43 protein-coding genes and 1 tRNA gene are annotated in these 43,695 nt (G+C 65.7%); 31 read left to right on the top strand and 13 right to left on the bottom strand.

Going from position 1 to position 43,695, the window contains the following annotated elements; all coding sequences use genetic code 11:
• Nucleotides 1-154: 154 nt before the first annotated feature.
• Both ACN0RJ_RS03130 and ACN0RJ_RS03135 read left to right on the top strand, forming a co-directional pair.
• On the top strand, nucleotides 155-823 hold the full coding sequence (locus tag ACN0RJ_RS03130; RefSeq protein ID WP_417718396.1) for a MarC family protein: 669 nt from the start codon (nucleotides 155-157) through the stop codon (nucleotides 821-823).
• Between the two features lie 105 nt (nucleotides 824-928).
• Entirely contained in the window at nucleotides 929-1,279 is a 351-nt protein-coding gene (locus ACN0RJ_RS03135; RefSeq protein WP_417718395.1) for an H-type lectin domain-containing protein, read from the top strand.
• 25 nt (nucleotides 1,280-1,304) lie between these two features.
• Here the strand turns inward: ACN0RJ_RS03135 and ACN0RJ_RS03140 are convergent, their stop codons facing one another.
• A complete protein-coding gene (locus ACN0RJ_RS03140) occupies nucleotides 1,305-2,315 on the bottom strand; it encodes a ribose-phosphate pyrophosphokinase (protein WP_417718394.1) in 1,011 nt (336 codons plus the stop codon).
• A gap of 100 nt (nucleotides 2,316-2,415) precedes the next feature.
• Between ACN0RJ_RS03140 and ACN0RJ_RS03145 the strand changes: the two genes are divergently transcribed.
• On the top strand, nucleotides 2,416-3,015 hold the full coding sequence (locus tag ACN0RJ_RS03145; protein ID WP_417723373.1) for a 2-hydroxychromene-2-carboxylate isomerase: 600 nt from the start codon (nucleotides 2,416-2,418) through the stop codon (nucleotides 3,013-3,015).
• 12 nt (nucleotides 3,016-3,027) lie between these two features.
• Here ACN0RJ_RS03145 and ACN0RJ_RS03150 read toward each other — a convergent pair whose 3' ends face one another.
• From ACN0RJ_RS03150 to ACN0RJ_RS03175, 6 genes are all read right to left on the bottom strand, one after another.
• Nucleotides 3,028-3,186, bottom strand: coding sequence for a hypothetical protein (locus tag ACN0RJ_RS03150; protein WP_417718392.1), 159 nt, complete (start codon nucleotides 3,184-3,186; stop codon nucleotides 3,028-3,030).
• 221 nt (nucleotides 3,187-3,407) lie between these two features.
• Complete coding sequence (gene plsY, locus ACN0RJ_RS03155; RefSeq protein ID WP_417718391.1) at nucleotides 3,408-4,019, bottom strand: glycerol-3-phosphate 1-O-acyltransferase PlsY; 612 nt, start codon at nucleotides 4,017-4,019, stop codon at nucleotides 3,408-3,410.
• Nucleotides 4,019-5,302: a dihydroorotase gene (gene pyrC, locus ACN0RJ_RS03160; protein WP_417723374.1), complete on the bottom strand. Its 1,284-nt coding sequence runs from the start codon at nucleotides 5,300-5,302 to the stop codon at nucleotides 4,019-4,021. Before pyrC ends, plsY begins: the two co-directional genes overlap by 1 nt.
• A 234-nt stretch (nucleotides 5,303-5,536) precedes the next feature.
• Nucleotides 5,537-6,097: a hypothetical protein gene (locus ACN0RJ_RS03165; protein WP_417723375.1), complete on the bottom strand. Its 561-nt coding sequence runs from the start codon at nucleotides 6,095-6,097 to the stop codon at nucleotides 5,537-5,539.
• Nucleotides 6,098-6,102: 5 nt separating this feature from the next.
• Nucleotides 6,103-6,654, bottom strand: a complete 552-nt coding sequence (locus ACN0RJ_RS03170; RefSeq protein WP_417723376.1) for an aspartate carbamoyltransferase catalytic subunit — start codon at nucleotides 6,652-6,654, stop codon at nucleotides 6,103-6,105.
• Between the two features lie 140 nt (nucleotides 6,655-6,794).
• Nucleotides 6,795-7,745, bottom strand: a complete 951-nt coding sequence (locus ACN0RJ_RS03175) for an aspartate carbamoyltransferase catalytic subunit (protein ID WP_417718387.1) — start codon at nucleotides 7,743-7,745, stop codon at nucleotides 6,795-6,797.
• A gap of 294 nt (nucleotides 7,746-8,039) precedes the next feature.
• On the opposite strand from ACN0RJ_RS03175, the gene ACN0RJ_RS03180 reads away from it, so the two are divergent.
• The 6 genes from ACN0RJ_RS03180 (at nucleotide 8,040) to ACN0RJ_RS03205 (ending at nucleotide 15,335) form a co-directional block, all read left to right on the top strand.
• On the top strand, nucleotides 8,040-8,417 hold the full coding sequence (locus ACN0RJ_RS03180) for a hypothetical protein (RefSeq protein WP_417718386.1): 378 nt from the start codon (nucleotides 8,040-8,042) through the stop codon (nucleotides 8,415-8,417).
• Nucleotides 8,418-8,483: 66 nt separating this feature from the next.
• Nucleotides 8,484-9,269 (top strand): uracil-DNA glycosylase, encoded by a 786-nt coding sequence (locus tag ACN0RJ_RS03185; RefSeq protein WP_417723377.1) that lies wholly within the window; start codon nucleotides 8,484-8,486, stop codon nucleotides 9,267-9,269.
• A complete protein-coding gene (locus tag ACN0RJ_RS03190; RefSeq protein WP_417723378.1) occupies nucleotides 9,266-9,823 on the top strand; it encodes a hypothetical protein in 558 nt (185 codons plus the stop codon). Before ACN0RJ_RS03185 ends, ACN0RJ_RS03190 begins: the two co-directional genes overlap by 4 nt.
• 9 nt (nucleotides 9,824-9,832) lie before the next feature.
• A complete protein-coding gene (gene moaB / locus ACN0RJ_RS03195; protein WP_417718383.1) occupies nucleotides 9,833-10,375 on the top strand; it encodes a molybdenum cofactor biosynthesis protein B in 543 nt (180 codons plus the stop codon).
• Nucleotides 10,376-10,469: 94 nt separating this feature from the next.
• Nucleotides 10,470-11,939 (top strand): efflux RND transporter periplasmic adaptor subunit, encoded by a 1,470-nt coding sequence (locus ACN0RJ_RS03200; protein WP_417723379.1) that lies wholly within the window; start codon nucleotides 10,470-10,472, stop codon nucleotides 11,937-11,939.
• A 3-nt stretch (nucleotides 11,940-11,942) separates the two neighbouring features.
• Nucleotides 11,943-15,335 carry an efflux RND transporter permease subunit gene (locus ACN0RJ_RS03205; protein WP_417723380.1) on the top strand — a complete coding sequence of 1,131 codons (3,393 nt, stop codon included), beginning with the start codon at nucleotides 11,943-11,945 and terminating at the stop codon, nucleotides 15,333-15,335.
• Between the two features lie 4 nt (nucleotides 15,336-15,339).
• On the opposite strand, the gene ACN0RJ_RS03210 is transcribed toward ACN0RJ_RS03205, so the two are convergent.
• A complete protein-coding gene (locus ACN0RJ_RS03210; protein WP_417723381.1) occupies nucleotides 15,340-16,128 on the bottom strand; it encodes a protein-disulfide reductase DsbD domain-containing protein in 789 nt (262 codons plus the stop codon).
• A 146-nt stretch (nucleotides 16,129-16,274) separates the two neighbouring features.
• On the opposite strand from ACN0RJ_RS03210, the gene ACN0RJ_RS03215 reads away from it, so the two are divergent.
• Complete coding sequence (locus tag ACN0RJ_RS03215; RefSeq protein ID WP_417718379.1) at nucleotides 16,275-16,850, top strand: YqgE/AlgH family protein; 576 nt, start codon at nucleotides 16,275-16,277, stop codon at nucleotides 16,848-16,850.
• Here the strand turns inward: ACN0RJ_RS03215 and ACN0RJ_RS03220 are convergent, their stop codons facing one another.
• Nucleotides 16,851-17,795, bottom strand: a complete 945-nt coding sequence (locus tag ACN0RJ_RS03220) for an L-threonylcarbamoyladenylate synthase (protein WP_417723382.1) — start codon at nucleotides 17,793-17,795, stop codon at nucleotides 16,851-16,853.
• Nucleotides 17,796-17,919: 124 nt separating this feature from the next.
• Here ACN0RJ_RS03220 and ACN0RJ_RS03225 point away from each other — a divergent pair, with 124 nt between their 5' ends.
• From ACN0RJ_RS03225 to ACN0RJ_RS03240, 4 genes are all read left to right on the top strand, one after another.
• Nucleotides 17,920-19,620, top strand: a complete 1,701-nt coding sequence (locus tag ACN0RJ_RS03225; protein ID WP_417723383.1) for an acyl-CoA dehydrogenase — start codon at nucleotides 17,920-17,922, stop codon at nucleotides 19,618-19,620.
• Nucleotides 19,617-20,645, top strand: coding sequence for an MBL fold metallo-hydrolase (locus ACN0RJ_RS03230; protein WP_417723384.1), 1,029 nt, complete (start codon nucleotides 19,617-19,619; stop codon nucleotides 20,643-20,645). Before ACN0RJ_RS03225 ends, ACN0RJ_RS03230 begins: the two co-directional genes overlap by 4 nt.
• Before the next feature lie 117 nt (nucleotides 20,646-20,762).
• Nucleotides 20,763-20,897, top strand: coding sequence for an aa3-type cytochrome c oxidase subunit IV (locus tag ACN0RJ_RS03235; RefSeq protein ID WP_417718375.1), 135 nt, complete (start codon nucleotides 20,763-20,765; stop codon nucleotides 20,895-20,897).
• Between the two features lie 31 nt (nucleotides 20,898-20,928).
• The gene (locus ACN0RJ_RS03240; RefSeq protein WP_417723385.1) at nucleotides 20,929-21,558 is read left to right on the top strand and encodes a hypothetical protein; all 630 of its coding nucleotides are present in this window, start codon (nucleotides 20,929-20,931) and stop codon (nucleotides 21,556-21,558) included.
• Here the strand turns inward: ACN0RJ_RS03240 and ACN0RJ_RS03245 are convergent.
• The 4 genes from ACN0RJ_RS03245 to greA form a co-directional block, all read right to left on the bottom strand.
• Nucleotides 21,540-21,869, bottom strand: coding sequence for an AzlD domain-containing protein (locus ACN0RJ_RS03245; RefSeq protein ID WP_417718373.1), 330 nt, complete (start codon nucleotides 21,867-21,869; stop codon nucleotides 21,540-21,542). The two genes, ACN0RJ_RS03240 and ACN0RJ_RS03245, sit on opposite strands and share 19 nt — an antisense overlap.
• The gene (locus ACN0RJ_RS03250) at nucleotides 21,866-22,564 is read right to left on the bottom strand and encodes an AzlC family ABC transporter permease (protein WP_417718372.1); all 699 of its coding nucleotides are present in this window, start codon (nucleotides 22,562-22,564) and stop codon (nucleotides 21,866-21,868) included. The genes ACN0RJ_RS03245 and ACN0RJ_RS03250 overlap by 4 nt, the downstream gene beginning before the upstream one ends.
• Before the next feature lie 81 nt (nucleotides 22,565-22,645).
• Complete coding sequence (locus ACN0RJ_RS03255; RefSeq protein ID WP_417718371.1) at nucleotides 22,646-23,656, bottom strand: hypothetical protein; 1,011 nt, start codon at nucleotides 23,654-23,656, stop codon at nucleotides 22,646-22,648.
• A 13-nt stretch (nucleotides 23,657-23,669) separates the two neighbouring features.
• Nucleotides 23,670-24,140 (bottom strand): transcription elongation factor GreA, encoded by a 471-nt coding sequence (greA, locus tag ACN0RJ_RS03260; protein WP_417718370.1) that lies wholly within the window; start codon nucleotides 24,138-24,140, stop codon nucleotides 23,670-23,672.
• Nucleotides 24,141-24,445: 305 nt separating this feature from the next.
• Here greA and ACN0RJ_RS03265 point away from each other — a divergent pair, with 305 nt between their 5' ends.
• The 17 genes from ACN0RJ_RS03265 to cas2e all read left to right on the top strand — a co-directional run bounded on the left by ACN0RJ_RS03265 (nucleotide 24,446) and on the right by cas2e (nucleotide 43,577).
• Nucleotides 24,446-26,092, top strand: coding sequence for an electron transfer flavoprotein-ubiquinone oxidoreductase (locus tag ACN0RJ_RS03265; RefSeq protein ID WP_417723408.1), 1,647 nt, complete (start codon nucleotides 24,446-24,448; stop codon nucleotides 26,090-26,092).
• A gap of 110 nt (nucleotides 26,093-26,202) precedes the next feature.
• Nucleotides 26,203-26,292, top strand: a tRNA-Ser gene (locus ACN0RJ_RS03270).
• A 491-nt stretch (nucleotides 26,293-26,783) separates the two neighbouring features.
• On the top strand, nucleotides 26,784-27,023 hold the full coding sequence (locus ACN0RJ_RS03275; protein ID WP_417723386.1) for a helix-turn-helix transcriptional regulator: 240 nt from the start codon (nucleotides 26,784-26,786) through the stop codon (nucleotides 27,021-27,023).
• 117 nt (nucleotides 27,024-27,140) lie between these two features.
• Nucleotides 27,141-28,910, top strand: coding sequence for a DUF927 domain-containing protein (locus tag ACN0RJ_RS03280; protein ID WP_417723387.1), 1,770 nt, complete (start codon nucleotides 27,141-27,143; stop codon nucleotides 28,908-28,910).
• A 5-nt stretch (nucleotides 28,911-28,915) separates the two neighbouring features.
• Nucleotides 28,916-29,044 carry a hypothetical protein gene (locus ACN0RJ_RS03285; RefSeq protein ID WP_417723388.1) on the top strand — a complete coding sequence of 43 codons (129 nt, stop codon included), beginning with the start codon at nucleotides 28,916-28,918 and terminating at the stop codon, nucleotides 29,042-29,044.
• A gap of 69 nt (nucleotides 29,045-29,113) precedes the next feature.
• Nucleotides 29,114-29,884 (top strand): recombinase family protein, encoded by a 771-nt coding sequence (locus tag ACN0RJ_RS03290; RefSeq protein WP_417723389.1) that lies wholly within the window; start codon nucleotides 29,114-29,116, stop codon nucleotides 29,882-29,884.
• Between the two features lie 150 nt (nucleotides 29,885-30,034).
• Complete coding sequence (locus ACN0RJ_RS03295) at nucleotides 30,035-30,442, top strand: XRE family transcriptional regulator (protein ID WP_417723390.1); 408 nt, start codon at nucleotides 30,035-30,037, stop codon at nucleotides 30,440-30,442.
• 498 nt (nucleotides 30,443-30,940) lie between these two features.
• Nucleotides 30,941-33,643 carry a calcium-binding protein gene (locus ACN0RJ_RS03300; RefSeq protein ID WP_417723391.1) on the top strand — a complete coding sequence of 901 codons (2,703 nt, stop codon included), beginning with the start codon at nucleotides 30,941-30,943 and terminating at the stop codon, nucleotides 33,641-33,643.
• A gap of 320 nt (nucleotides 33,644-33,963) precedes the next feature.
• On the top strand, nucleotides 33,964-34,344 hold the full coding sequence (locus ACN0RJ_RS03305) for a hypothetical protein (protein ID WP_417723392.1): 381 nt from the start codon (nucleotides 33,964-33,966) through the stop codon (nucleotides 34,342-34,344).
• A 983-nt stretch (nucleotides 34,345-35,327) separates the two neighbouring features.
• A complete protein-coding gene (gene cas3, locus ACN0RJ_RS03310; RefSeq protein ID WP_417723393.1) occupies nucleotides 35,328-37,874 on the top strand; it encodes a CRISPR-associated helicase Cas3' in 2,547 nt (848 codons plus the stop codon).
• On the top strand, nucleotides 37,871-39,379 hold the full coding sequence (locus tag ACN0RJ_RS03315) for a hypothetical protein (protein ID WP_417723394.1): 1,509 nt from the start codon (nucleotides 37,871-37,873) through the stop codon (nucleotides 39,377-39,379). Before cas3 ends, ACN0RJ_RS03315 begins: the two co-directional genes overlap by 4 nt.
• On the top strand, nucleotides 39,372-39,866 hold the full coding sequence (gene casB, locus ACN0RJ_RS03320; RefSeq protein WP_417723395.1) for a type I-E CRISPR-associated protein Cse2/CasB: 495 nt from the start codon (nucleotides 39,372-39,374) through the stop codon (nucleotides 39,864-39,866). The genes ACN0RJ_RS03315 and casB overlap by 8 nt, the downstream gene beginning before the upstream one ends.
• Complete coding sequence (cas7e, locus tag ACN0RJ_RS03325) at nucleotides 39,859-40,995, top strand: type I-E CRISPR-associated protein Cas7/Cse4/CasC (protein WP_417723396.1); 1,137 nt, start codon at nucleotides 39,859-39,861, stop codon at nucleotides 40,993-40,995. Before casB ends, cas7e begins: the two co-directional genes overlap by 8 nt.
• On the top strand, nucleotides 40,992-41,663 hold the full coding sequence (gene cas5e, locus ACN0RJ_RS03330) for a type I-E CRISPR-associated protein Cas5/CasD (protein WP_417723397.1): 672 nt from the start codon (nucleotides 40,992-40,994) through the stop codon (nucleotides 41,661-41,663). Before cas7e ends, cas5e begins: the two co-directional genes overlap by 4 nt.
• The gene (locus ACN0RJ_RS03335; protein ID WP_417723398.1) at nucleotides 41,660-42,412 is read left to right on the top strand and encodes a type I-E CRISPR-associated protein Cas6/Cse3/CasE; all 753 of its coding nucleotides are present in this window, start codon (nucleotides 41,660-41,662) and stop codon (nucleotides 42,410-42,412) included. The genes cas5e and ACN0RJ_RS03335 overlap by 4 nt, the downstream gene beginning before the upstream one ends.
• Entirely contained in the window at nucleotides 42,406-43,284 is an 879-nt protein-coding gene (gene cas1e / locus ACN0RJ_RS03340; RefSeq protein ID WP_417723399.1) for a type I-E CRISPR-associated endonuclease Cas1e, read from the top strand. Before ACN0RJ_RS03335 ends, cas1e begins: the two co-directional genes overlap by 7 nt.
• 11 nt (nucleotides 43,285-43,295) lie before the next feature.
• A complete protein-coding gene (gene cas2e / locus ACN0RJ_RS03345; protein ID WP_417723409.1) occupies nucleotides 43,296-43,577 on the top strand; it encodes a type I-E CRISPR-associated endoribonuclease Cas2e in 282 nt (93 codons plus the stop codon).
• The last annotated feature ends 118 nt before the right edge of the window (nucleotides 43,578-43,695 follow it).

The raw sequence follows: 43,695 nt of genomic DNA on the forward strand, positions 1-43,695 counted from the left end.
GGGGGCGCTTTTGCGGGCGCCTGCGCGGGTCCCGGGCGGGTCCTTGCCCGTTTGCCGTTCCGCGGGCGGGCCGCGCGAAGGGATGGCTTGCGAAGCGGCGGGCAACGTGAGACTTGGCATCATCCCGCCATTCCTGTCCGGACTATCAACGCCCGTGTTTGCCTCATTCGACGTCTCAGCGATTCTGCGCGAATTCATCACCCTTTCGGTGGTGATCGACCCCATCGGAACCCTGCCCGTGTTCTACTTTGCCACGGCCGGGGTGCCGCCCCACCTGCATTGGAAGATCGCCGTCCGTGCGGTGCTGGTCGCTGCGCTGGTGCTCATGGCCTTCCTGCTGGGCGGACAACTGCTGATCGAAGGTCTGGGGCTGCGGCTGGGTTCGTTCCAGATCGCAGGAGGGATCGTGCTGTTCCTCTTCGCGCTCACGATGATCTTCGACAGCAAGCCCGCGCGCGAGATCGAGCAGGCCGAACGCGACCACATGGCCGGGGCGGTGTTTCCGCTGGCGATGCCGTCGATCGCCTCACCGGGGGCGATGCTGGCCATCGTCGTGCTGACCGACAACCATCGCGCCTCGGTCCCCGACCAGCTCATGACGGCGGTCGTGCTGATCGGCGTGCTGCTGCTGACGCTGCTTCTGCTGCTGGCCGCGGCAAAGCTGCGGCGCGTGCTCGGGATGACCGGGACCAGCATCATCAGCCGGGTCATGGGCATCATCCTCGCCACGGTGGCGGTGGATTCGGTGCTGGGCGGCATGGATGCGGTGGGCATCGCGCGGCTGTCGGACGGCGGCGGGTCGGTGCTCGACGCGGCGGAGTGAGCCCGGAAGGCCGCACTCTCCCCATGCGGGCGTGACGGGCGTTTTCTTTGGCGACGGCCCGGGGGACTATGCGCCGACGGGAGCGAAGACGGAACGGATGGCAGGATGAGGAAACTGCGGGCATCGCGGATCGGGGTGGATCAGGGAAACGAGGAGCTGTTTTCCGACTTCGCCAACGGCGGCGAGATGTGGACGGGCTCGGGGGCGCGCGAGCGTCGCAGGAGGATCGCGTTTTCGGACAGCTTCACCACCGTGCCTTCGGTTCAGGTCTCGCTGTCGCTCTGGGACATGGACAGCGAGGCGAATGTCCGTGCCGACCTTCAGGCCGAACAGGTGACCGAGACCGGGTTCGACCTGGTCTTCCGCACCTGGTCGGACACGCGCGTGGCGCGGGTCCGGGTCGCATGGTTCGCCATAGGCGAGGTCGGGGACGAGGACGACTGGGACCTCGACTAGGCCCCGGCCGCCCCCCGGCGCACCGTCAGAGAATGCCTTCGTAGATCGGGCCGAGCGTTTCCGTCTCGAACAGGGACGAGACCGAGGTGCCGTTCCAGATGTTCAGGATCGCCTGGGCGAACATCGGCGCGGTCGGCACGACCCGGATGTTCGCGGCGGCGGCCACCTCTTCGGTCGCGGCGATGCTGTCGGTGATGACCAGCGACTTCATCACCGAGGCCTTGACCCGCTCGACCGCGGGGCCGGAGAGAACGCCGTGGGTGATGTAGGCATGCACCTCGGTCGCGCCGTGGTTCAGCAGGATCTCGGCCGCCTTGCAGAGCGTTCCGGCGGTGTCGCACATGTCGTCGACGATGATGCACTTCTTGCCGGTGACATCGCCGATCACGGTCATCTCGGCCACTTCGCCGGCCTTCTCGCGGCGCTTGTCCACGATCGACAGCGGCGCGTTGATCCGCTTGGCCAGTTCGCGGGCACGGGCCACGCCGCCGACGTCGGGCGACACCACCATGACGTCGTCGAGCGACCCCTTGAACTGTTCGAGAATGTCGAGCGCGAAGATCGGCGAGGCGTAGAGGTTGTCCACGGGAATGTCGAAGAAGCCCTGGATCTGCGCGGCGTGCAGATCCATCGTCAACACCCGTTCGATCCCGGCTTCGGCGATCATGTTGGCGACCAGCTTGGCGGTGATCGGGGTACGGGCCTTGGTCCGGCGATCCTGCCGGGCATAGCCGAAATAGGGGATCACGGCGGTGATCCGCGCGGCCGAGGAGCGGCGCAGCGCATCGGCGATGATGAGCAGTTCCATCAGGTTGTCGTTCGCGGGGCGCGAGGTCGACTGCATGATGAACATGTCTTCGCCGCGGACGTTCTCGTAGACCTCGACAAAGATTTCCTGGTCGTTGAAGCGTTCGATGCGGGCATCCACCAGCCCGACGGACATGCCGCGATAGAGGGACATCCTCCGAGCCACGGCGCGGGCAAGGGGCAGGTTGGAATTGCCCGCGATGATCTTGGGTTCGATGACAGTCGGCATGGGGGAGGGCTCCGGCGCGAAATGACAGAATCGTGACGTTGAAGCCGCCTTAACACGCGGTTAGCGTGGGGCAAAGACGCTGGCCAACGGGAGAGACGCTATGGCGCAAATCGACTACTATTTTTCGACCCTGTCGCCCTTTGCCTATCTCGCCGGGCCGAGGTTCTCGGAGATCGCCTCGCGCCACGGCGCGGAGGTGGTATACAAACCCCTGGACATCATGGCGCTTTTCCCGCGGACCGGGGGCACGCCGCCGGCGCAGCGCCATGCTTCGCGGATGCAGTACCGCGCCGAGGACCTGCCGCGGCAGGCGCGCAAGGCGGGGCTGGATCTGAACCTGAAACCGGCGCACTGGCCGACCAACGGCGCGCCGTCGTCCTATGCGATCATCGCGGCACAGAAGGCGGGTGGCGGAGACATCGGCGCGCTGGTGTTCGCGCTGCTGCGCGCCACCTGGGCCGAGGAGAAGGACATCGCCGAGGACGCGGTGATCCGCGAGGCGCTGACCGGGGCCGGGTTCGATGCGTCGCTGGCGGACAGCGGTCTGCTCGTCGGGGCCGAGACCTATGCCGCCAACCTCGAAGAGGCGGTGAACAGGGGGGTGTTCGGCTCTCCGTTCTGGATCACGGAGTCGGGGCAGAGGTTCTGGGGGCAGGATCGGCTGGAAGACCTAGACCTGCACCTGTCGGGCAAGCTCTGACCGGGGGTCGGCTCAGCCGTTCTGACCGTTCGCGGTGCGGGGCAGGTTGCGTGCCATGGCGAGGTCATCCCGCGTCGGCAGGCGGCCTGCATACCAGATGGCCGCTCCGCTGAAAAGGAAAAGGCCGATGACGCTGGCTGCCATGAGGAAAAGGACGATGATCGGGCTCATGGATTTTTCTCCTGTGTGACGCCGGGTTAACCGCTCCCGCCGCCGGTTGGTTCCCCTGCCTCGGGGTTTTTTTGAGACCGCACCGGGGTGCGGCCTGTTTTCAGGAATAGCTTCGGCGGGGGCTGGCGGGCAATATCTTGTGCCCGCGGCGCGTTCCGATCTGCCGGAAGCGTGTAAAGCTGCAACAGGGGGGGCGCGGTGCGGGCGTCAGGCCGGGGCGGTCAGCCCTTCTTGCCGATCATCGGTTCGGTTCCGGCGCGGATGCGGGCGATGTTGGTCGCGTGACGCCAGAAGATCAGCAGGGTCAGCACCAGGGTGAGGGCGGTCATCCCGACATGTCCCAGAAGCAGCATCCAGGCGGTCGACATCAGCGCCGCGACGAGCGCGCCGACGCTGGAGATGCGCGACAGTGCCGCCCCCGCGAGCCAGGTGGCGCAGCAGAGCAGCCCCACGGGCCAGGACAGCGCCAGCACGATGCCGAGGAAGGTCGCGACGCCCTTGCCCCCCCTGAAGCCGAGCCAGACCGGGAAGCAGTGCCCCAGGAACGAGGCGAGCGCCGCCATCTGGGCGGTGTCCTCGGCGCCGAGCCAGCGGGCGAGCAGCACCGCCACCGCGCCCTTGCCGCCGTCGAGCAGAAGCGTCGCCGCGGCGGCGCCCTTGTTGCCGGTGCGCAGGACGTTGGTCGCGCCGATGTTGCCCGAGCCGATCTTGCGCAGATCGCCGAGGTTCATCGCGCGGGTCAGCAGCAGGCCGAAGGGGATCGAGCCGAGCAGGTAGCCGATCACCGCCCAGAGCACGATCATCGGAGTGGAGGAAACGAGGTCAGGCAGCATCAGGCACTCCGGAAAACGGGCAGACCGGCGACGAAGGTCGCCAGGACCTTACCCTGAAGCCGGGCGCCATCAAACGGCGTATTGCCGGACTTGGAGCGAAGCTTGAACCGGTCGAGGATGAAGGGCTTGTCGGCATCGAACAGGACGAGATCCGCCGGAGCGCCCCGACTCAGGCGCCCGCAGTCGAGACCCAGTCGGCGGGCCGGGTTGAGCGACAGCGCGCGGAACAGCGTGGGCAGCTCGACCTCGCCCGAGTGGTAGAGGCGCAGCAGCACCGGCAGCATGGTTTCCAGACCCACCGCGCCCGAGGCGGCCTCTTCGAAGGGCAGGCGCTTGGATTCCTCGTCCTGCGGGGTGTGGAAGCTGCCGATGATGTCGATGAGACCGGTGCGCACCGCTTCGAGGATCGCCTGCCGGTCGTCTTCGGAGCGCAGCGGCGGCTTGACCTTGAAGAAGGTGCGGTAGTCGGAAACGTCGAGCTCGTTCAGCGTGAGGTGGTGGATGGAGGTTCCCGCCGTCACGTCGAAGCCGTTGGCCTTGGCGCGTTCGAGCGCGGGCAGCGCGCGCGAGGTGGTGATCTGGTCGGCGTGGTAGCGAACGCCGGTCATCTCGACCAGGGCGAGGTCGCGGTCCAGTCCCATCCGTTCCGCCATGGGCGAGACAGAGGGCAACCCGCGCAGCGAGGCGAACTTGCCCGAGGTGGCGGCACCGCCCTTCGACAGTCCCGGCTCCTGCGGATGCGCCATGATGAGCGCCCCGAGCGAGCGCGCATAGCTCATGGCGCGGGACAGGACGCGGGTGTCCTGCACCACGCGGTCGCAATCGGTGAAGGCCACGGCCCCGGCATCGAGCAGGAAGCCGATCTCGGTCATCTCGCGGCCCTCGCGGCCCTTGGTCAGCGCGGCCATGGGCAGCACGTTGACCGGGGCGTCATCCTCGGCCCGGTCGCGGATGAAGCTCAGCACTTCGGGGGTGTCGATGGCCGGGCTGGTGTCGGGGCGGGTGACGATGGTCGTCACGCCCCCGGCGGCGGCGGCCAGTCCCGCGCTCTTGTAGCTTTCCTTGTGCCGTTCGCCCGGCTCGCCGACCTTCACGCCGATGTCGACGATCCCCGGGGCAAGATAGGCGTTGCGGGCGTCGATCACCTCGGCCTCGATGCCGTCGGGCGCGGGGGTATCGAAAACCTCGGCGATCCGCCCGTCGCGGATCAGCAGCGCCCCCGGCGCGACGGAACCGGCTTCGGGGTCGATCAGGCGGGCGTGGGTGATGAGGGTGGGTTTCATGGTCTCGGCTTCCCTCGGGCGGGCGGCCAGGTTCCGGGCAATCTCTGGCGCCGGACCGGGCGGGAACGTGTTCAGATGCATGTCGCGGGTCGTATCACGCCTGCATCGCAGAGCCGAGCCGACACGTTTCGGCGATACCGTCCGGGGTCGGATAAGGCAAGCCCGGGGCGCCCGGTCGGTGCATCGCGGCGCCTGTGCGGGCCGGTTTCCTGCGTGCGGGGGGCGGCGCGGACGTCATCCCGCCCCGTCGCGCAGGATCTCCGACATCATCCGGTAGACCCGGTCCGCATCGTGGATGCGGTCGAAGCCATACGGCGTGGAGCCGATCTCGGTCCGGATCAGCGCGTCGTCGGATAGGAGCGCGTGGTGCCGCCGTGCGAACCAGACCGACCCCGGCCCGTGCCGGTCGAGGGTCAGGGGCATGGTCGCCACGAGATCATGGGTTTCGATGCGGGCGGGCAGGAGCGGCAGGTCGACGTAGATGATCGCCTGGCGGCGGGTCAGGAAATACCGGGTGTAGCGCCGCACGAGGCCGCGGCGCAGCGCATATCCGCCCACCCGGTCCAGTCCGACCAGCAGCATGAGCGCGAAGAGGACGAGCAGAAGCGCCTTCAGCCAGAGCGCGCCGGGATCGAACGGGATCGCCGCGACGAAGGTGCCGCCCGCATAGAGCACCAGCAGCAGGTCGAAGAAGATCACGGAGGAGGGCGGGCGGGGATGCAGCGTCGGCGCGGTGTCCGGACGGCCCTGCCACAGGATCTCGTCCCCTCCTGCGTGGGGCAGGGGTGGCGCCACGCCGATCAGCCACCCTGGCGCAGCGCCAGCGCGATGACCAGGAGGATCAGGATCGCGGCCCCTATCAGCACCAGTTTCAGCACCGGAGAGCGTGTCGCCCCGAGCCCGCCGCCGCCTTGGCCGGTCGCCGTGCCCTGCGCCGAGCGACTGGACAGCGAGGCGTCGCGCGGGCGGGCGGTTTCCTCCTCGAAGGAGCCGACCCAGCGCAGCGGCTGGGAGATCGTCAGGGTTTGCGAGGTATGGTCGAAGGCCTGGCTCGGCAGGATGACCACATGCCCGCGCAGCGCGTCGATCTGCCCCCGCATGCCCCGGAATTCGGAGCCTTTGACCTGGTGCGCTTCGGCCAGGTAGGCCGAGAGCGACATCGAGTCGAGATCGCGGATCGACACCACGTCGATGAAGGCCGGGCGCAGCCTGTGCGCCCCCAGGGCGTATTGCAGCGGCCATTCGCCGGTTCCGGCCTGCGTGGTGAAGCGCTCGATCGCTTCGGCGGGAAGGTCGAGATGGAAGAGCCGGACGGTTCCCGATTCGGAGCCGTTGATCTGCATGGTCGTCATGGTCACTTTCCACTGGCTCGACGCGCAGCGCCTCGCTGTCTTCGGGGGCGTCCGGGCCGGGCGATGGAGTCGCCCGCCGGTTGCATTTTTCGACTGTCAGGAAACCCGGTCTCCGGGTCTTCCGCAAGGGAAACTCCGCCTCAGGCGCTGAGTTCCGTCGGACGTGCGCGCAGGTTGCGGGCGAGCAGGTCCATCGCCGCCATGCGCACGGCCACGCCCATCTCGACCTGCTCCTGGATCACCGAGCGGTTGATGTCGTCGGCAATGGTGCCGTCGATCTCGACCCCCCGGTTCATCGGTCCGGGATGCATGACGATGGCATCGTCCTTGGCAAAGCCGAGCTTTTCGGCGTCGAGGCCCCAGCGGTGATAATATTCCCGCTCGGAGGGAATGAAGCCGCCGTCCATGCGTTCCTTCTGGAGCCGCAGCATCATCACCACGTCGGCATCCTTCAGCCCCTCGCGCATGTCGTCATGGACCTCGACCCCGAAGGCCTCGATCCCCGAGGGCATGAGTGTCGACGGGCCGACCAGCCGGATGCGGTTTTCCATCTTGTGCAGCAGCAGGATGTTGGAGCGCGCGACGCGGCTGTGGGCGATGTCGCCGCAGATGGCGATGTTGAGCCGGTGCAGGCGGCCCTTGGAGCGGCGGATCGTCAGCGCGTCCAGAAGCGCCTGGGTCGGGTGTTCGTGGCGCCCGTCCCCGGCGTTGATCACGGCGCAATTGACCTTCTGCGCCAGCAGATCCACCGCGCCGGAATGCGGATGGCGCACCACCAGAAGATCGGGATGCATGGCGTTCAGCGTCAGCGCCGTGTCGATCAGCGTCTCGCCCTTCTTGATCGACGAGGCCTGCATCGACATGTTCATCACGTCCGCGCCGAGCCGCTTGCCGGCAAGCTCGAAGCTGGCCTGGGTGCGGGTCGAATTCTCGAAGAACATGTTGATCTGCGTCAGCCCCGACAGCACCGAGGAATGCTTTTCCCGCCGCCGCGACAGGGTGACGTACTGGTCCGCCAGATCGAGCAGCGTGGTGATCTCGTCCGGGCGAAGGGGCTCTATGCCCAGAAGGTGACGCTGGTCGAAACGCATGGCGGTAGCTCCGTGAGGTCTGCGCCCGGTTATAGAAAGCCGGTTCCGGCGGGACAAGGCCCGTGCGCCTGCGCCGCGCCCGGCCCGCGCGACGCCAACCCTAGCGGCGACAGCCCGGCCGGATCGCAAAATATTGTGGATCGAGGGCGTTTCCGGCTTGACCGCTTTGTGCGTGCAGTTTTACCTGCAGGGGCAAAACACTTGGGGAAATCAATGAATTGCAAACGTATCGTCGCCGGGGCTTTTCTCCTGGCAGCGCTGGTTGTGTCCGGCTGTGCGGAACAGGCCCGTCGCGTGCCTGCCACCTATGTTCCCAGCATCGTCTATCGCGGCGCCTCCTGCCAGGAACTGGCGCATGAGCGGCAGGTTCTTGCGGGCTATGTCACCAGCGTGGCGCGCGACCAGCGCAACGCCGCCAAATGGGACACCGCCGGTGTCGTCGTCGGCACGCTGATCTTCTGGCCCGCGCTGTTCGCGCTGCCGATGACCACCGACAAGTCGGCGCAGCTTGCCTCGGCGCGCGGTCACTACGATGCGCTGGTCAAGGCGCAGACCGAACAGGGTTGCGGCGGTGTCGGTACGGCCGGCCAGATGCGCCCGGTCTACCAGTATTCCGCGCCGCAGGCCGTCGGCACCTGGAAGCGGTATCCGGGGCAATTCCCCCCGATGTGATCGCAGGGGCGGGCGCCGCCCGATTGCGGTGGCGGCACCCTCGGACAGGCCCTAAACTCCGGCCTCATGGAATCGGCTCTGGAATGGCACTACGCGCGCGCCGCGCTGGATTGGCAGATCGACCTCGGGGTCGATGAGGCCATCTGCGAGCTGCCGGTGGACCGGTTCGCGGCCGAAGCCGAAGCGCGCGAGGCACGGTCGGCCCCGAAGGTGGCCGCCGCCCCGGCCCCGGGCGTCGCGCCGAAGTCCGATCCCGTCGCCGATGCGCTGGACGAGGCGAGGCAACGCGCCTCCGGGGCGGATACGCTCGACGCGCTGCGCGAGGCGCTCGCCGGCTACGAGCATTGCGAACTGAAGCGCGGCGCCCGCAACCTGGTGTTCTGCGACGGCGTGCCGGGCGCCCGGGTGATGATCGTGGGCGAGGCACCGGGCCGGGACGAGGACATCCAGGGCAAGCCCTTTGTCGGGCGCGCCGGGGGGCTGCTGGACCGGATGCTCGAGGCGATCGGCCTGTCGCGCACGGAAAACGTCTACATCACCAATGTCATGCCCTGGCGGCCGCCGCAGAATCGCGACCCGCTGCCGGCCGAGATCGCGATGATGCAGCCCTTCCTGTCCCGCCATATCGCGCTGGCGGACCCGGATGTGCTGATCATCACCGGCAACATCGCCTGCGACGCCCTGCTCGGACGGCGCGGCATCACCCGGCTGCGCGGCCAGTGGACCGAGGCCGAGGGCCGTCCGGCCCTGCCGATGTTCCACCCGGCCTACCTGCTGCGCCAGCCGCACCTCAAGCGCGAGGCCTGGGCGGATCTGCTGGAATTGTCCGCCAAGCTGAAAGCCACGGGATGAGAGCGGGGGCCGTGCTCTGCGCGCTGGTGCTTGCCGCGCCGGTGGCGGCCTTCGAGATCGACTACGACCGGCTGTTCCGGGATCACGCCGACCGCGTGATGGTGGCCGAACCGGGGGTCGAGCGGCTGGAGCTGCCCGGCCCGGTCATCGTCGAACGGCGCGGCACCCGCATCCGTGCCACGGACCAGAGCGGCTGGGGGCCGGCCGGCTGTGCCGTCGACCGGCTGGTGTCGGCGGCGACCGTGGTGCTGGCCTGTCCGGACCGTTTCACCCCCGAGATACGCGACCGCGTCGCCTTTCAGGCGCTGCGCGGGGCGCGGTTCTTTGCCGCCAACACCGCGCCCTCCGGCGATGCCGCCGGCGCCGAAGGGCTGCTGCGCGAAACGCTCGCCCGGCGTCTTGAGAGCGACCGGGCCGCGCTCGACCGCGCCTGCGCCGATCCCGAAAGCCCGCTTGTCGCCTTTGCCTGGCACCTGGCGGAGGAGGCCAGCCTGCAGAGGTTCGAGAAGATCCTTTCGCAGCCGCGCCTGCCCGTCTCCCACCCCTGTCCCTGAGAAGACCGCATGAGCCGTATCGACGACACCAAGGATTTCATTCCCGTCCGCATCGCCATCCTGACCGTCAGCGACACCCGTTCGCTGGCCGAGGACCGCTCGGGCGACACGCTGGTCGCACGGCTGACCGGCGCCGGGCACGTGCTGGCCGACCGTGACATCGTGACCGACGACCGCGCTCTGATCTCCGACCGCCTGCGCCGTTGGATCGCCGATCCGGAGGTCGACGTCATCATCTCTACCGGCGGCACCGGTCTGACCGGGCGCGACGTGACGGTCGAGGCGCATCGCGACGTCTACGAAAAGGAGATCGACGCCTTCGGAACGGTCTTCACCATCGTCTCGATGCAGAAGATCGGCACCTCGGCCGTGCAGAGCCGTGCCACGGGCGGGGTTGCCGGGGGCACCTACCTGTTCGCCCTGCCGGGAAGCACCGGCGCCTGCAAGGATGCCTGGGACGAGATCCTGTCGCTTCAGCTCGATTATCGCCACCGACCGTGCAATTTTGTCGAAATTTTTCCGCGTTTGGACGAACATCAGCGACGGAAGTGACCGGCGACTGCGTAAAAGCCTTGTGTAGCGGCGTGATCCGGTGCGGGTTTACACTCGTATTCGGGGCCGGAGCCCCAACCACGGGAACAGGTGCATGAGATTCATTCGGCAGAGTCTGCTCGGGCTCTTTCTGCTGTCCGCAAGTCTGGGGCTGCTCGTCTGGGCGGGGGTGCTGGTGCGGGATGCGGTGCAGGCGCGTCTGGCCGACACGCCGTCGGTGCCGCAGGCGCGGGAGCGGATCTTTGCCGTCAACGTCGTCACCGCCACGCCCGAAAGCGTCGTCCCCGTGCTGACCGCCTTCGGCGAGGTGCAAAGCGCCCGCACGCTGGAGTTGCGCAGCGCGGTCGCGGGGTCGCTGACCGACATCAGCCCCGATTTCGTCGACGGCGGGCGGGTCGAGGCCGGGCAGCTTCTGGCGCGGATCGACCCGGCGGACATGCAGGCGGCCCTGGACCGGACCCGCAGCGCGCTGCGCGATGCCGAGGCCGAGCTGGGCGATGCCGAGCGGGCCGTGGTGCTGGAACAGGACGCACAGCGCGCCGCCGAGGAACAGGCGGCGCTGCGGGAAAAGGCCTTCGAGCGGCAGAAGAACCTTGCGGACCGGGGTGTCGGCACCTCTGCGGCGGTCGAAGAGGCGGAACTGACCGCCTCCTCCGCGCGGCAGTCGGTGGTGACGCGGCGGCAGGCGGTGGCGCAGGCCGAAGCGCGGGTCAACCAGGCGCGGACCAGCCTGGAACGCGCCCGCATCGCCGGCGAGGAAGCGCAGCGCAGACTGGACGAGACCGAGATCCGCGCCGAGTTTTCCGGCCAACTGAGCGAGGTTCTCGTCGTCTCGGGGCGGCGCGTGTCGGCCAACGAACAGCTTGCGACGCTGGTCGATCCGGATGCGCTCGAAGTGGCGTTCCGCGTGTCGACCCAGCAATACGCCCGACTGCTGGATGGCGAAGGGCGGTTGCAGAGCGCGCCGATGACGGCGGTTCTGGACCTGTTCGGCACCAATCTCCACGCGAGCGGCATGCTCGACCGCGAAAGCGCGGCGGTGGGCGAGGGGCAGACCGGCCGCCTGCTCTTTGCCACGCTCGCCGCGCCGCGCGGGTTCAAGCCGGGGGATTTCGTCACGGTCGAGGTCCGCGAGGCTCCGCTGGAGCAGGTGGTGCGGCTGCCGTCGACCGCGCTCAACGCCGCGAACGAGGTTCTGGCGCTGGGCGGTGACGACCGGCTCGAAGCGATCCCCGTCACGCTGCTGCGCCGTCAGGGCGACGACGTGCTGGTGCGGTCGCCGCAGATCGAGGGGCGCGACGTGGTGGCCGAGCGCACGCCGCTTCTCGGAGCCGGGATCAAGGTGCGCCCGCTGCGCCCGGCGGGCGAGGCCGGAGCCGAAGCCGCGGCGCCGGTGGCGGAGATGCTGGAACTCAGCGCCGAGCGGCGGGCGCGGCTGGTCGCCTTCGTCGAAGGCAACACGCGGATGCCGGACGAGGCCAAGCAGCGCATCCTGGCGCAGCTCTCTCAGGAAATGGTGCCGACGCAGGTGGTCGAACGCATCGAATCCCGGATGGGAGGCTGATCCATGCGCCAGATTCCCGGTCAGGCCAGCGGCATTCTCAGCTACTTCACCCGGCACCCGACCGTGGCGAACCTGCTCCTGGTCCTGCTGCTCGGGGCCGGTCTGCTGGCGGCGCCGAACATGCGGGCGCAGTTCTTTCCCGACGTGGTGGACGACGACATCACCGTCAGCGTCTCCTGGGACGGGGCGGGGGCCGAGGACGTGGATTCCGGCATCGTGCAGGTGCTGGAGCCGACGCTTCTGGCGGTCGAGGGCGTGGTGAACACCACCAGCCTCTCGCGCGAGGGGTCCGCTTCGGTGGATCTGGAATTCGAGCCGGGCTACGACATGGCAAAGGCGCTCGACGACGTACAGACGGCGGTGGATTCCGTGACCAACCTGCCGGAAGAGGCCGACGACCCCTCGATCCGGTCGGGCGGCTGGCGCGACCGGGTGACGGATGTCGTGATCTCCGGGCCGGTCGCGGTCGGCCAACTCGGGCGGTTCTCGGACGAGTTCGTCGCGCGGCTGTTCGCGGTCGGGGTGACGCGGACGACGATCCGCGGCCTTGCCGCGCCGCGCACGATGGTCGAGGTGCCGTCACAGAACCTGATCGCCTTCGACGTCACGATGGAGCAGATCGCCGATGCCATCGCGGCCGAGGTCGACACCGCCCCCGCGGGCGACGTGACGGGGGCCAACGCCCGCGTCAGGACCGGCGTCGAAAAGCGCAGCGCCGAGGACATCGCCGCCATCGTGCTGCGGTCGGACCCGGACGGGACCAAGCTGACCGTCGGCGACGTGGCCGAGATCCGGGTCGAGGGCGTCGACCGCGCCCGCACCTATTTCGTCGGCGACAATCCGGCGATTTCGGTCCGGGTGGACCGTTCGGCCAAGGGCGATGCGATCCGGATCCAGCGCCAGGTCGAGGAGGTGGCGCGCAGCTTTCAGGCCTCGCTGCCCGAAGGCACCACGGTCGACCTGATTCGGACCCGTGCCGAGGCGATCACCGGACGGCTCAACCTGCTGCTGGACAACGGGGTCACCGGGCTGCTGCTGGTGGTGACACTGCTGTTCCTGTTCCTGAATGCCCGCACCGCCCTGTGGGTGGCGGCGGGGATTCCGACCTCCATGCTGGCGGCGCTGGCGATGATGTACATGTTCGGGATCACGCTCAACATGATCTCGCTCTTCGCGCTCATCATCACGCTGGGCATCGTCGTGGACGACGCCATCGTGGTCGGGGAGCATGCCGACCACATGTCCCGCCACGGGCTCGGCCCGGTCGAGGCGGCGGAGACGGCGGCGCGGCGCATGGCGCTGCCGGTGTTCTCGTCCACGCTGACCACGGTCATCGCGTTCTTCGGACTGACCGCCATCGGAGGGCGGTTCGGGGACATGATCCAGGACATCCCCTTCACGGTGATCGTCGTGCTGCTGGCCTCGCTGGTGGAATGCTTCCTGATCCTGCCCAACCACATGTCCCACGCCATCGCCGCCACGGCGAAGAAGGCGCATTGGTACGACCTGCCGTCGCGGGTGGTGAACCGGGGGTTCCGCTGGCTGCGCGAGACGCTGTTCCGGCCCTTCATGCGGGGCGTCGTCATGGCGCGCTACGTGGTGCTGGCCGGGGCGCTGCTGGCGCTGGCCAGCCAGGCGGCGCTGTTCATCCGGGGCGACGTGCTCTGGCGGTTCTTCAACTCGCCCGAGCAACCCTCGGTCACCGGCAATTTCGCCATGGCACCGGGCGCGACAAGGGCCGAAACCATCGAACAGATGCGGCTGCTGCAGCAGGCGACGGACACGCTGGGGCGCGAATATGCCGAGCGTTACGGCCGCAACCCCATCGACTACGTGATCGCCGAGATCGGCGGCAATGCCGGTCGTGCCCTGCCGGGGACCGAGAGCAAGGACGAGGACCAGCTCGGCGGGATCTCGATCGAGCTGATCGACCCCGACCTGCGCCCCTATTCCAGCTTCCAGTTCGTCGGCGAATTGCAGGAGCGGGTCGAGAACCACCCGATGGTCGAGACGATCAGCTTCCGCGGCTGGCGTTCGGGCCCCGGCGGCGATGCGCTGGACGTGCAGTTCTACGGGGCGGATGCCGCGACGCTCAAGGGCGCGGCGGAGGATCTCAAGACCGCCCTGCTGCGCTATCCCGAGGTCTCGGCGGTGGAGGACAACCTCTCCTACGACAAGGAGGAGCTGGTGCTGGAGCTGACCCCGCAGGGCAAGGCGCTGGGCTTTACCATCGACGCGCTCGGGACGGTGCTGCGGCACCGGCTCGGCGGGATCGAGGCCGCGACCTATCCCGACGGGCCGCGCAGCGCCACGATCCGGGTCGAGCTGCCGGACAGCGAACTGACGGCGGATTTCCTCGAACGGACGCAGCTGCGCACCCCGGAGGGAGCCTATGTGCCGCTGGCCGATATCGTCAGCGTCAGCCGCAAGACCGGCTTTTCCACGGTGCGCCGCGAGAACGGATTGCGGCTGATCTCGGTCACAGGCGACATTTCCGAGGACGACCCGGAACGCGCGGCGGATATCCAGAAGACGCTGGATCAGGAGATCCTGCCGAAGATCGGCGAGGAACGGCAGGTGGAATTCCGGCTTTCGGGCCTGTCGGAACAGGAACGCGATTTCCTCGCGGATGCGGAAACCGGGCTGATCCTCGTGTTGCTCGGCATCTACCTCGTGCTGGCCTGGGTCTTTGCCAGCTGGACCCGTCCGCTGGTGGTGATGTCGGTGATCCCCTTCGGGCTGGTCGGGGCGATCTACGGCCATGCACTGTGGGACGTGCCGCTGTCGATGTTCTCGGTCGTGGGATTGCTGGGCATGACCGGCATCATCATCAACGATTCCATCGTGCTTGTGACCCAGATCGACGAATATGCCGAGGATCGGGGAATTCTTCAGGCCATCGTCGACGGTGCGGCGGACCGCCTGCGCCCGGTGTTCCTGACCACGGCGACGACGGTGCTCGGCCTCGCGCCGCTGCTCTACGAACGCTCGGCCGATGCGCAGTTCCTGAAACCCACGGTCATCACGCTGGTCTACGGGCTGGGCTTTGGCATGCTGCTGGTGCTGATGGTGGTGCCCGCGCTGATCGCGGTGCAGCACGACATCGGCCGCCGCCTGACCGCCTTCCGGCACGGCATGGCGTTCCGGGCCGGCGGGGTGCGGGCGCTGATGCTGGTATCCTTCGCCGGGGTGCTGGCCTGGCTGGGCGCGACGATGGGCATGGTGGCGATGACCGGAGCGCTGCCGGCGGCACTGGCCCTGCCCGCGCTGGCGGTCCTGCCGCCGCTGGCCGCGGCCTTCGTGCTGTTCATCGGGGGAGTCGCCGGGGGGCTGCTGGTGCTGCTGGTCGCGACAACGCTCGGCTTTGCCCTGACCCGGCGGCAGAAGGCGGTCTGAGGGGTCAGTCGCAGCCCTGGATGTCGACGGCCTGCCGGTCGCCGAGAACGGTGAAGCGCAGCTTCGAGCGGTCGAGCGCAAAGGATTTGCCGTCCATGTGCATCAGCCGGGTTTCGGTGATGAGGGTCCTGCCTTCCCGGCGGATCTCCGGTTCGCCGCTCCAGATGCCCGGCTGGCCGCTTTCGACCACCGCGCTCTCGCGTCCGCCGATCGGGGGCATGTCGATCTCCGCGCGCAGGGCAAGGCCGCCCCTGGCGGGCGAGATGCTGCACCGCACGCCCGAAACCGCGGCTTCGCCCCGCGACAGGGGGGCCGAGGCGAGGGCGGCCGCGATCAGCGGATCGGGCCGGGTGGCGCCGGGCGACAGAACGGCACGGGCCCGCACGGTTTCCGGCAGGCAGACGTCGCTGCAGACGCCGAGCTGTACCTCGGCGCGCAGGTCGATGTCGCCGGCGCCGCGGGCGCGGACGCGGATCGGCAGAACCAGTTCCTGCTTGTAGCCGATCGAACGCATCCCCGATTGCCAGAACACGTGCGGCGTGGGCCAGAGCAGGGCGACCCCGGCGAGGTTGCGCGACCCGCTCCAGTCGAAGAGCGGGGGGATGCCTGCCTCTCCCGGGGCGCGCCAGTAGGTCTTCCATCCCGGCGCGAGGGTGAGATGCAGCGCCGCCATGTGATCGCCGTCCGGCAGACGCCAACCTGGCCGCAACTCGGCGGTGATCGGCTCTTGGGCCGCGACCGGGGCGGCCAGCGCGACGGCAAGGCCGAGGGACAGGAGCAGACGTCTCATCATGCCGATGACATGCCCGCCGGTGGTTGAAATGCCAAGTCACATTCCGGAGACAGGATGTTGCCGGTCCTCGGGTCTTGGCTTGCACGCCCCGGACCGGCGGGCCATGTTGGGGTGAGCAGACCGACACTTCAGGATACACCGACTTCATGGAAACCGCCTCCGGCGCCACAGATCTGACGGGCCGCATGCTCATCGCGATGCCGGGCATGGGCGACCCGCGTTTCGACCATTCCCTGATCTACATGTGCGCCCATTCCGACGAGGGGGCGATGGGCCTCATCGTCAACAAGCCCTCTGCGGACGTGACGATGGACGGGCTGCTGGAACAGCTTTCCATCACGCCCGGAGAGGGGCTGGACCTGCGCCACGTGCATTTCGGCGGCCCGGTCGAGATGGGGCGGGGATTCGTGCTGCATTCGCCGGATTACCGGTCCGAGCTGACCACGCTTCAGGTCGACGAGGCCTTTGCCATGACCGGGACGCTCGACGTGCTGGAGCATATCGCCAAGGGCGACGGGCCGCTGCTGTGGATGGCGATGCTGGGCTATTCCGGCTGGGGTCCGGGGCAGCTCGAGAACGAGCTGGCCGAAAACGCCTGGCTGGTCTGCGACGCGAGTCCCGAACTGGTGTTCTCGACCACCGATTCCGCCAAGTGGGAAGCGGCGCTGAACTCGCTCGGGATCGCGGCGCATGTCCTGTCGGGCGAAGGCGGTCGCGCCTGATCAGTCCCGCGGCGCGGCGGCGCGGCCGAGACGGTCGTTGATCGCCACGCCAAGGCCCAGATGCGGCACCGGCGCGACCGCGATGCGTTCGGCGCCGGAAGCGTCCAGCCGGTGCAGGTATTCGAACAGGTTGGCGGCGGCATCGACCAGATCGCCGGTCGGCGAGAGGTTGAGATCGCAGGCCATCGGCCCGAAACCGAGCGTCGCCTCGCCCGCGTGCCAGTCGGTCGCGTTCAGCCGCACCCGCGCGTGCGGCGCATAGTGGGACGCGAGCTGGCCGGGGGCCGAGATCGCCTCGGAATCCTTGCGTTCGGAAATCGGGCGCTTCAGCACCTCGGCGATGTCCTCGAGCGGCAGCCCCCCGGGACGCAGGAGAGTGGGGCGCCCGGTCAGACCGAGGATGGTGGATTCGACGCCGACCCCGCAGCGCCCGCCGTCGAGCACCGCTTCGATCCGCCCCGTCAGCCCGTCGCGCACATGCGCCGCGCGGGTCGGGCTGATCCGGCCCGAGGGGTTGGCCGACGGCGCGGCGACCGGCCCGCCGAACTCCGTCAGCAGGCGCCGGGCGACCGGGTTGGCGGGCATTCGCACCGCGAGGGTGGGCAGACCGGCCGACACCAGCCGCGACACCCCGGCGCCGGCCTTGAGGGGCAGTACCATCGTCAGCGGGCCGGGCCAGAAGGCTTTGGCGAGGGTCTCGGCCTCGGGCGACCAGTCGACGAGGTCCCGGACCGCGTCGAGATCGGCCAGGTGCACGATCAGCGGGTTGAAGCTGGGGCGGCCCTTGGCCTCGTAGATCCGCGCCACGGCATGATCGTTGCGGGCGTCGGCGCCAAGTCCGTAGACCGTCTCGGTCGGGAAGGCGACAAGCCCGCCGCCGGACAAGAGCTCCGCCGCGCGGGCAAATCCGGCATCGTCCGCGGTCAGGCTCTGGGTTTCGATCATGCTACAAAGGTCCGTGACGCCGCGTTTTTGTTGGACTGGGCCGCCGAGGTCAGTAGGTTCGGGCTCAGGATTTCCTGCCTTTCCTAGCGAAGGGCCAATACATTGCCAAGCTTGGACCAAGTAAATGCCCTACACCGCCCCCGTCCCCGAATTCACCTTTCTCCTGGACCATGTCGTCGGTTTCGATGCCGTCGCGGGTACCGAGCGATACGGCGATGCCAGCCCGGACATGGTGGGGGCCGTGCTGACCGAGGCGGGCAAGCTCTGCGACGAGGTGCTGGCGCCGCTGAACCGCAACGGCGATCTTCATCCGGCCCGGCTGGAAAACGGCGTGGTGCGCACTTCGCCCGGGTTCGCCGAGGGGTATCGCGCGATTGCCGACGGCGGCTGGGTGGCGATCACCGCCGCTCCCGAATACGGCGGCATGGGGCTGCCGGTGACGGTGTCGACCGCGGTGAACGAGATGATGTCGGGCGCCTGCCTCGCGCTTCAGTTGAACCCGCTGCTGACCCAGGGCCAGATCGACGCGCTGGAACATCATGCCAGCGACGAGATGAAGGCGCTGTACCTGCCCAAGCTGATTTCCGGCGAATGGGCCGGGACCATGAACCTCACCGAGCCGCAGGCGGGGTCGGACGTCGGGGCGCTGTCCTCTAAGGCCGAGCGCAACGATGACGGCACCTATGCGGTGACCGGGCAGAAGATCTTCATCTCCTGGGGCGACGGCGACGTCACCGAAAACGTCTGTCACCTGGTGCTGGCACGACTGCCGGACGGCAAGCCCGGCACGAAGGGAATCAGCCTGTTCATGGTGCCGAAATACCTGCCCGACGCGCAGGGCAATCCGGGGGTGGCCAACAGCCTCAAGGTGGTGAGCCTGGAGCACAAGATGGGCCTGCACGGATCGCCGACCTGCGTGATGTCGTACGAGGGCGCGACCGGCTGGCTGGTGGGCGAGGAACATGACGGCATGCGCGCCATGTTCACCATGATGAACAACGCCCGGCTCAGCGTCGGGGCGCAGGGCATCGGCGCGGCCGAGGGCGCCTATCAGCACGCGCTGGCCTATGCGCTGGAGCGCAGGCAGGGCCCGACGCCCGAGGGGGGCATCGTCGGCCATGCGGACGTGCGGCGGATGCTGGCGGGCATGAAGGCGGATATCTTTGCCGCCCGCGCCATCTCGCTCGCCTGCGCGGTGGCCATCGACATGTCCCGCGCCACGGAATCGGCCGAATGGACCGCCCGCGCGGCGCTGCTGACGCCCATTGCCAAGGCCTTCGGTACCGACGTCGGCATCTCCGTCTCGGAACAGGGGGTGCAAGTCCACGGCGGCATGGGTTATGTGGAAGAGACCGGCGCCGCGCAGTTCTACCGCGACGTGCGCGTGACGGCGATCTACGAGGGCACCAACGGCATTCAGGCGATGGATCTGGTCGGACGCAAACTGATGGATGGCGGCGAGGCGGCGAACCGCCTGCTGGACGAGATCGAGGCCAATGCCGAAGCGGCGCGGGCGTCGCTGCCCGACCTTGCGGGCGCGGTCTGGGACGCGGCGGAATCGCTGCGCGAAACGCTCGACGGGCTGGTCGCGCAGAAGATGGGCGAGCGCTTCGGCGGCGCCGTCCCGTTCCTGCGCGCCTTTGCGCGGGTGCTCGGCGGACATTTTCACCTGCGCGCCGCGATGGCTGACCCGGAGGGAACCCATCGCCGTCTCGCGGATTTCTACATCACGCGGCTTCTGCCCGAACATACCGGCCTGCTGGCCCAGGTCAGCGCCGGGGATGAAACGCTCATGGCAATCACTACGGAAGATCTTGCGGCATGACCGAAGGACTCGGCTATCCCTGGAGGGAACCGCCCGCGGCGGGAGAGGCGATCGAAGTGGCGGAGGGGGTGCTCTGGTTCCGCCTGCCGCTGCCCATGCGTCTGGACCACGTCAATGTCTACGCGCTGGACGACGGCGACGGCTGGACGCTGATCGACGCCGGCATGTCGACGCCGGAATCATTGGCGATCTGGGAGACGATCCTCGCAGGGCCGCTGAAGGGCAAGCCGGTGCGGCGGGTGTTCCTCACCCATCACCACCCGGATCACGTCGGGCTTGCGGGCTGGTTCCAGGAACGGGGCGCCGAGCTGGTGGCGACGCGCACCGCCTGGCTGCTGGCGCGGATGCTGGTGCTCGACCAGGAGGAACTGCCGTCGGCCGCGCAGGTCTCGTGGTGGCGCAAGTGCGGCATGGCGCCGGACATCCTCGCGAGGCGCGAACGGGAACGCCCGTTCAACTTCTCGGATTGCGTCTGGCCGATGCCGGTGGGGTTCCGCCGAATCCGCGAGGGCGAGACCATCAGCATCGGCGGGCGCGACTGGGACATCCACGTCGGCAACGGCCACGCCCCGGAACACGCGACCCTCTGGTCGCGGAGCGACAACCTGGTGCTGGCGGGGGATCAGATCCTGTCCACCATCAGCTCCAACATCGGTGTCTACGCCACCGAGCCGGAGGCCGACCCGGTGGGCGAATGGCTGGAATCCTGCGAACGTCTGGCCGAGATCGCGCAGACCGATCACCTCGTGCTCGGGGGGCACAAGCTGCCCTTCACCGGGCTTCCGTTCCGCATGGCGCAGCTGATCGACAACCATCACGGCGCGCTGAACCGCCTGCATGCCCACCTGGCGGAACCGAAATCGGCCGGAGACTGCTTTCCCCCGCTGTTCAAGCGCAGCATCGGAGAGGCGGAATACGGTCTCGCGCTGGTCGAGGCGATGGCCCACTGCCTGCATCTCTGGCACGAGGGCCGGGCAGAGCGCAGCACGCGCGAGGACGGCGCCTGGATCTGGACGGCCATTTGACGCACCCCGCCGGAGCAGGGGAAAATAAGGCAATGTCCGCCCATTGTCGTGGTGACAGGTCCGGGGAAATGCGCTAACCACAACTCCGACTGCGGAAATCAGAGACGGACCAGAAACATGGCAGAGTACAAGCACGGCAGCATGGACATCACCACGCAGGAAAAGACCTTTGCCGGCTTCATCACCTTCGTGATCCGCACCGTGATCGTCATCACGGTGCTCGTCCTCCTGATGGCGATGTGGAACGCGTGACGCGCGACAGGTTCTGATCGGGGGATTTGCCATGAGGCTCCGTGCGGCGATTCTGGCCGGCCTGTCGGCTTTTGTGCTGTCAGGCTGCGATGTCCCCGGAAGCAAGCTTCCCGACTCGACGCCGCAACAGGTGGCCGCGGCGCGGTATCAGTTCCCCGGACCGCCGGCGCTGACCCTCTATACCATGATCAACGAACGCTCCGGGGCCGGGGCGCATTCGTCGATCATGATCAACGCGCCGTCGCAGCGGGTGATCTTCGATCCGGCGGGCTCCGTCCGCGCCAAGAACGTCCCCGAGCTGGGGGACGTGCTCTACGGCATCACCCCGGCAGTCGCAAAGTTCTACGCCAGCGCCCACGCGCGCGAGACCTTCAGCGTCCGCATCCAGCGGATCGAGGTGTCCCCCGCCGTGGCGGAACAGGCGCTGCGCATCGTTCAGGGTTACGGCAAGGTCGGCTCTGCCAAATGCACTGTTGCGACCTCGGGCGTGCTGCGCCAGCTTCCGGGCTTCGAAGGCATCCGCAGCACCTGGTTCCCGAACAACCTCGCCGACCAGCTCGCGCGCTTTCCGGGCGTGACGGAAACCTACCTCCGCGAGGATGACTCCGAGGACAAGTCCGTTGCCATCGCCGAGTTCGAGGCTCAGGCGGCGGGCCAGTAGGCCCCTGCCAGCATCACCACGGCCCCTGCCAGCATTCCGAAAATGACGTTCTTGCCGAGGTAGCCGGCCGCGAGCGCCGCGGCGGCCGCGGCAAGGCGCAGGGGATCCGTCTCGCCGCCGGTGGCGCGGGGCCACAGCACCAGGGGCGCGACCAGGGCGGGCATCACCGCGACGGCGGTGTAGCGCAGGTGCCGCATCAGCCAGTCGGGCAGGGGGCGGTCGCCGATCAACCCGAGGAACACGAAGCGCAGCCCGAAGCTGCCCAGTCCGAGCCCGAAGATCACCAGCCAGAGATCGGTGCGGTCGATCATGCGTCACGTCTCCGTTCGACTTCGGCCCCGGCGACCATGCCGCAGATGGCGGCGGCCAGAAGTCCGAGATTGTAGGGTACGACCGCCAGCGCCAGCGCCGCGACCGTGGCGACCAGTGCCGCGACCATGTGCGCGCCGGTGCGCAGGGCCGGTCCCATCATCGCGAGAAACGCGATGGGGAGCGCGAAATCCAGCCCGTATTCCGGCGGAACCGACTTTCCGATCCACGCGCCCAGCATCGAGAAGAAATACCAGGGCAGGCAGACCGGCGTGACGGCGCCGAAGAAGTAGGCGACCTTTTCCGGGGGCGTCATGCCGGGGCGCTTTTCGTATTCCGTGGCGGCGAGCGCATAGGTCTGGTCGACGAGGAAATAGGCCGCGACAGCGCGTTTCCACAGCGGCAGGTGGCCCAGGTGCGGCGTGATCGAGGCCGAATACATCGCCATGCGCAGGTTGACCGTCAACGCCGAGGCCAGAACGATCAGCGTCGGCGCGTGTTCGTTCAGAAGCTGGAGCGCGGTGAACTGCGCCGCGCCCGCGATCACCACGACCGAGAAGGAGAGCGTTTCGAACACGCTCAGCCCGGCCTCGGTCGCGAGCACGCCGAAGAGCATCGCGAAGGGAATGAGGACGAGCAGGAAGGGCAGCCCGTCGCGCAGGCCGCGCCAGTAGGTCGATCTCAGCTCGGAAGTCATCGTGCGTCTCCGCGATTGGCGTGGCCAAGGCCTATCCGCGCATCGGGGGAGATGCAATCCGGGCCGCTTGTGCGGGGCGGATCAGTCGAAGGTGCCCGCGACCCGGCCCAGCAGCATGAAGGCCCGCGCCGAGCGGGTGCTGGCGAAATCGGTCACGTCGCTGTCGCTCGCCTCGGGTTCGAACCTGGCGAAACCACGGTCGAAGAGGCGCAGGAAATGGTGCGCGGCATCGCGAAAGATCGGGTCCTGTTTCATGCGCCCGGCGGTCAGCGCCAGCGACGACCGGTCCCGGACGCCGCCGAGCCCGGCGATGGCGCGCCCGCGCGTGCCCTTGGCGAAGGTGCGCCAGATCTCGGGACGGGCCATGTCGGGGCGCAGATCGTCCATGTAGATGCCGTCCTGGGAGAGCAGGGTCAGCACGTCCTGCGCCGCTTGGATCAGCTGCGCGGCCTGACGGTCCTTGAGCGCGCGCCGCAGGGCGGCAAACCCGCCCTCGTCCTCGGCGGTTTCGGGAAAATTCAGTGCGCGGATGAAATCGGCATTGGCCAGCGGGGGATGCAGCGCCTCGGCCGGCGTGCCGAGTGACAGGGCCGGCTGGTCCTCGGGCTCGGGGCCCGCGGGCTGCGGCGCGGGCGCGACGGCAACCGTGGCAGACGCGGCGCGGGCGGAGGTGAACAGCGCCAGCGCGGTTTCCGTCTTGCGCTGGGCCGCCGCGATCTCGTCCAGCTTCTTGGCGATGGTGCCGGGCGCCGGATCGCCGCGCCCGCCCTGGGCCTGCGCGATGTAGGCGTTGCGGATCGCGTCGATGGAGGACTGCAGGCGCGCGCTTTCCTCGCGCATCACGCGGCTGGCGCGGGTCGCGGTCGCGGCCACCCAGATCAGCGCGACCGGCAGGAAGATCACCATCGCCGTCAGGATGAAGCGCAGCCCGTCCGTCCCCTCGCCGCCGAGGGTCAGAAAGAACACGCCCGACAGCACCAGCCAGACGAGGCTGAGCGCTGCGGCGGTGATTTCGATCCCGGTGACACCGCCGCGCTCTGGCCGGTCGTAAAGACCGAGCGGGGTCGGGCGGCTGTCGTTGCTGTCGGCCATCCAGGGCGACCCTTCACTTGTAGTCGATGCTGAGGATCTCGTAGCTCTTCTCGCCGCCGGGGGTGCGGACTTCGACGCTGTCGCCTTCGTCCTTGCCGATCAGGGCGCGGGCGATGGGCGACTTGACGTTGAGAAGACCCTTTTCGATGTTGGCCTCGTGTTCGCCGACGATCTGCCAGGTCTTTTCCTCGTCGGTATCCTCGTCGACGACGGTCACCGTGGCCCCGAACTTGACCGAGCCGGAAAGCTTCGCGGGGTCGATCACCTCGGCCAGGGACAGGACGCCCTCGATCTCCTTGATGCGGCCCTCGATGAAGCTCTGCTTCTCGCGCGCGGAGTGGTATTCCGCGTTCTCGGACAGGTCGCCATGCTCGCGCGCTTCGGCGATCGCCTTGATGATGGCGGGACGCTCGACGGACTTGAGCGTTTTCAATTCTGTTTCGAGCGCGGTAAAGCCCGCGCGGGTCATCGGTATCTTTTCCATGGGTCTTTCCGGAACTGTGGCGGGGCCTTTCCCCCGGCCCCGACTGCGTTTCGACGTCTCAAATCATGTGTCGTGCTGTCGCGCAAGAGTGGGCATTGCCCGGCGCTTTGGCAAGGGTCCAGCCCTGCCGCAGGCGTGAAACGGCGCCCTTCCGGCACGCCCCGGGTCGCCGGGCATGACAATCCGCCGATATGGTTGGGCTAACATGACCTTTTGACGCTCTGTTGCGATTGACCTACGCTGCACTGCCGCGCTACCTCGGTGCGCAAGATTATTTCAATACCGAAGCCAGCGGAGGAGTCGGGATGTCCGAAGTCGAACGCGAGTCGATGGAATACGATGTTGTGATCGTGGGAGCGGGGCCTGCCGGGCTGTCCGCGGCGATCCGCCTGAAACAGCTCGACGCCGATATCAATGTCGTCGTGCTCGAAAAGGGCTCCGAGGTGGGGGCGCACATCCTCTCCGGCGCGGTGCTGGACCCGGTCGGCCTCGACGCGCTGATTCCGGACTGGAAGCAGAAGGGCGCGCCGATCAAGGTGCCCGTGCGCGAGGACAAGTTCTACATGCTGGGCGAGGCGGGCAAGCTGCCGATCCCGCATTTCCCGATGCCGCCGCTCATGTCCAACCACGGCAACTACATCGTCTCGATGGGCAATGTCTGCCGCTGGATGGCCGAGCAGGCCGAGGCGCTGGGGGTCGAGATCTTCCCCGGCATGTCCTGTTCCGAACTGGTCTACGGCGACTCCGGCGAAGTGAAGGGCGTGATCGCGGGCGAGTTCGGCAGGAACCCCGACGGTACCCCCGGCCCCGGTTACGAACCGGGGATGGAGCTGCACGGCAAGTACGTCTTCCTGTCCGAGGGCGTGCGCGGCTCGCTCGCCAAGGAGGTGATCGCGAAATACGACCTCTCCGCCGGCAAGTGCCCGCAGAAGTTCGGTCTCGGCATGAAGGAGATCTGGGAAATCGACCCGGCCAAGCATCACGAGGGCCGCGTCGTGCACACGATGGGCTGGCCGCTGGGCAAGAATGCCGGGGGCGGGTCGTTCATCTACCATCTCGAGAACAACCAGGTCTATGTCGGCTTCGTGGTTCACCTGAACTACAAGAACCCGCACCTGTTCCCCTACATGGAATTCCAGCGGTTCAAGCATCATCCCTACGTCGCGGACCTGCTCGAAGGCGGCAAGCGCGTCGCCTACGGCGCACGCGCGATCTCGGAGGGCGGCTACCAGTCGATGCCCAAGATGGTCGCGCCCGGCGTGGCGCTGCTGGGCTGTTCGGTCGGCATGGTCAACGTGCCGCGCATCAAGGGCAACCACAACGCCATGCTCTCGGGCAAGGCGGCGGCCGAGGCGGCCTTCGCCGCGATTTCCGCCGGACGGGCCTCGGACGAGCTGACCGAGTACGAGACCGAGGTGCGCGAGGGCGCGATCGGCAAGGATCTCTGGAAGGTCCGCAACGTCAAGCCGCTGTGGTCCAAGACCGGCCTCGGCGGATCGCTGGCGCTGGGCGGGTTCGACATGTGGACCAACACGCTGGGCTTTTCGCTCTTCGGCACGGTGAAGCACGGCAAGTCCGATGCCGAGATGACCGAGCCCGCCGCGGATCACGCGGTGATCGACTACCCCAAGCCCGACGGCAAGCTGTCCTTCGACCGGCTCACCAACGTGTCGTTCAGCTTCACCAACCACGAGGAAAGCCAGCCCGCACACCTGAAGCTCAAGGACCCCGCGGTGCCGGTTGCCGTGAACCTGCCGAAATACGCCGGCCCTTCGGCGCGCTATTGTCCGGCGGGGGTCTACGAGTTCGTGGAAAAGGACGGCAAGCCGGAGTTCGTCATCAACTTCCAGAACTGCGTTCACTGCAAGACCTGCGACATCAAGGACCCCTCCCAGAACATCAACTGGACGGTCCCGCAGGGCGGCGACGGACCGAACTACCCGAACATGTGACCGCGCTTCGGCGCCCCGCATCACAAAAGCCCCGGCCGGACGCCGGGGCTTTTACTTTATGGGGAATATGCACTTGCAACTGGTCCCGCAGTTCCGTTAAAGCGGTCGGCGGAGAGGTGGCCGAGTGGTCGAAGGCGCACGCCTGGAAAGTGTGTAGGCGGGGAACCGTCTCGAGGGTTCGAATCCCTTCCTCTCCGCCAGAATATCTTGTATGGTTTTGTTTTCAAAAGATAATTTCCAACGGAAAACAAGTGTCCGACCAATAATCCTACCATCAGGTTCTCGCTGCTCCGGAAGTGTCTCTCGGGTCGAAGTCTTCAGGAGTGCTGGCAATGTGTGTCATTCCTACACGACCGGCGAGAATCCTTTGGCCGCTCTTGTGAGTGCCCCGGCTCTCATGTATAAGGCCCCTTAGTTGCGGCTGCTGGGCGCAGCTTCCTGAAAATCACCTCTCTTTGCGCTTAAACCGCCCGATCCAAACTGAGGATCTGCGGATTTTTGCGCGTGGTGAATCCCGATACGGGGCGATGCCCTGTTCAATGTGCGCGAGGTTCGAGCCTTGCCGGCACAGCCGCTTTCCATGTGCACGAGTCGCTATCAATACCGAGACCCCTCTCGGGGAGGCATCATAATACCCCATTTATTGGGGGGTCTGCTCCCTCGTCACTCACTCGCTGAAATGAGGCCCGCGATGCACCATGATCCTGAAATTACCTACCTCAACGTCCAGCAGGTTGCCGAGCGTCTTGGCGTCTCGGCGGCTTCCATCTGGCGCTGGAAGCGCGACGGGGACTTCCCGCGCGCCGTGAAACTCGGCGGTCGCACCACGCGCTGGAAGCTGGCCGATGTCGAGGCCTGGGAAGCCAGCCGGCAGTTCACCTTCGCCCGCGGCCTTCTGGTGCCCCCCGGGCTCTCGCTCTCCGCCGCCTGACACGCTGCAGGGCGGGCCTGTTCCGGCCTGACACGTCTTCACACAATCCAAGCCTTCCCGGCGCGCGATACCGCATCGCGCGGGCGGTCCCTTGCATCTTCACCACACTGGTAGCTCATGACCACGATGTTCTCTCCGCTCGACCCGACAGAAATCGCCCCGGGTCCGACTGCGCCGCTTTCCGGCGCCGATTTCGACGGTGTTCCTGCCGGGTATCAGTGCCGCCACGACGGCGTGTGGCTGATGCAGGCGTCCGAAGAGGGGGATGTCATCCCGAAGCGCCTCTGCTCATCCTTGCGCGTGGTTGCCCTGTGCCGGCGGCACGACAGGTCCGGCTGGGCGCGTCTGCTGGAGGTTCGTGACCCCGATGGCGACGTTCACGCGGTGGTGCTCGACGCGGCCGAGCTTTCCGGCAGCGCGACCCGGTTGCTGAAACCGCTCATCGAGCGGGGGCTGGAGCTCGAGCGTGGTCCGGAGGTCCGCAAGGCCGTGGTCGCGTTGATCCAGAGCTGGCGGCCCACCCGGCGCGTCACCCTGGTCGATACGGTCGGCTGGGGCGACGAGTCGCGTGCGGACTTCGCGCTATGTGACGGGGCCGTCATCGGCACCGGATCCGTTATCCTGTCGGCGATGGCCCGTGACAGGACCGGCGCTGTCGGCCGCGAGGGCACATTGGACGACTGGCGGTGCACCGTCGCCATGCCCTGCCGCGGCAACCCGATCGCCCTGCTTGCCCTGTGCCAGGCCTTCACCGGCCCGCTGCTCATGCCGCTCGGCATGGAGAGCGGCGGCTTCCATCTTGTCGGGGCGTCATCGAGCGGAAAATCTACGGCGCAGCGCGTGGCGGGATCCGTCTGGGGCGGTCCGGATCTGCTGAGGAGTTGGCGGATCACGGACAACGCTCTTGAAGCTACGGCAGCGGCCAGCTGCGATACGCTCCTCCTGCTCGAGGAACTCGCCAAGGTTGATCCGGCGAAACTCGGCGACATCGTCTACATGCTGGGCAACGGCCAGGGTAAGCGGCGCGTGAAGTCGGACGGGCGCAACAATTCGCAGCTCCGCTGGCGGGTGGCGATCCTGAGTTCCGGAGAGGTCACTATTCCTGCGCACATCGCGTCTGGCGGACGGAAGGTCGATGCCGGCCACGAGCTGCGTCTCGTGGACGTTGTGGCCGATGGCGGGCGCTACGGGGCTTTCGATGAGCTTCATGGGGTGGCCACGCCGAAGGAGTTTGCGCAGTCGCTGGTAGCGGCCTCCCGCAGGTGTTTCGGCACGGCGGGGCCGATCTTTGTCGAGAAGCTCATGGCACAGCCGCACGCGTTCGACAGCGCGGCGCTGCTCGTTCGGAAGTTCTGCGAGCAGGCCGCTCAGCGGCATGGGCAGCCGCCGAGCGCGCAGGCCGATCGTGTTCTTAAGCGCTTCGCCATCGCCGCTGTCGCCGGAGAGTTGGCGACGAGGTTCGGACTGACAGGTTGGACGACGGGTGAAGCCTGGAACGCGCTGCTCGCGCTGGCGGAGGAGTGCCTGCTCAGGAAGGATACCGGCACACGGTCCCGGACGGACGAGGCCGTCGCCAGGACCGCAACGTGGATCCGGGGCCATGCAGCCGAAGGTCTCGCACGGCTGACGGAGGGAGGGGCCGCCGGGGCGGACGGCTGGTTCGACGAAGCGCACTACTACCTCCGGCCGGAAACCTGGCGCCGCATCCATGGTGGCAACGCCCGGGATGCCGCGCGATGCCACCGCGAGGCGGATCTGCTGCGCAGCAATGAGGGGAGCAACCAGTATCGCATGCCGCGGATCGTGCCCGGTCAGCCGCGTGTCTACGCGGTGCTTCGGTGTCACGTCGACGGCAGCGGCGGGTCCCGGTCAGCGTCGATCCACTGATCCAAGTGATCCAAGTGATCCAGGACAATCTCGCGATCCAGGCGGTCTGCGTGATCCAGGTGATCCGGGTGATCCGGGTGATCCTCAACTCTATGACGTCCTCGATCCAGAGACTCGAGGGTGGCCGGCGCTAATACACGCATGGCCACCCCCTGAACTTTCCGCGCATCCAGAAAAACAACATGTATATCAGGAGCTTACACATGTCCCACACGTCCCCCGAAGCACCGAAAAATTCCCGCCCGTCGCGCCGCCGCGTCTTCCTCTACGCGCGTGTCTCCAGCATTGCCCAGTCCCACGGTCCCAGCATCGAGGAACAGTTCATCGCCATGACGAAATTCGCACGTCGCAACAAGATGGACGTCGTGGGTCATGATATGGATGAAGAGTCAGCCCACAGCCCCCGCTCAGAGTCGCGTCCCGGTTTCCAGCAGGCTCTCCGGGAAGCCCAGCGTCTCGACGCGGCCATACTTGTATTCAACGTGAGCCGCCTGACCCGGTGGCTGCCCACGGTTGAGCTCATCCGGTCACGTCGCATCCGCGTCTACTCGGTGGACATCGGCTATGTGAAGCGCGAGCGGCTCCTGTCCGAGGTCGCCATGGCGCAGGCCGAGTCCGATCACAAGTCGCAGGCCCGGAAGGCGCTCAAGGCCATTGGTGATCTCCGCAGGAAGCCGCGCACCACCCTGACCGATGACCTCCGGCGCACCGGCATCACCAACAACGTCCTCCGCAGCGATGACAACATTCGTGCCGCCGCGCGCCATCTCGCGACCGTTCCCGGCGTCGAGCACATGACCCATCAGCAGCGTGTCGACGTTCTCGCAGCCGCAGGCATCCTCCGGCTCAAGAACAGCAAGACCTTCAAGACTGGTCAGTGGACGCGCGAGGCCCTTCGCAAGCGCTGGGTCGAGATCGAGGATGAAATGACCCTGCTCCTCGAGGATGATCTTCCCGGTTCACCCTTGCCCTGATCCGGTCAGACGCCCTGCACGCCCCGATGTCCTGCATCGGGGCGTGCGCTTCCCCACGGGTTTCCCGCCCAGACCCAACACACTCCCGCTCAGTCCGTCGCAATAACGAGATCAAGCAGCGCAGTGCTGCGTGATCAGGAGTGTGACCCCATGACGAAGAAGAGCTACCCCCACGCCGACACCCGGCTCGCGAAATTCATCGACCGCAGGATCCTCGAACTCGCGCCGAAGAAGTCGCAGCGCGACATCGCCGTGGAGGCAGGGTTCGTGAACGTGAACATGCTGAGCATGATAAAGGCGGGGGCCTCCAAGCTCGCGCTCGATCGCGTCCCGGCCCTGGCGCAGGCGCTCGAGACCGACCCCCGGCACTTCCTTCTCCTTGCGCTCGAACAGGCCGGCCTCGAGACCGTGCAGGGCGCCATCGCCGACATCATCGGCACGGTGCTCACCGCCAACGAGGTCGCCTGGCTTCAGGAACTGCGGGATGCCTCCGACGGCACCGACCCCCGGCTCACCCAGCGCGCCCGGGCGGCCATCCGCGGGATCTTCGGTAAATGACCCGGCACGTGGTGGAAGGCTTCACACTGCCGGATCGGAGCAAATACCTCACAGCCGAGGAGATGGCCTGGCTCAGCTTCCTGCGTGACCTCCACTGCGGTCATGTCAGGTCGCCCTCTCTGCTTGCAATACAGGCGCTCGGGGCAGCAATTAAGGACGAGCGCTAGGATATGACCTGTGCACGATCCGCGCTGTAACGGGGATACATCAGGTGTGCGGCGGGACGCAGCGTCGTCCTGCTTTTGATCTTGGCTGTGCGATTTTCGGGAATTTTCGGGAATCAGGAATTGGTAGATACTTTTCCGGCATCAACACGAGTCCCAGTGGTTCCAACGGAAACGGTCGCGATCGCGCCAAGAAAGTTCCGGGCGAGTCCAAGGCCGACAGCTATAGCCAATCTACAAGTTCCCATTCCTGCGGATGGCATCCGTCACTTTGCGTGACGCATTTCTCAAGGGTGCATGATGAATTCTTACAGTGATTGCGAAGGCCGCTACCATGCCTGACACACCTCTTGCCTGGTGGTCGCAATTCCAGGTCAACACGCAAGATGCGGGCCCGACGAGCGACGCCCAATATGCGCCCGTGACGATCGAGCTTTCCACCGGATATATTGTCGTGCTTTGGTTGGACGAATCCGATTCATGGCCGGCTGGGAATCCGGGAACCGAGGTCGTCGGCCAGTTGTTTGATCCGCTTGGCAACAAGGTGGGTGACGAATTCCTGGCATCGGACGGGACCACCAGTGAAGTTGGCTACCCGTTTGATGCGGTCGCCCTGCCCGGCGGACGATTCGCTGTGGTCTACACTGACACCGACATGGAAGCCTTCACATATGCACTGAAGGTGACGGAATGGACCATCGTGGCCGGAGGTATTGGTCCGTCGACCACCATGCAAATACCCACATCTGCCGGCCCATATTCGTTGCTCAGATGCCCTTCCGTGGCCGCGCAGGCGGATGGCAGCTATCTGGTCGCCTACGAGCACGTGTCCGGCTTTTCCGGCGTGTCGACGGTCCGCGCCGTGAGGGTTGCCACAGACGGTGCAATGGGTAGCGAGATCGTTCTGCTGTCTGCCGGTCAGGATCCTCACTGGTTTACCGATGTAGCGGCTCTGGGCAACGGCGACTATGTCGTCGTCTCGGGCAATGGCGTTTTCGATGATATGGGTATTTCGTATCGCCTGACCAATGGCACCAGTGCCTTCGGGGACGAGACTGCTGTCGCCGATACTGCGACCAACGAAGCGCGCGACGACTGGCCCTCTGTCGTCGCGCTGAGTGGCGGCGGCTTCGTGATCTCGTGGTCGAACGACGATCTGGTTGACTACGATGTCGCGTTCCAGCGGTTCGATTCAGCCGGGGCGCCACTGGGCGGGGTCACTCCGGTCAATGATCTGGGCGACGGGGACCGCAACGTCCAGAGTCACCTGATTGCACTTGCAGATGGTGGTTTTGTTTTTTCGTTCGAGGACAGTGCTGCCAGCCGCATGTCGCTGCGCCGCTTCGATGCAACGGGTGTCGCGGTCGGCAACATGGTCACCATCGACTCCGGAGGCGAGGGCGACCCGAACGGCATCGGCCTTGCCGACGGACGGTTCGTCGTGAGCTGGACCTCGCGCCGCATCGGCAGCCCCGGTGACGTCGGCGGATCGGGACTCAACGTCCGGGCGCAGATATACGATACTAGGGATGCCTGGGCTCCTCCCGGTCCGAACCAGACCTCGAATTGGCAAGTCGGAACCATCTTCAGCGAGTCGGTCGTGGGAGGGGACGGAGATGACGTCCTACATGGATGGCTCGGAAGCGACACGGTTCGCGGAGGAGGTGGCAGCGATACGATTTACGGCGGACACGACAACTTGTTCGGCGATGATGGAAACGACTTCTTCATCGTCCACGCTGGCGCGCTGGACCATGTTGACGGTGGGGCAGGCGTGGATGCCCTCTATGCCAGGGACTCGTCCGTTGGAATAAACATCGATATGGCCGCGAACCTTTGGAACAATGGTCGCGATACATGTGGACTTGTCTCCATCGAATCTGTCTACGGAACAAGGTTCGCAGACCATATGTTTGCCGGGAATATCTCCGGTGTGACGTTGATGGGATGGGGCGGCAATGACACCTTGATTGGCGGAGACTTCCATCAGGCGCTCAATGGTGAGGATGGTGACGACCTGATTTATGGCGGCGGCGGACACGACGATCTATTCGGCGTCGCAGGTGCTGATACAATCTTCGGAGGCACCGGAAATGATGTCGCCTACGGTGGTGCAGGCTCGGACTCCATATTTGGCGACGCCGGAGATGATACCCTGTCGGGCGCATCGGAGAACGATACCCTCTACGGGGGGACAGGATCCGACGATCTGTCCGGGGGGGATGGGAATGATGCGCTGCGTGGTGACGACGGAGCTGACACACTTCGGGGAGATGAGGGCAATGATCTCCTCATAGGCGGCGGCAATACCGACAGCCTGCTAGGGGGGGGCGGTAGGGACACGCTCCAGGGCAACCTCGGTAACGACACGATGGAGGGCGGCGCCGGGAACGACAGCGCGGTCGGCGGCGATGGGCGCGACCTCGTGCGCGGCGACGACGGCAACGACACCTTGCAGGGCAACAAGGCCAACGACACGCTCGACGGCGGCGCAGGCAACGACAGCCTGCTCGGCGGCGACGACAACGACTCGCTGCTTGGCGGCAGCGGGGCGGATACGGTCTCCGGCGGCAGCGGCAACGACTACATCGAGGGCAACGGCGAGGCCGACAGCCTCGCGGGCAATGCCGGGCTCGACACCCTGCTGGGCGGTCTTGGCAACGACACGCTGAACGGCGGCTCGGACGGCGACCTGATGTATGGCGAGGACGGCAACGACTGGCTCGACGGCTCGGACGGGGCGGACACGCTCTATGGCGGCAACGGGACGGACACGCTGGTCGGCGGCGCGGGAAACGACCGGCTGTTTGGCGGCGCCGGGCCGGACACATTTGTCTTCGCAGGCGTGTTCGGCAACGACTCGATCCAGGGCTTCGCGACCGGTTCCGACCGGATCCAGATGACGGGCATCCCGCAGGCGAGCCTGACGCTCTCGGCCTCCGGCGGCAATACGCTGGTCGAGGTCGCGGGACAGGCGGACACGATCCTGATCGTCGGCACGGTGCTTACCGATTTCTCGGATTTCGTGTTCGTTTGAGAATAACGGGCCCCGCGACTTTCCATTCCAGGTCGCGGGTCATTGAGTGTGTGAGGTCCAATGTGTGTTCGACCGTGCAGCAATAATAAAGCCCATGTCCGAACAGGCAGGGGCGTGAATGATTTATTGTCTTTTTGCAGAATTGAAATTCTTCTGAAATCTTCCGTCTGCGCTCCCCGGAACACCAATCGCGGCATCGAACCTCGGGCAGTAAAATCCATGTCATTCAGCATTATTTCCTCTTCCGGGATGCGGGCTGTAATAGTAATCTTTCAGTCACGCCACTTTGCCATAGGGTGCAATCCATGATTACGCGCGGCTTGACCATTCTCTTTGCCCTTCTCCCCGTCTCTTTATCCGCCGCTCCGAAAGCCGACCCCGGCTCCGAGAAGCTTTGCCCACGCTCGGCCTATCAGCAGACCGTCGAAGGTGTCTGGTTCGAGGACGACCTCAAGACGGAAGCGCTTCTTTTCCGCCTCGCCTACAATTCCAATGGAGAGGCCTGTTATGCCTGGCTGAACGCCCTGCCGTCCTGGAAGATCGACAAGGCCGGAGAGGCGAAGGGAAAGATTTCCTCCAAGGGGGGAATGCTGACCTTCAAGGGCAAGTATGCCGTCGTCACCCTCGATCCCAAGACCGGCAACACGACCTTCGCCCGCCCCAACAAGAAGGCGAACACCTTCGGCCGTGTGACACGCTGACCGGGGAAAGATTGTCGGCCGGCAAGGTCATTGTGTATCTTCTCGGCCAACGCCAGCAACGAAATGGTGTCGAGACGTTATCTCGGCATCAGGATCGTTGTGGGACAGATCGGTCCGGCTTTGCCTGTCCGGCCGCACGTTAGCCGAAGGTGCCGATCAGACTGGCACGATCCAGACCGGAACGGTCGCTGATCATCTCAACGCTGGTCGGCTCCCGGCCCGTTCGCAGGGCGACGTGCCGGCGCTCAGGGAGGCACTGAGGGGGCAAGCTAGGGGGGCTGCCGACGCCCCATGCCCCTCAGTGAGTCTCTCCGGGGCTGTGCAGGACATGTGCCCCGGTCAGTCCCGTAGCACGTTGAAAGCGCTCTTGATCAAACCCTGGGGCATGAACACGACCACACCACATGTAGTATGTCCTTCAGAACTTGTCTGACGTTGCGTGACTGCTTGACGGAGACTTGCCGCCCTTGCGCGACCTTTCCCTGCGACAACGTTCCGACGCCGGGAGGGAAAGGTGGACGTAAAGTTTTCGAGGCTCAGAGGTAAAGGCTTTGCCTTGTCTGAAACCCCGGCGCAAGGTCGAGGTAAAGGTGCGCGGTCTGGCAAATGCTTCTATTTTATGAATCCTGCGTGTCCACGTTTGCCTTTTTTCCGATGAGCAGCTTTTCCAGGCGAATCTCTCGCAGTTTTGCCTCACGATTTTCGCTGGAAACTGCCTCTTCACATCATCCCGGATCTCGAAGAGATCAATACCTTGTGCTCCCCAGTTGGCAGTCCGGTGCGCGCCGCAGCACTTCGGAGCAAGGGCAGCACCTGAAGGTGGACTCCAAAAGGTCACGCGGGTCGGGGCCGAGGAATGGCCAGACGTCACCATTTCCATGAATGAAAGCGAAGTCCTAGGGTGCCCGAAGAACTCGATGGGGATGCGTCGGGTCCTCGGAAGGATTCGGTGGTCAAATCTGCCTTTGCCGAGGAAATAGAAATTGTCATATGGAAATCTTGGAATACTCTGCTATCAGAGAATCATTAATGGTGAGAATGTGATTAACGCATGGGGGAAGGCCGACGCGCAAGAAAGGCGCTTCCATCACCTCGCACATCATAGCGCTGACGTCTCGGCCGTATTCTTAGAGCTTCTTACCTCGACGAAGTATCTTGATCGTATGCAGGCTGCACTTGGACGCGACCTACTTGAAGATGAAATAACTTGCATGGCTGCTCTGGTGTTCCTCCACGACGTTGGGAAACTTGCGCCCGGATTTCAGGCCAAGGCTCGACCAGAATTGGCGGTGCCGAGCAAGCGCGGGCATCTCGAAGCCGGTTGGTTTTGGCTCGAGCGTGCTAATGAATCAACCTTGGCAGGTGCTATGGATAGTCTCGCGACTTGGACGGAGTTTCTGAATTGGTTTCATGCCATTCTTGCTCACCACGGTCGCCCTGTTCCTTTTCCGAGTCTTGGCCACTCAGCCGCAGCATTTCCTCCGACCATCGAGAATTATGATTGGAAGGAAGAGGAGCGCGTTCTTGGACGAGCTTTGCTAGAATGGTTTCCGGCTTTACGATACTCGTCTCCACCCCCGTTGAAACCGCGACTCCTTCACCTCTTTTGCGGTCTAGTGACGCTTGCCGATTGGATTGCCTCCGACCATGAAGTGTTTCCGTATGTGGCAGAGTTTCGCGATGACTATTGGGCGATGGCGCAAACCCGTGCCAATAGTCGTGTTCGAGACATGGGGTTTGCCATAGGGTCTCTGAAACTGCGCGGGCCACCGTCCTGGGCGCTCATATCATCTCATGGATCGCCGCGACCTGCCCAGACCGCCGCGGGAAAGATCTCTCCGCAGGAAAACCTCATTCTGCTGGAGGCCGAGACAGGTTCTGGCAAGACCGAGGCAGCTATTTGGCGTTTCGCGTCGCTTGTCGAGGCCGGCGAAGTGGATGCCCTATATTTCGCCGTGCCAACGCGCGCGGCCGCGCGCCAGCTTCATCAGCGGGTCAACCTGGCGCTTGATCGTATGTTCACCACACGCACGGAAGCCCTGCTTGCGGTTCCGGGGCAGGTGATCTCGGGGGACACGAGGGGCAGACGTCTGCCGGATTTCAAGTTTCTGTGGGAGGACGGTGAAGCTCGACCAACCCGCTGGGCGGCAGAACATTCCGCACGCTTTCTCTCCGCGCAGATCGCCGTGGGCACGATTGACCAAGTCTCGTTGGGAGCGCTTCAAGTCAAGTTTGCACATCTTAGGGGCGCGGCGCTGTCGCGTGCCCTGCTGGTCATAGACGAAGTTCACGCGTCGGACCCCTACATGACCGAAGTTCAGTCGGCGATGGCACGCGATCACCTCGCGCTCGGTGGGCATGTTATGCTGATGTCAGCGACCCTAGGGGCTGCCGCCAGAGCGAAGTGGTTCGGTAATGAGGCACGAGATCTGCATGCCGAGTCTGCAAGGCCCTATCCGGCCATCTGGACCCAGGCAGGATGTCATCATGTGCAGAGAGAGGAGACATCCGGCAAGACGATTGCAATGACAGCACATATTGGTTGGACAGGCGACGCTGCCGCGCTGCTAAGTGTGCAAGCGGCGAACCTGGGTGCTCGGGTGCTCGTGATCCGCAACACTGTCTTGCGAGCGCAGGAGACTTTTTTGGCGGTTCGCGACCGAGCGCCTTCACTGCTTCTGGCGGTCGACGGGGAGCCGACATTGCACCACAGCCGGTTTGCTGCCGAAGATCGGGCGATGCTTGACGAGGCTGTCGAGTTTGCCATCGGCAAGGACAGCGCCAAGGGTGGGCGTATCGTGATCGGAACCCAAACGTTGGAGCAATCCCTCGACCTCTGCGCGGACCTTCTGATCACGGATCTCTGCCCGATGGATGTGCTGCTCCAACGGGTCGGTCGACTTCATCGCCACCGGCGGCCACGACCTTCCGGGTTCGAGGAGGCCCACGCGGTGGTGTTGTGCCCGGAAACCGGTCTCGATCCGCTTGTCACCCGGCAGGAGAATGGATTGGGAGCGAACCCGGATGGTCCGAGCCTGGCCGGTATCTATGTTGATGTGCCGGGCCTTGCCGCGACACTGTCGGAGATAGAAGAGCGGCCAATCTGGCGTATCCCGGATATGAACCGGTCTCTGGTCGAGGCCGCAACGCACCCGGAGGCGCTGGACCGTATTGCGGAGGCTCGCGGCTGGCAGAGCTACCGCCAGCGCGTGACGGGGCGTGCACTGGCCGAGATGCAGACGGCGAAGCTCGCGATTCTCGACCGCACCAAGCCGTTGGCGCCGTTTCCAGACGATCAGATCCTGCGCACCCGTCTCGGCGAGAGCGGAGTCGTGCTGCAGTTGCCCGAGGGGACGATTGGCGCCTTTGGCAAACCGGTCAGGACAATGTCCCTGCCTGCGCATTGGTCCCGTGGAATGACGGGGGAGGAAGTCGTCGCGGTGGAGGCCGGTCCGCCGATCAGTATGACTGTTTCTGACATGGTGCTGACTTACGGTCCTGAAGGACTCAAGAAGGGAGAGCCCGCATGAGATGCGATCTGCTGAACGACGCGCTGATCCGGACGGGCGGCGGGGCAGAAACGCTCCCCGGTCTGTTTGCTGCCATGAGCCGAGGGGAGGTCACGTCGTTTCCGGCGCTCAGGCCGCATCAGCGACCGGCGTGGCACATGTTCCTGGTCCAACTTGCCACGCTTGCCTTGTCGAAGTCGGCATTGGCGGACCTGCCGGAGGATCCGGAGGTATGGAGAACGGCGCTGCTGGGCCTCACCCCGGACTTCCCTGAGGGTGAGCCATGGCACCTGATCTTGTCTGATCGCACCAAGCCCGGGTTTCTCCAGCCTCCCGACCCCGGCGGCCTCAGGTGGACGCCGGTCAACACCCCTGACGCGCTCGACATGCTCATTACGTCGCGGAACCACGACCTGAAACGCGACATCGCCCGGCACGCCATGCCGGACGACTGGATCTTCGCACTTGTCAGCCTTCAGACGATGGAGGGCTTCGGCGGCGCCGGGAACTATGGCATCGCCCGGATGAACGGCGGCTCCTCGTCACGGACCATGATTGGACTGGTTCCTGCGCGCCCAGGCTCGGTCGAGGTCGATCCATCGGCCTGGTGGAGGCGGGACGTGTCCCATCTGCTGGAAGAGCGCGTAAATGACGCGCGCAAGGCACTCCTCTGGACAGCGCCCTGGCCAGATGGTCAATCGTTTTCGCTGGGAGACTTGGACCCGCTCTTCATCGAGGTATGTCGCCGCATCAGGTTGGTTGATGTAGATGGGCGAATTGCGGCCGAGCGCAGCACCTCGAAGGCAGCTCGCATTGATGGAAGGGCTGCGAAAGGCAATACGGGCGACCCTTGGGCGCCTATTCATGTCGAGGGCAAGAGTTTCACGCTGGGAGACCAGGACTTTACGTATGAGGTGCTGGTTAGACTACTGTTCAAGACCAACCCGGAATGGCACAAACCGCCGATGGCGCAGCCCTCCTCCGAGGAGGAACGGCAGCCCATGCTGCTGATTGCCGAGGCATTCTCGCGCGGGAACTCCAAGACCGACGGCTTCCGTTCGCGAGTGGTGCCTGTGCCGAAGGCCGTGATGCCACGGCTGTTCCGCGAACGGGTCTGCGACGTTGCTGACGGTGTGGTCAAGGACATTGCCGATGCCGGGCTGGCGCTGCGCGACGCGTTGGCCAGAGTTGCCAACGAGGGCCGGCCGGAGAGACCGAAACAGGAGCACTACGGCCGGGTCGCACCAGCCAGGGAGGCGTTCCGGCGGGACGCCGACCTCTTTTTCTTCCAGGAATTGTGGACGCGGGCGACAGCGAAGCACGACGATGATGTCAGCCCGATGCGCTTCGCATTCCTTTCCCAGCTTGCATCGATCGCATGGCAAGAGTTCGAGGCAGCGTTACCAGCCATTCCCTGCGCGAGCCTGCTGCGGCCCAGGGCGGAAGTGCGGGGCCGCACGGAACTGGCGCGCAGGCTGGCCTACTTGATCAAGGATTTCAAACAAGCGGAGGAGGCTCATGTCTGATCCCGACGATAGAACGGCGCGCTGCGCTCTATCCATCGCGGCGGCGCTGGCCGCGGCTGGACCGGGCGAGAAGGCCGAAGCTCGGCGTATGGACGAGCGCGGGGCACCGGTCTTCTGGCGCCACGCAGCGCGGCTCGGGATTTCCCCTTCGCAGGAGGCGTCTTGGTTGCAGTTCACCCGCATGGTGGCCCTGATGACGCCTGCGACGGTGACAACTTCGATCCACTCATCCGCTGACAGGGTCGGAGCCGTGTTGGCCACCGCCGGCCTGTCCGAGCAGCGCTTGGCCCGACTGCTCGCGGCACGCGGAGAAGCCCGGCTGGAGGCGCTGGAACGCGCCATCCGCATGGTATCCCGCAAGCACCACAAGATCGACGTCGTGGGCCTTGCGCGCGCCGTTCTCGGACAGGGTGGCAATGCTCTGGCCCGCGATTATTACCGAGACCACGCCCAGAACGAACCCGAAGAGGACGCCCAGAATGGCTGACCCCCGTTTCCTTCAGATCCACTACCTCGCCCCCTACACGGCGGCGCTCCTCAACCGTGACGACGCGGGCCTGGCCAAGCGTCTGCCCTACGGAGGCGTCCTGCGCACCCGTATCAGTTCCCAGTGTCTGAAGCGGCACTGGCGGCTGGCCGAGGACCCCCACGCGCTCAGCCGTATCGACGGCGCCGACGCGGCCTTCCGCTCACGGGAGACGGTTGATCGCAAGGTGCTCGCCGGGCTGCCGGACGGGATCGACGAGGGGGTGCTGAAGCCAATCCGCGAAGCGATACTGACCGCGGTCTACGGAGACAAGGGCACTGAACTAAAATCGCGGCAGACGTTGCTGCTCGGGGAAGTCGAGATCGCATACCTAACGGGGGAAGCGCGCCGTCTCATCGGCGAAGCCGGCGGAGACGCCAAGGCGGCCAAGACGCTTGCGACCGACTGGCACAGGGCCCACAAGGCAAACCTCAAGGCGCTGAGTGAGGGTTCAAAGCTGCCGGGCGGTCTGACAGGCGCCCTGTTCGGCCGCATGGTCACGTCCGACCCCAAGGCCAACATCGACGCGCCGGTGCACGTCGCGCATGCCTTCACCGTCCACGCGGAAGAGGCCGAGAGCGACTACTTCATCGCCGCCGACGATCTGGCACGCGACGAAGACACCGGCGCCGACACCATCCAGGAAACCGAACTGACCTCCGGGCTGTTCTACGGCTACGTCGTGATCGACCTGCCGGGTCTGATGGCCAATTTCGGGGGAGACACAGCGCTTGCTGGGCAAGTTCTGCACAACCTGCTGTATCTCATCGCCGAGGTTTCGCCGGGGGCCAAGCTCGGCTCCACCGCGCCCTATTCCCGAGCATCCTTACTGATGGTCGAAGCCGGCGATCGTCAGCCCCGAAGCCTAGCCGAGGCTTTCCGCGATCCCTGCTCAGCCAATACCGCCGCGGCCGTGTCCAGGCTCTCCAGTCATCTGGCGGCACTGGACACGGCCTATGCCACTGGGGAGACCCGCCGGGTCATGTCGCTGGCCAACACCGATGTCCCGGGCGCCGAGCGCGGAACATTGGCCGATCTGGCAGTTTTCGTCGCGGAATTGCCCGCATCGCTTGTCAGAGAGCCGGCATGACGCTCCGTTGGTTGCATCTACGGCTCTCGGCGCCGCTTCTCTCTTTCGGCGGCGTCGCCATCGACCACGTCGGCCCTACCCGAGACATGCCTTCTGCCTCTACGCTGACCGGGCTCATCGCGAATGCAATAGGCTGGCGACGCGAGGAGAGCGCCGCTCATCAGGCATTGCAGGACCGTCTTGTATTTGGAGCGTTGATCGTTCGGCAGGGAAGGCTGCTGACCGATACTCAGAACGCAAAGCTTGAGGCGAGGGATCGTGGCTGGACCACTTTGGGCCAGCCGGAAACACGGGCGGGCGCCACTTATGACAGCCCTCACCGTCGTCGGAGAGACCATCTGGCCGACCACGATTGCCGCGTCGTCCTGAGGCTAACCGGTGACTATGCTCCGACAATAGACGACCTGGCGCAGGCGCTGGACCGCCCGGCACGTCCGCTCTTCATAGGAAGGAAGCATTGCCTGCCTGCCGCACCCTTGCTCGTAGGCTGGACCGAAGGCGCGACTGCCCACGACGCACTCCTCTCACTTGGTCTATCGGGGCGCGGAGCCTGGCCCGTTGAAGTCGAAACAGATGCTGCATTGGCGCGAGATCTCGCTGATCTGCGCAATTGGCGCAGCGGGCTGCATGGTGGCAGCCGCCACATCGTGGAAGGGGTGATCGCATGACGCTTCACCTGATCGAGATGCCCATCGCTCTCAAAGACCTCCATCAATGGGCAGCAGGTCGCAACCTCGGGCGCGGTGTCTTCGACGAAGGTCTGGCACTGCACCATCTCCTTGGGGAAATATTCGGTCCTGCTGTGCTGCAGCCATTTCGGCTCATGCTGGCCCCACGCGCCAAGCACGGGACGCTTTATGCATATGCCGGCGCGGATGCTTCTGAGCTCCGAACAAGCGCGCGGCAAAGTCTTACGCCTTCACTGGACGAGGTGGTCCCGCTGGACCGAATGCGCTCAATTTCGAGACCCGAGACGGCTTGGACCGCCGGCCAGCGCCTCGGGTTTGACGTTCGCCTTCGTCCGGTTGTTCGGCTGGCAAACGCAATGTCGGGCACCACGGCTTCGGGCGAGGCGGTCCGGTTTGCGAAGGGTGCAGAGATCGACGCCTTCCTTGCGCGGAGCATGCGACAAGAAAGTGCTTCCCGAGAAGCCGTATATATTGACTGGCTGGCTGCACGTCTCGCCCCGGTCGCAGAACTGGAACCGGATGCCTCACGCCTGACTTCATTCCGCCGCCTCTCCGTGACTCGCAAGGGGCGCTCTCTCGAAGGCCCGGACGCGGCGGTCCATGGCACCTTGCGGATCGTCGATCCTCTTGGCTTTGCCGATAGGCTCGCTCGGGGTGTCGGCCGACATCGCGCCTACGGTTTTGGAATGCTTCTGCTTCGCCCCCCCCAGAGAACTGCGCCGTGCTGAAGGGACGTCTGGGCCTCGACAGCGCCAAGGTGCCCCACGCCGACAGGGCAGGCTGCCTCTATCTGGCACGGGGCGCGCTCACGGCGAGGGATGGCACCCTCGCTTTCCTGCAGGGAGAGCGGACAGTGGCGGACGCGCTCGATCCCGGCGACTACGCCATTCCATTGCAAGGTGTGTCGATCGTGTTGCTCGGACCCGGATCGACTGTCAGCCACGATGCCTTGCGTCTGCTCGCCCATGCTCGCACGGCCCTAGCGGCCGTGGGAGAAGACGGGGTGCGCCTCTACACGGCGCCGCCTATGATCCCGGATCGCTCCGGCCTGGCCCGCATTCAGGCGCGGATCTGGGCGGACGAGGATCTTCGGATCATGACGGCTCGGCGCATGTATGCGTTCCGGCTGGGAGAAGTGTTGCCTCACTCGGACCTCAACGTCCTACGTGGAATCGAGGGATCTCGGATGAAGGAATTCTACGCGCTCCAAGCTCAGAGGGCAGGCATTGAATGGAGGGGACGGCGGTATGATCGGGCAAATCCATCTTCCACGGATCTACCCAACCAAGCGCTCAACCATGCCGCTTCTGCAGTCGAAGCAGCAGCTGCCATTGCCGTCTGCGCGACCGCGACCATCCCACAGCTCGGGTTCATCCACGAGGACCCGGGGCAGAGTTTCGTTCTCGACATCGCTGATCTCTGGCGTGACAGGGTCACGGTGCCCTGCGCATTTCGAGCCGCGAAGGCGGCCAAAGAGCGGCCTGACGAGAACGTCGAAAGGCTGACACGCCGAATGACGGGGGAAGCTTTGGCCAAGGACGGAATAATTCCGGCAATGATCGAGCGTATCAAGGCTCTGATCGAGGGACGAAACGACTGATGCCCTTGACTATGATCGTGACGCGGGATGTCGAGATGCGCTATCGGGGGTTTCTGACCTCTGTCATGTTGGAGATATCATCTGGGGTCTACGTTGCACCCGATATGTCGGCGGGTGTTCGCGAACGCGTTTGGTCCGTTATGTCGGATTGGTGGGACACTCTGGGTCGTGGCAGTCTGGTCCTTGTGTGGCGCGAGTCTTCTGCGGTAGGCCACCTTCGCATCGAGACTCTCGGCGAACCCCCGAAGGAAATAGTCGATGCCGATGGTGTCCTGCTCGTAAGACGTGTGTAGCTGCTACATTTCTCTCCTCACCGCTCTTTGACATCGTCGAAAATTCAATCTCTTATCGCCAAGAGGCTCCCCCGCGTGTGCGGGGATAGACCCGTCCAGTTCGGCATCGACTTTGCCG

This window comes from Salipiger sp. (assembly GCF_048261495.1).
GTDB lineage: Bacteria > Pseudomonadota > Alphaproteobacteria > Rhodobacterales > Rhodobacteraceae > Salipiger.

What these genes read in the sequence shown, in the direction of transcription:
- moaB (WP_417718383.1), top strand. Translation starts at nt 9,833, where the DNA reads ATGAGCCGTATCGACGACACCAAGGATTTCATTCCCGTCCGCATCGCC.
- ACN0RJ_RS03235 (WP_417718375.1), top strand. Translation starts at nt 20,763, where the DNA reads ATGGCAGAGTACAAGCACGGCAGCATGGACATCACCACGCAGGAAAAG.
- ACN0RJ_RS03335 (WP_417723398.1), top strand. Translation starts at nt 41,660, where the DNA reads ATGACGCTTCACCTGATCGAGATGCCCATCGCTCTCAAAGACCTCCAT.
- ACN0RJ_RS03185 (WP_417723377.1), top strand. Translation starts at nt 8,484, where the DNA reads ATGGAATCGGCTCTGGAATGGCACTACGCGCGCGCCGCGCTGGATTGG.
- ACN0RJ_RS03145 (WP_417723373.1), top strand. Translation starts at nt 2,416, where the DNA reads ATGGCGCAAATCGACTACTATTTTTCGACCCTGTCGCCCTTTGCCTAT.
- ACN0RJ_RS03150 (WP_417718392.1), bottom strand. Translation starts at nt 3,186, where the DNA reads ATGAGCCCGATCATCGTCCTTTTCCTCATGGCAGCCAGCGTCATCGGC.
- ACN0RJ_RS03245 (WP_417718373.1), bottom strand. Translation starts at nt 21,869, where the DNA reads ATGATCGACCGCACCGATCTCTGGCTGGTGATCTTCGGGCTCGGACTG.
- ACN0RJ_RS03295 (WP_417723390.1), top strand. Translation starts at nt 30,035, where the DNA reads ATGACGAAGAAGAGCTACCCCCACGCCGACACCCGGCTCGCGAAATTC.
- pyrC (WP_417723374.1), bottom strand. Translation starts at nt 5,302, where the DNA reads ATGAAACCCACCCTCATCACCCACGCCCGCCTGATCGACCCCGAAGCC.
- ACN0RJ_RS03300 (WP_417723391.1), top strand. Translation starts at nt 30,941, where the DNA reads ATGCCTGACACACCTCTTGCCTGGTGGTCGCAATTCCAGGTCAACACG.
- ACN0RJ_RS03205 (WP_417723380.1), top strand. Translation starts at nt 11,943, where the DNA reads ATGCGCCAGATTCCCGGTCAGGCCAGCGGCATTCTCAGCTACTTCACC.
- ACN0RJ_RS03215 (WP_417718379.1), top strand. Translation starts at nt 16,275, where the DNA reads ATGGAAACCGCCTCCGGCGCCACAGATCTGACGGGCCGCATGCTCATC.
- ACN0RJ_RS03230 (WP_417723384.1), top strand. Translation starts at nt 19,617, where the DNA reads ATGACCGAAGGACTCGGCTATCCCTGGAGGGAACCGCCCGCGGCGGGA.
- ACN0RJ_RS03275 (WP_417723386.1), top strand. Translation starts at nt 26,784, where the DNA reads ATGCACCATGATCCTGAAATTACCTACCTCAACGTCCAGCAGGTTGCC.
- ACN0RJ_RS03280 (WP_417723387.1), top strand. Translation starts at nt 27,141, where the DNA reads ATGACCACGATGTTCTCTCCGCTCGACCCGACAGAAATCGCCCCGGGT.
- ACN0RJ_RS03255 (WP_417718371.1), bottom strand. Translation starts at nt 23,656, where the DNA reads ATGGCCGACAGCAACGACAGCCGCCCGACCCCGCTCGGTCTTTACGAC.
- ACN0RJ_RS03200 (WP_417723379.1), top strand. Translation starts at nt 10,470, where the DNA reads ATGAGATTCATTCGGCAGAGTCTGCTCGGGCTCTTTCTGCTGTCCGCA.
- cas7e (WP_417723396.1), top strand. Translation starts at nt 39,859, where the DNA reads ATGGCTGACCCCCGTTTCCTTCAGATCCACTACCTCGCCCCCTACACG.
- ACN0RJ_RS03220 (WP_417723382.1), bottom strand. Translation starts at nt 17,795, where the DNA reads ATGATCGAAACCCAGAGCCTGACCGCGGACGATGCCGGATTTGCCCGC.
- ACN0RJ_RS03225 (WP_417723383.1), top strand. Translation starts at nt 17,920, where the DNA reads ATGCCCTACACCGCCCCCGTCCCCGAATTCACCTTTCTCCTGGACCAT.
- ACN0RJ_RS03240 (WP_417723385.1), top strand. Translation starts at nt 20,929, where the DNA reads ATGAGGCTCCGTGCGGCGATTCTGGCCGGCCTGTCGGCTTTTGTGCTG.
- ACN0RJ_RS03140 (WP_417718394.1), bottom strand. Translation starts at nt 2,315, where the DNA reads ATGCCGACTGTCATCGAACCCAAGATCATCGCGGGCAATTCCAACCTG.
- casB (WP_417723395.1), top strand. Translation starts at nt 39,372, where the DNA reads ATGTCTGATCCCGACGATAGAACGGCGCGCTGCGCTCTATCCATCGCG.
- ACN0RJ_RS03190 (WP_417723378.1), top strand. Translation starts at nt 9,266, where the DNA reads ATGAGAGCGGGGGCCGTGCTCTGCGCGCTGGTGCTTGCCGCGCCGGTG.
- ACN0RJ_RS03210 (WP_417723381.1), bottom strand. Translation starts at nt 16,128, where the DNA reads ATGATGAGACGTCTGCTCCTGTCCCTCGGCCTTGCCGTCGCGCTGGCC.
- ACN0RJ_RS03265 (WP_417723408.1), top strand. Translation starts at nt 24,446, where the DNA reads ATGTCCGAAGTCGAACGCGAGTCGATGGAATACGATGTTGTGATCGTG.
- cas5e (WP_417723397.1), top strand. Translation starts at nt 40,992, where the DNA reads ATGACGCTCCGTTGGTTGCATCTACGGCTCTCGGCGCCGCTTCTCTCT.
- ACN0RJ_RS03315 (WP_417723394.1), top strand. Translation starts at nt 37,871, where the DNA reads ATGAGATGCGATCTGCTGAACGACGCGCTGATCCGGACGGGCGGCGGG.
- greA (WP_417718370.1), bottom strand. Translation starts at nt 24,140, where the DNA reads ATGGAAAAGATACCGATGACCCGCGCGGGCTTTACCGCGCTCGAAACA.
- cas2e (WP_417723409.1), top strand. Translation starts at nt 43,296, where the DNA reads ATGATCGTGACGCGGGATGTCGAGATGCGCTATCGGGGGTTTCTGACC.
- ACN0RJ_RS03290 (WP_417723389.1), top strand. Translation starts at nt 29,114, where the DNA reads ATGTCCCACACGTCCCCCGAAGCACCGAAAAATTCCCGCCCGTCGCGC.
- ACN0RJ_RS03250 (WP_417718372.1), bottom strand. Translation starts at nt 22,564, where the DNA reads ATGACTTCCGAGCTGAGATCGACCTACTGGCGCGGCCTGCGCGACGGG.
- plsY (WP_417718391.1), bottom strand. Translation starts at nt 4,019, where the DNA reads ATGCTGCCTGACCTCGTTTCCTCCACTCCGATGATCGTGCTCTGGGCG.
- ACN0RJ_RS03170 (WP_417723376.1), bottom strand. Translation starts at nt 6,654, where the DNA reads ATGACGACCATGCAGATCAACGGCTCCGAATCGGGAACCGTCCGGCTC.
- ACN0RJ_RS03135 (WP_417718395.1), top strand. Translation starts at nt 929, where the DNA reads ATGAGGAAACTGCGGGCATCGCGGATCGGGGTGGATCAGGGAAACGAG.
- ACN0RJ_RS03175 (WP_417718387.1), bottom strand. Translation starts at nt 7,745, where the DNA reads ATGCGTTTCGACCAGCGTCACCTTCTGGGCATAGAGCCCCTTCGCCCG.